Genomic DNA, 57,671 nt, shown 5'->3' with positions numbered 1-57,671 from the left:
TTTGAAACAGCTTTAAAATATTATCGTCAATTTATGTTAAAAGCAGATCCTAATAAGTACCAATTCATCTTAAATCATTTGCCGGATCTTCGTTTAAATGTGGAATAATGATAATATAGGGTAAAACCTCGAGACTTGGTCTCGAGGTTTTTTTGAGGAAGAATCATTTAAAGAAATGATCGTATTAATATTCAATCATATTCACTCAGATGTTCTTTTTAAAGAACGAAAAATCAGGCGAGGGGAACGGAGTATTTGCACTTCGTAAAGAGGTAATTTTATTGTTATACTAAAATAATTTAATAAAAACGTTATTGGAGATTGTATTATTTTAGAATAATTTGTTCCTTTAAAGGAGTAGTGACGCATGTCAGAGGATAAAAAAAATAACAATATGGATGAACTTTATGAGGAAAAATATGAAGAACTGACATATGACGAATTTAAAGAAGCACTCCAAGAAGAAGAATCATCTTTTACCAATGAGAAAAAAGAAAAAAAGAGAAAAAAGCGTTATATCCGTTTCATTGCTATACTCATTGCATTCTTCCTAGTGTTTCAAATCGCGGCAATGATGGTTGATACGTTTCGCTTAGATGCCATTGATTTTCTGAAAACATCTTACCAACTTTCTCAAAATGAAACGATTCAAGATTGGAGAGAGTCAGTGGTGGTGATCCACGGAACGAGTCGCATTGGTCAAACGAAAGGGACCGGTTTTTTCATTGATGAAAATGGACTGCTTTTAACGAATCACCACGTCGTTGATGATTTAGCTTATGTTGGAGTAACGACAGAAAACGGTGAGGTTTTTGAAGGTGAGTTGGTCGCAAGTGACGAAGAGCTAGATCTTGCTCTTGTATCGATCGAAGCCAGGAATATGCCAACATTGCCATTGAGAGAAGAAACGATACCCAGCGGTGAACATATCTTTGTCATTGGAAATCCATTATCATTTACAAAAATAGCAAATGAAGGAGAAGTAATGGCTGATCATCAAGTGGTAGCAAATCGATTAGGAATCACTGCACCAATCTACCGAGGTAATAGTGGAAGTCCGGTGATTACAGAAACAGGGGAAGTGACAGGGGTGGTATATGCGAAAACAACAATACAAGACCAACTTCAACAACCGGTTGGTCTGGCGGTTAAGATAGAAGATGTTCATTCTTTTTTAGAAGAAACCTTCTCGTCCTATTAGTAAACTCTTAAACTACACAGTAGTTAAGCATTACTCTATTTCAAAATCGTGATAAGGAGGAAATAAGATGCATGATTTAAACATGTTATTTCGTGAGAGGATCAATGATTCACAAAAGGAAAAGATGACATTTGATCATTTAAACACCGTGCTTGAAAAGACATCCAAGACCATCCCGTTTGAAAACTTATCTATCATTGAAGGAAGAGCAGAAAAAATTACAAAGGAAAACCTTATAAATAAAATTTTAGACAGAAGAGAAGGTGGACTTTGTTACGAGCTCAATCCTATCATGTATTTGTTTTTAAAAGAAAATGGTTTTCACCCAAGTCTCGTTCTCGGTAATGTGTACGATGAAGAAAAGCAGCAATGGAGCGCTACGGGCAAAACCCATGTAGCAAATTTGATAAACTATCACGAAGAAATTTATTTAATTGATGTAGGTTTTGGTGGAAACGTTCCTCTACGTCCAGTTCCACTGAATGGAAAGAGCGTCGTATCGTCAAATGGTGAATTCCGGATAGAGAAGGAGAACACCCCTTATGGAGATTATATTTTCTATATGAAATTAAAGCATAGACATGATGATTGGAAAATTGGTTATACCTTTGATTCGAAAAATCCTGTGATTCGTCTCGAAGAATTAAATCATATCCAAAAAATTATACAAGAAGACGAGGAAAGCGACTTTAACAAAAAAGTGTTAATCAATATCTTAACGGATCAAGGAAGTATGACATTAACTGATCACTCGTTTACTAAATGGGTGAATGGAGAGGAAAAAAAGTGTGAAATAGATGAGAATCAATTTCAAAAAATAAAAGAAATGTATTTTTCTCTCTAACGATCAAGGGAACGTCCTTTCGTATTGTGTAAAATAATTCTCGGTGATATTTCACAAAATTCTAGCCAAAAAAGAAGAGGCACTCTTCATAATGTATGCGTACCAGGCAAATACATTGAGAAAGAGGCCTCTCATACACATTCATACATTAAACTAACAATTTAGTTTGTGTCTTTTTTTTGACAAGTGATTTCATTCCTTTTAGAATGAGAATGAACCGATTGTATTTTTTATGACCAGTCAGTCATTGGAAAGGAAAATGAAGGTAACAGAATGGATAAAAAAGAACGTTTGATTTTAGCTGCAATTCAATTGATTTCAAAAAAAGGATATGACGCGACTTCTGTACAAGAAATCACTTCTGCTTGTGAAGTATCCAAAGGTACTTTTTACAAATATTTCCGTTCGAAAGAAGATTTGTTGATTGATGTCTTTCAATACAGTCACCAACAAACGTTAAATGAAGCGCAACAAGTCATGCAAGATACTCAGTTATCAACAAGGGAGCAGTTTATCGCCATCATCGCTTATGAATTGAATCGACTGAACGATAACAGAGAATTATACTTATTACTGCATAAAGTGGTACCAATTCAAGATCGGAAATTTCAACACACGATTCAAATGACGAAGTCTTTAATGATGACTTGGCATAGAGACTGGTTATTAAGAGTATATGGAAAACAGATTGAAGAACAGGTATGGGACTTGGTTCTTATTCTACAAGGGATCATGAAAGAATACATTGTTTTTATTGATCGAGAATTTCCGTTAAGTGACAAAAAACGTGTTGCGGAAAGTATTGTGGAAAGGTTGGATGTACTCGTTTCCAATCAAACAAGCCTTACAACAATGGTAAGAAAAGATACGATTCAAAAATATGAAAATATGATTTCTCTCAAAACAAAAAATGAAGAAGAAATGTTTCAAGAAGATATCACGCTTGTGAAAAACTATATTACGGAACAATCTACTTGGAAAGAAACGGAAAAAAAGGAAGCATTATCAGCGATTTCCATGCTAGAAAAAGAAACGAATCAGGACAGTGAGTCACTAGTGCTTAAAAAAGCACTTATTTCTTTTTTAAAAGAAAAAATTCATGTAAAAAAACCTCTAGAACGAATGGAACAATACATCGTAAAGACGAGAAAAGAAGGCGGATAATGTGGAGAGAGAACATGACGTTACAGAAGTTAAAAAAGTACCAATTATGGCAGTGTTGCTCATTGGGGCGTTTGTGGCGATATTAAATCAAACGCTTCTTACGACAGCACTGCCACCTATTATGGAAGATTTAAGGATTGACCCCAATACAGCACAATGGTTAACGACGATATTTATGTTAGTCAATGGAATCATGATTCCGATTACAGCATTCTTAATTGAAACGTTTACCACAAGAAAACTATTTATTAGTGCCATCAGCATGTTTGCTGCTGGTACGTTTATTTGTGCCATTTCCCCGAACTTTTCTATTTTAATGGTTGGAAGAGTAATCCAAGCAGCAGGAGCAGGAATCATGATGCCATTAATGCAAACGATTGTATTGCTCATTTTCCCTATTCATAAACGGGGGCAAGCAATGGGGTTTATGGGATTGGTCATTTCCTTTGCTCCAGCCATTGGTCCGACCCTTGCCGGGATAATCGTCGATCACTTTCATTGGAGGACACTTTTTTATATCGTTTTTCCAATCGCTGTATTTGATATTATCTTTGCGTATTTTATCTTAAAAAATGTCACCGAACAAAAGTTTCCGAAAGTCGATGTCCTGTCGATTATTTTGTCCACATTCGGGTTCGGAGGCATTCTTTACGGATTCAGTAGTGCTGGTAGCTTAGGTTGGTCTCACGAGGCCGTGCTTATTTCCATTAGCATAGGAATCATCAGTTTAATTTTCTTCTCTCATCGTCAACTCCGTTTACGAGAACCAATTTTAGAGTTAAGAGTATTGAAATATCGCATTTTTACGTTAACCACCATTATTGGAATGATCGTATTTATGGTCATGGTCGGTGGGGCCACGATCTTGCCGCTTTATATGCAAGATATGCGCAATTTCACTGCAACAGAATCCGGACTCATGATGCTTCCTGGAGCGATTTTAATGGGATTGATGTCTCCAATTACCGGGAGGATATTTGACCGCGTCGGAGCAAAATGGCTCATGCTGATCGGCTTGTCACTCATGGCCATCTCCAATGTGTTATATACCGATTTATCAGAAGAAACACCCCTTACTTTTATGATGGCTGTCTATACGCTTCGGATGTTCAGCATCTCCCTTGTGATGATGCCGATTACTACTGCAGGATTAAATTCCCTCCCACGTGATTTAATCCCGCACGGAACAGCAGTGAACAATACGTTTCGACAAGTATCAGGATCTATCGGTACCGCGCTATTAATTACAATTATGACAACAGTTGCTTGGAGAAGTGATGCTGGAGATGCAATGATTACAGGAGTAAATACTGCTTTTTGGGTCTCGTTTGTATTATCTTTGCTTTGCTTGGTTTTATCTTTTTATGTGAAAAGCAATGCCGCATCAACAAAGACATCCCGTTCTACTTAAATGGTAGACGGGATTTTTTATATACTTTTTCGTATCCAAGCCCGAATGAGAGGTCCTTCTTTTCCAAACACCGGATCCGTTTTTGGAAGAGGGACTTTGCTGATTTCTTTTTCCCACTCTTCCATCTCTTTTTCTTCTCCTGTCATATGATTATATTCCTTTCCATCGGGATATGCGCCAATTACCGCAAAATCGAAACTAGCGCTCATTAAACGATGGCACACTCCGGCAGGAATGACCAACACATCTCCTTTCATCACATCAAAATAAGTCCCTTTCGCTCCCCCTAAACGAATGCGACCAGAACCGTTATAAATGCCAATCACTTCATGGGTATTACTGTGGAAGTGATCTTCTTCATGCAATGAACCTAACCAGCTATTTGTCCAATTGTTTTGATGGAATGTGTCACGCATTTTTTCTGTCTTCTCAGACATCACCCCGGAATAAAGCAGGACAGGGATTTCTTTATTGTTTGGGATATGTTCTTGTGGTTGAAAAAACATCGGTGTCACTTCTTCATTTTTCATCGCCTCATCCCCTTTCCATGTATGTTTACTATATCCTCATTTTCTCTTACTTAAACTGTCATCACAGCTCGATATTTCGTTCATACTAAAAAGAAAGGGGGTATTAGTGATTGGGAAAGTATCGGACGTAGGTATGTTTTTTCTTTTGTCATTGATATTATTGTCTTGTACTATCTCTTTTACGTCTCCTTATATCACCGATGATCCCGTTTTCTATATAGGACAAGAAGAACTGTTTTCGGAGATAACGACGCAAGAAAAGTCAGTTGATTTTCACTTTATTGATGTAGGCCAAGGGGATAGTACCTTGGTTCAATTTGCTACTGGCGAGAACATCCTAATCGATGGAGGAAAACCCGAAAAAGGAAAACAAGTTCTTCAATATTTAAGGGAAAAAGGGATTCACCAGCTTGATTGGGTAGTGGCGACACACCCTGATTACGATCACATCGGTGGATTGATTACTGTATTGAAAAATATAGACGTAAAAAATGTCTTAGATAGTGGAAAAGAAAAGGAGACGGAAACGTATGAGATGTACCAACAAACTATACAAAATGAAAATATCCCAGTAACCATCGCAAAAGAAGGTGAGACGGTACCGATCGAAGGAGCAACGGTGATCGTATTAAATGCAGAAAGACCGTCGGATGAAACCAATGATTCTTCAATTGTATTGAAGATAGAGACGGATCAACATACCGCATTACTGCTCGGCGATATCCCGCAAAAAATTGAAAAGGAGCTGATTAAAAAGTATCCTGGCCATGCGGATGTGTTAAAAGTCGCCCATCACGGATCACATACTTCGACTTCGGCTGAATTATTAAGGCAAGTTCGTCCGTCCATTGCGGTGCTTACTTATGGAAAAGATAATGATTTCGGCCATCCTCATGCGATTGTAACGCACCGATTAAAACGATACGGAACGCCTTTTATTAGTACGGAACGTTCAGGGAATATTCAAATTTCGTTAACAAAACAAGGGGTGTACGTGCTAGATACATCCCTTGTTTTGTTGTGTGTTTAGTCATTTCGTCGCTATTTATAAAAAATTGAAAAACATGTTGACATTCTCAGTTTTATCACATAGAATACAATTCAAACATATAAATCTTATATAATTACTATGTTTTAACGAGGAGGGGCTTCATGGGACAACAAGAAGATTTAGAAAAAACGTATGAAAAGCTTAAAGTACTCCTAAAAGACTTAAAATATGGCTCAATCACAATTGTTGTCCAAGACGGCAAGATTGTTCAAATGGAAAAAAAGGAGAAACTGCGATTTACATGAAATATGCTGACCAGACAAACTGGAGGCGACGTATATATCTAAACATCTCGTGATTAGAGATGAAGATATACACGTTGCCTTTTTATTTTAAGGGAGGGATTCCATGACATACGTCTATGAAACGGTGACAGAAGACGCATTACAATCACTAACCAAAGAATGGGAAGAGTGGAAAGCCATTGATGTTTTGAAGTGGACTTATGACACATATGGAGAAGAAGTTGTATACGCGTCAAGCCTTGGAGCAGAAGGAATGGTACTACTCCATCTCATTCAACAAGTAAACCCAAGTGCTACGGTCGTCTTTATTGATACCGATTACCATTTTTCAGAAACGTACCGGTTCTTAGAAGAAGTGAAAAATTATTTTTCCACATTAAATATCCAAAGCATTCAGCCTGAACTAACACCCGCGGAACAAAAAACTCGGTACGGAGATAAGCTATGGGAGAAAGACCCAGATCAATGTTGTGCGATACGTAAACTCGCACCATTAGAAAAAGAATTGACTAAATACGAAGCATGGATCTCTGGATTAAGAAGAGAACAATCACCCACTCGACAACATGTTCAATTTGTAAATAAAGACAACCGTTTCCGAAAAATTAAAATATGTCCCTTAATCCATTGGACGTGGGATGAGGTGTGGGACTATATCAACACCCATTCTCTTCCTTATCACCCATTGCACGATCAAAATTACCCAAGTATCGGCTGTTTTCCTTGTACTGCACCTGTTCTTGAAGGAGAGGACTTACGAAGTGGTCGTTGGCAAGGACTTGGCAAAACGGAATGCGGACTTCATCGTCCGTAGAAAAATATAGAAAGGAAGGATTGTTCATGTCTCATTTGCCACATGGTGGAACGTTAGTCAATCGAAAAAAAATAGGAGAAAATACGAGTAATATTCAAGCAGCGATTCCAATTGATGAAATTGGACTTTCGGATATTGAACTGCTTGCAAATGGAGGGTACAGTCCGTTAACCGGATTTTTACACCGACGAGATTATGAATCCGTGGTGGAAAACATGTGCTTGGAAGATGGAACAGTATGGTCGATCCCAATCACCTTACCGGTTACCAAAGAAAAAGCTTCTGAATTAAAAATTGGTCAAAAAGCGACGCTTATCTATGAAGAAAAAGTGTACGGATATGTAGAGATAGAGGATATTTACGTACCAGATAAAGAACGAGAAGCAGAGAAAGTGTACCAAACAACCGACCTTGAACATCCTGGAGTCCGAAATCTTTTTGAGCGAGCCGCGGTATACGTGGCAGGGCCGATTACGTTAACCGAGGAAATCGTACATGATGAGTTTCAATCATATTACTTGGATCCACAAGAAACGAGAGAAGAATTTAAAAAGAGAGGATGGAAAACGGTTGTTGGCTTTCAAACGAGAAATCCGGTGCACCGGGCCCACGAATATATTCAAAAATCGGCATTAGAAACGGTAGATGGCTTGTTTCTCCAACCGTTAGTAGGAAAGACAAAACAAGGAGATATTCCAGCCGATGTTCGGATGCAAAGTTATGAAGTGATATTAAAACATTACTACCCGAAAAACCGGTCCTTTTTAGCTGTTTTTCCAGCAGCGATGCGTTATGCCGGACCACGAGAAGCAATATTCCATGCGCTTGTGAGAAAAAACTACGGTTGTACTCATTTTATCGTCGGTAGAGATCATGCCGGCGTTGGAAATTACTATGGCACTTATGACGCTCAACGAATTTTTGAGCAATTTACAGCGGAGGAACTTGGAATCACCCCATTATTTTTTGAACATAGTTTCTATTGCAAAAAATGCGACAATATGGCTTCGCAAAAAACGTGCCCTCACGATGCAAGTCATCACGTCATTTTATCCGGAACAAAAGTGCGTGAAATGTTAAGTAAAGGAGAAATGCCACCTCCGGAATTTAGTCGGCCGGAAGTTGTGAAAGTGTTGATCGAAGGAGTGAAAGAAAAGGTAGGAAGGTGAGCTTATGGATGTAACGATTGGCGCGTATATCATTGCATTTTTCTTTGCGATGAATATCGGTGCAAGTGGAACCGCTGCTGCAATGGGCCCCGCTTATGGAAGTGGAGCAATCAAAAGACGATTTGTCGCCATGCTTCTTGTCGGAGGAGGCGCTTTCGTTGGTGCGCTCTTCGGTTCGGAAGTTGTCAAAACAATCGGTGCTGGGGTGATTCCGGAAAGTTTCATTACGACGGAAGTTGCCATCATCATTTTATTAGGAGCTACATTCACCCTGTTTTTCGCCAATTGGATAGGCATTCCATTATCAACAAGTGAAGTAGTGGTCGGTTCTCTTGTCGGTGTTGGTCTTGCGTTTCAATCGTTACACGTAAGCAATTTATTTACGATTTTCTTATGTTGGCTCATTGTCCCGGTGGTGGCTTTTGGAATTGCTTATATGTTAGGTAGAGGAATAAAAAATATTGAACCGAAATGGACCTTCCTTCATACAAACTCAACGTGGAAAAAGGTATTGACGGCGTTGGTCATCATGACTGGTCTAGTGGAATCATTTGCCGCAGGGATGAACAATGTATCTAATGCTGTTGGCCCACTCGTTGGCGCTTCGTTAATTTCAATGGAGCAGGCCCTCTTATTTGGCGGTTTGTTTTTAGGGTTGGGATCAATGGTGTTTGGAAGTAAAGTACTTGAGACCAATGGTAAAAAAATTACTCGTCTGTCTTTACTGCAAGGAAGTGCGGTATCTTTCACAGGAGGATCTCTCGTTATTGTTGCATCTGTTTTTGGAATCCCAGTTCCACTGACACAAGTTACCACGTCAGCGATTATCGGTATTGGCGCTTCCAATCACGGTTTTCAATTGCGAGAACAAATGGTGTTAAAACAAATCATTCATGTCTGGGTATTGTCGCCGGTAGTGTCAGTCGTTGTCTCTTACTCTCTCATGTTGATATTCATCCATAAAGATGTCTACACATTGTTTATCATGATCACCGTATCCATCGCCACCCTAGGCTCTGTTCGTTTTTTACAGTTAATCAAAAAAGAAAGACAAAGCACCCATGACGGAGGCAGCGGAATATAAGGACAAAGGACATCTCGGAAGTACTCAAGTGAGGATAAATTAGACCATGGTGCAACAGACAGGTAAGCGATCTTAGACAAGATGAGGCGTATGAATCGAAATTGATTGATACTCGCTCACCTTATGACACTTCATAAATTTTTCAAATAAATAAAGTTTCCTAAACGGTTCATGCGGCATTGATTGATCCGATCTTAAAATCATTCGCATAGCATCTTTCCCATTTTTCCTAGTAAAGCTAAGACGTCTGGATTGAAGCTGTAGAAAAAAGGAGGAGTCTTTCATGACGGAAAAACATATTGTTTGGCATGAACAATCAGTAGAAAAAAAAGAACGACAAGAAAAGAACGGTCATAAAAGTTGTATTTTATGGTTTACTGGCTTATCTGGCTCAGGAAAGTCAACGATCGCCAATGCATTGATTCGACGTTTATTTGAAGAAGGGAAGCAAGGATATATTTTAGATGGTGATAATATTCGCCACGGATTAAATCAAGATTTAGGTTTTTCTCCTGAAGATAGAAAAGAAAATATCCGACGCATTGGGGAAGTGGCAAAATTATTTGTTGACTCCGGCACGATTGTTGCTACCGCTTTTATTTCCCCATACCGAAAAGATCGTGACCTCGTTCGTCAATTAGTGGATAAGGATGAATTTTTGGAAGTGTATGTTAAATGCCCTCTTGAAGTATGTGAAGAAAGAGATCCAAAAGGACTTTATGAAAAAGCACGCAAAGGGGAGATATCTTCTTTTACCGGTATTGATGCCCCCTATGAAGAGCCTGTACAACCTGAAATTGTCATTGAAAGTGACAAAGTGAGTATTGAAGAAGCAGTGAATCAAATTGTTACGACACTGGAAGAAAAACAGTTATTGAGGAGGTAACGATGAGCGGTTACGTATACATCGTTGGAGCAGGACCAGGAGATCCCGAATTAATTACTGTCAAAGCTCTACGCGCCATTCAAGAAGCTGATGTCATCTTATATGACCGTCTTGTGAATGAAGAATTGTTACAGCATGCAAAAAAAGAGGCAATCCTTGTCTATTGTGGGAAAAAACCGAATCATCATTGGATGACCCAAGGGATGATTAATGAACAATTACTGTTTTTTGCCAAACGAGGAAAAGTGGTGACAAGATTAAAAGGAGGAGACCCATTGATCTTTGGGCGCGGAGGAGAAGAAGCATTGACATTAGCGACCAATGATATTCCTTATGAAATTGTACCAGGTATCACTTCTGGGATTGCTGCGAGTGCCTATGCCGGTATTCCGCTTACTCAGCGAAAAGTAAGCAGCCACGTCGCTTTTCTTACCGGACAGACAGAAAACAATCAAGATAATGATGAGAATTGGAAAAGTATCGCGCGCCATGCAGGGACACTTGTCATTTATATGGGTATGAAAAATCTAGAAAAAATTGTTCAAACGTTACGTGAGATTGGAAGACCCGACCGTACTCCTGTCGCCATTATTCATCAAGGAACAACCGAGAAGCAGCGCACTATTACCGGGGATCTTCAAACAATTGTTCAAATAGCGAAAAACGAACGGATCCACCCCCCAAGCATTATCGTAGTGGGGGAAGTAGTAAAACTAGGCGAAAAAATAAATTGGTTTCAGGAGTATACAAATTGGTCTGACCATCACTCCTCGCTACAAAAGTCACAATAAAAAGGAGGAGAGGATGTGCAAGCGATCTTGTATGTCAGTCATGGCACTCGTAAGCGAAGTGGAAGGAAAGAAGTGTATTCCTCCCTTGCCCCAGTGATAAAAAAAGTGAATAGCCCGCTGCAGAAAATTTGCTTTCTACAGTTTTCACGACCTACTCTCTTGGAAGGCATTGAAATGTGTGTGAAAGAAGGCGCAACGACTATTATTATCGTTCCTTTGTTGTTGTTAAAAGCAGATCACGCAACTTACGACATTCCACAAGCGATCATTTCGGCACGACGGAAGTATCCTTTCATCCAATTTATTTATGAAGAGCCTTTGGGAGAAGAGGAAAAACTCATCGACGCTTTATACGAAGCGCTTCTCATGAAACAATTTCTAGAAGTGCCACAACGTCATGTGCTTTTAGTAGGACGGGGTGGACGTTCCCCTCAAGTAAAACAACATTTAATACAGGTCTCGGAACGTCTCCAACGAAAACTTCCCGAAACGGAGATAACAATATGTTTCTTATACGGGCACAAACCCCATTTCCAAGACATTGTAAATGAAGCAACAGAAAAACAGCGATTTATTTTACCATTTTTACTTTTTGATGGGCGTTTATTCGCGTCCTTAACCCAAGCAGCGAAGAAAAAAGGATGGATTTTATGTGACACGTTAGGATCAAGTGCACACGTGCGAGACATCGTCACCAAACGTATCAATCGCTGGTTGACTGATAAAGAAAAGGAAAGAGGTGAGGTTTATGTCATTACAAACGACAAATAGTCCTTTTACAGAGGAACAAACGAATGTACTCAACCAATTAATATCTTCTTTAACAGAAACACAAAAAATTTGGCTTAGTGGCTATTTACTTGCGAGTAATCCATCATCAAACCAAGTAGTGACCGAAACGCCGACACAGTCACAACCTAAAACAAAAGGAGTGACCATTTTAGTCGGCTCACAAACAGGAAATGGGGTGGCTCTTGCTGAACAGTTGACGGAACGATTACAAAAACAAAAAATGAACGTTCACCAATATGGAATGGATGAATTTAAACCGAAGAAATTAAAAGATGTCGAAGTGTTACTCGTTATCGTAAGCACCCATGGAGAAGGAGATCCACCTGATAATGCATTGCGTTTTTATGAATATTTACACCGCCCGAAAGCTCCTTCCTTAGTACATCTTGAGTTTTCTGTATTAGCGCTTGGAGATTCCTCTTATGAACATTTTTGCCAAACAGGGAAAGACATTGACAAGCGTTTAGAAGAATTAGGAGGAAAAAGAATGGTTCCTCGCGTCGATTGTGATGTCGATTTTGAAGATAAAGCAGAGACATGGTTTGCCTCTGTCGAAAAAGAAATCAAGGAAAGTGTGACAACACAAGAGATGGTGACGGAAGGAAATATTTTCGCCACCGAACAAATCACTTATTCACGGAAACATCCATTTCTTGCAGAAATATTAGAACACATCCCATTGAATGGAAGAGGTTCTAATAAAGAAACAACCCATTTGGAACTGTCTTTGGAAGGTTCCGGAATAACGTTTGAACCAGGAGATAGCCTAGGGATATATCCGGAAAACGATCCGGAATTAGTGGATGCTATTTTACATGAAATGAACTGGGAAAGTAAAGAACGCGTGGAAGTCAATGGAGAAAAATATACATTGAGAGAAGCATTACTTCGCTACTATGATATTACAAATATTACGCTTCCGCTCTTAAAAAAATTAATTCCTCTTTCAGAAACATCCGCTTTAAAGGAATACATCGAAAAAGATTCCTTTGATAAAAAAGAAGTGGAAGGGAAAGACTTGTTGGACATTATAAGAGAATTTGGACCTTGGAAAGGAAATATCACGTCCTTTTTAGAAGTGTTACGACCACTTGCGCCACGATTATATTCCATCGCCAATAGCCTAGAAGCATATCCCGATGAAGTGCATGTCACAATTGGTTCTGTGAAATATGAAGCCCATGGAAGACAACGGCTTGGGGTATGTTCGGTTTATTGTGCGGAACGGAAAGAAATTGGAGATACACTTCCTGTCTACGTTCAAAAAAATCCAAACTTCCGTTTACCTGAAAATCCCGACGATGCAATCATTATGATTGGTGCTGGAACAGGAGTAGCTCCGTATCGGGCTTTCATGCAAGAAAGAGAAGAAATCGATGCCAAAGGAAAAAACTGGCTATTTTTTGGTGATCAACATTTTCGTACTGATTTTCTCTATCAAGTGGAATGGCAACAATGGAAAAAAGATGGTTTACTCACGAACATTGATCTCGCTTTCTCTCGGGATGCGGAAGAAAAAGTATACGTACAACACCGGATGTTGGAGAAAAAAGAAGAATTTTATCGTTGGTTAGAAGAAGGGGCTTATGTGTACGTATGTGGTGACAAAAACAAGATGGCAAAAGATGTGGAAAAAACAATCCTCACCATTGTGCAAGACGTTGGCAACAAAACAGAAGAAGAAGCAAAGGAATATGTCCAAATGTTAAGGCAAGAAAAACGTTATCAGCGAGATGTCTACTAAAATGTATAGGAGGGATCCACCAAATGAGTAAACTTTATCCAGTGGAAGGACCACCAAGTGATGTGGAACGAATTAAAAAAGAAAGCCGTTATTTACGTGGAACGTTAGAATCTTCCTTTCAAGATACAATTACGGCTGGGATTCCAGATGACGATAATCGCTTGTTGAAGTTTCATGGTAGCTATTTGCAAGATGATCGCGATGTAAGGATAGAAAGACAAAAACAGAAATTAGAACCCGCTTACCAATTCATGATTAGAGTACGGGCTGCCGGTGGAGTAGCTACTGCCAAGCAATGGCTACAACTAGATGAAATTGCGAATCAATATGCAAATGGGACGTTAAAAATCACGACGCGTCAAGCAATTCAAATGCACGGGATCGTCAAGTGGAATATGAAAAAAACGATGCAACGTATTCACGAAGCATTGATGGATACCATTGCGGCTTGCGGTGACGTCAACCGCAACGTGATGTTAAATCCTAACCCGTATGAATCATCTGTTCACGGAAAAGTGTACGAATGGGCCAAACGAATCAGCGAACATCTCACTCCAAGGACCCGTGCTTATCATGAAATATGGTTAGACGAAGAAAAATTGTACGATAGTAATGAAGAAGAAGAACCGATTTACGGAGAAGTATATTTACCACGTAAATTTAAAATTGGAATTGCCATTCCTCCTTCCAATGATATCGACGTATTTTCACAGGACCTTGGCTTTATTGCGATTGTGGAAAATGAGAAGCTCCTCGGCTTTAACGTTGTCGTTGGGGGTGGCATGGGAATGACCCATGGAGATAAAAAGACGTATCCACAAGTGGGAAAAGTCATTGGGTTTTGCACTCCGGAACAAATAGTAGAGGTTGCGGAAAAAATTGTGACCATTCAGCGAGATTACGGTAATCGTTCGATTCGAAAAAATGCTCGTTTTAAATATACGGTAGACCGACTTGGACTTACTTTTATCGTGAAAGAATTAGAAAAACGATTGGGATACTCTCTGAGCAAAGCGCGATCGTATCAATTTGATCATCACGGGGATCGGTACGGATGGATTCAAGGAGTCAATGACACTTGGCATTACACGATGTTTATTCAAAATGGCCGTGTGAAAGATACCGAGACTTGCAAGATGATGACTGCTCTCCGGGAAATTGCAACCATTCATCGTGGAGAATTTCGATTCACCCCGAACCAAAATATTATGATTAGTAATGTAGCTGAAACGGAGAAACCTCGCATCCAAGCAATTATTGATAAATATAAACTAACGAATAATGAGCATATGTCACCATTACAAAAAAGTGCGATTGCATGTGTCGCCTTTCCCACTTGTGGGCTTGCGATGGCTGAAGCTGAACGCTATCTTCCTACACTTATCACGCGTTTAGAAGAAGTGATGGAAGAAGCAGGTTTAAAAGAAGAAGATATTGTCATTCGGATGTCCGGTTGTCCAAATAGTTGTTCCCGAGCTCCTTTAGGAGAAATCGGTTTTATTGGAAAAGCGCCTGGTAAATATAATTTGTATTTAGGAGGAAGTTATACAGGAGAACGGTTAAACAAACTATATAAAGAAAATATCGGGGAAGAAGAAATCATCCACACATTGAAACCGATCATCCATCATTACGCAAAAGAACGTGCTGAAGGAGAACGGTTCGGAGACTTTGTCGTTCGAAATCAATACGTCACAAAAGTAGAAGATGGCACCCAATTCCATGATTAAAGAATGAAGCACATCGTCTAGTTTCTCTCTCTATCTCATGGTAAGATAAATACGATGAGAGTAGAGGAGGATTCGCAGGAGATGCTCAGTTTTATCCTTATTATTTTGATTGGTATTTCTGGAATTGTTATTACATTATATTTAACGCAAGTCGAAGATAAAAATTATAATTATAATAAAAGTTTCTCCAATATGATCGTCATGTATGCAATCTTTTTACCTGTTCTTTTAGTCATTGGAGGTCTCATTTGGATATTTGCGTTTTAACCCTTTTCCTTATAAATTTGTCTGAACTGACACAAGCTAACGATGTGGAGAGTCTTTCTCCATGTAAGAACTTACGGGAAGGGGATAAAACATGAACAATTTCCGTTGGAACGTTCCTTTCATGGGGAATCGTCGCGGTATTTTTCAAAGAAATGAGCCACGGGGAAGAATGGGGATGTTTTTGACACTGGCAGCACTTGGGGCTGGCGCCGTTTGGTACGGTATTTCTGAAAAACGTAATCAAAATCGTCCCATTCGAAAGCAACTGCAAAAGTTTCAACGTTCCTTTAAACAAGGGGATACAGCGAGCGAAACAGCGTTTGCGGAAGAGTTGCTAGGACAAGTAGTCAATAACAATGAGAAAAAATCATAACCTGTATCCTTTTAAACAAACCTAGCTTGAATGATTTTTCATCAAGCTAGGTTTGTCGTTATATACAACTTTTTAGTAAGAATGGATGATGTTTCGTAACTTCCCATATTTCGCGTATAATATAGGTTATATGATACGCCATCACAAGGAGGGTGAATGAATGAAAAAAGGGAGAGGAATTCAGCGACATGAATCATTAGCCCCACTATCTCGTCATCATCACCATGCACTTTTTTTATGTTTAAACTTAAAACGCGTCAATACAGAAAAAGCCCGCTACTCTATCCAACAAGTGGCAGAAGATGTGAAAAGATTTTGGGAAGAAGGAGGACAGGAGCACTTTCGAGAAGAAGAGGAAGTTTTGTTGCCGGCGTATTCCCAATATGCTTCCCTCGAACATGCGGAAATAGCCGAAATGTTACTGGAACATGTGGAAATCCGAGGACTCATGCACCGTTTAATAGAAAAAATAAATCACGATGAATTATCTACATGCGTGGAAGATATGCGTGAGTTAGGAGAAAAATTAGAAGCACATGTTCGCAAAGAAGAGAGAGTGATTTTTCCGTTGATTGAAAAAGCTCTTCCTGATGATGTATTAAAAGAGTTAGAACCGTATTTTCATGAATAAACCGAATGGAGTGATTGTATGATATCATTTCAGCAATCTGAAAAAGAAGCAGTTTACAAAGCGATTTTTAACAGAAGAGATATTCGGCAATTTTTGCGTGATCCCATTCCCGAAGAAGCGATCTATCGTATTTTAGAAGCGGCTCATGCTGCTCCTTCTGTTGGCTTTATGCAACCGTGGAACTTTATTATTATCGATTCGGATGAAAAAAAAGAACGACTTGCTTGGGCTGCGGAAAAAGAGCGCAAAGCGTTAGCCATTCATTACGAAGGAGAAAGAGAAACAAAATTTTTAAGTTTGAAAGTCGAAGGGTTAAAAGACGCACCAATAACTATTTGTGTCACGTGTGACCCAACGAGAGGAGGAAATCACGTGCTCGGGCGCAATTCCATCCCTGAAACGGATATTATGTCCACATCTTGTGCCATTCAAAATATGTGGCTTGCGGCTTTCGTAGAAGGAATTGCGATGGGATGGGTCAGTTTTTATAAAAAAAGTGATGTCCGGGATATTTTAAATATTCCCCCTCACATTGAACCTGTCGCTCTTCTTTCTTTAGGTTATACCGAAGATTACCCAAAACAACCGATATTAGAGACAGCCAATTGGGAAAAACGACAAGACTTAACTACATTAATATTTGATAATGAATGGGGCATTGCAAAAAAGAACAAAATTAGCGAAAATAAGGAGGCCCAGCTGAAATGAAAGTGAATGGATAAAAGGAGTTTTTTCATGGAAGATAACATCACCATTATCGCAACAGCGACGATGGGAGTAGAAACTCTCGTTCGTCGCGAAATTGAAACGTTAGGATATGATCAACTACGAGTAGAAAACGGAAAAGTAGAAGTGGACACAACACTTGATGCGATCCCGCGCTTAAATTTATGGTTAAGAACTGCAGATCGCATTAAAATAAAAGTGGATTCTTTCATCGCGCATTCTTTTGAAGAGTTGTTTGAACAAACGAAAGCGATTCCGTGGGAAATGTATATCGGAAAGAAAGATGCGTTCCCCGTCATTGGACGTTCAGTCAAATCTACTCTATATAGTGTTCCGGATTGCCAACGGATTGTGAAAAAAGCGATTGTAGAACGGCTCAAACAATCGTACGATGTCGACTGGTTTGAAGAAACCGGTGCGATGTATAAAGTGGAAGTAGCGATTCATAAAGATGTCGTCACGTTATCCATTGACGCCACCGGAGATGGATTGCATAAACGAGGGTACCGTGCACTCCATAGTAGAGCCCCGTTAAAAGAAACGTTAGCTGCAGCGATGATTATGTTAACAAATTGGAAACCGGACATGCCTTTTGTCGATCCTTTTTGCGGTTCAGGAACGATTCCTATTGAAGCTGCGATGATCGGACAAAATATCGCCCCGGGATTTAATCGCTCATTCGTCTCTGAATCTTGGCCATGGATAGGAGAACAACGATGGGAAAAAGCACGGGAAGAAGCAGAAGATGTTGCTTCTTATGACACTCCCCTAGAGATATTAGGAACAGATATCGATCATCGGATGATTGAACTATCCGAGAATAATACAAAGGAAGCAGGCTTATACGGTGCGATTTCATTTAAACAAATGCAAGTGGCTGACTTTACGACGAAACATGAAGTTGGCACGATTGTCACCAATCCCCCTTATGGAGCGCGGTTGAGCGAAAAAAAGGATATTAAAACATTGTATCAAACAATGGGGAAAGTATTTCGGCCCCTTGACTTTTGGTCGGTGTACGTTTTAACTTCTCATGAATCCTTCGAATCGTTATATGGAAAAAAAGCGACGAAAAAAAGAAAACTGTACAATGGAAACATGAAAACCTACTATTATCAGTTTTGGGGAAAAAGACCTCCGAAACCACACCAATAAGCCAACAAAGCAATCAAAATCTGGTTTTCACCCTTTTCGTCGACCATTATTGGATAAAATGCAGGAATTAATTTATCGTGCGACGAACTCTTTAAGTATCAAGTAAAAACATATGACAACAAGAAGGTAAGGAGTGGGGCGTATGAAATTTAAAGAACATACTGCAATCATTACAGGCGGAGCGATGGGAATTGGCGCAAAAACAGCGGAAAAGTTTTTAAATGAAGGAGCAAAAGTGGTTCTGATTGATATCAACGAAAAAACACTCGATGAAACCCTCGCTCGCTTGTCAACGTATAATGAGAAGATTTTCACCATTCCAGCTGATGTCACCGATCGTGCTGCGGTGAAACACGTAGTAAAGACCACTTTAGAGCAATGGGATACCATTGATATATTAATTAACAATGCAGGTATTACCGCGGATACTCAACTGTTAAAAATGACCGAAGAAGATTGGGATCGAGTCGTCGATGTGAATTTAAAAGGCGTCTTCACGATGACACAACAAGTAGCAGAAGTGATGAAAGAACAACAAAGTGGTGTTATTTTAAACGCATCTTCCGTTGTTGCCCATTACGGTAACTTTGGTCAAACGAATTATGCTGCCACAAAAGCCGGTGTGATTGGCATGACAAAAACATGGGCAAAAGAATTAGGTCGTTACAATATTCGCGTGAATGCGGTTGCACCGGGGTTTATTAAAACAGCAATGACCGATAAAGTACCTGCTCATATTTTGGAAGAAATGAAAGAACGCTCACCTCTTAAAACCTTTGGCTATCCTGAAGACATAGCAAACGCCTATGCCTTTTTAGCCTCAGAAGAAGCGCGCTTTATTACGGGTACTGTGTTGAATGTCGATGGTGGAGTCGTTATATAATAAAAGGAGGAGATCGAACAAATGAGTGAATTTACAAATCCAACGAGAGAAGAAATTGGTGACATTTTAAAGAAATATGATAAAATTGCCGTAGTCGGTTTATCTGATAATCCTGAGAGAACTTCTTATCAGATTAGTGAAGCGATGCAAAAAGCAGGCTACAAAATCATCCCGATTAATCCAAAAGTGAAAGAAGTACTCGGTGAAAAAGCATATCCTTCATTATTGGATGTGGAAGAAGATTTCGATATTGTGAACGTCTTTCGTCGGAGTGAACATTTGCCAGACGTAGCAAAAGAAGCAGTGAAGACAAATGCCAAAGTTTTTTGGGCTCAGCTCGGCCTCGAAAATGAAGAAGCATATCGCATTGCAAAAGATCATGGTATGACAGTTATTATGGATCGTTGCATTAAAGTAGAACACGCTTTAACGAAATAACATAAAAAAGCGCTCATCTTCATTGATGAGCGTTTCTCATTATTGAACATATGTTCTTATTTTGTGGTATGATAGGAGTACATAAAAATGTGAGAGGGAAGGAAGGAGACCAAACCATTGAAACAATCTATCGACTACAATGATGATTCCATCCAAGTGTTAGAAGGTCTCGAGGCGGTACGGAAAAGGCCCGGTATGTATATTGGTTCTACCGACAGTCGCGGGCTCCATCACCTTGTCTATGAAATTGTTGATAATGCTGTAGATGAAGCCCTTGCCGGTTACGGGGATACCATTACGGTCACCATTCATCAAGATGAAAGTATTAGTGTACAAGACAGAGGACGCGGAATGCCAACAGGAACACACCGTTCCGGACGCTCGACTCCCGAGGTGATTTTAACGGTTCTTCATGCAGGAGGAAAGTTTGGACAAGGGGGATACAAAACGAGTGGAGGCCTTCACGGTGTGGGGGCGTCTGTTGTAAATGCACTCTCAGAATGGTTAACCGTCACGATTCATCGTGATGGTTATCTCTTTCAGCAAAAGTTTGAGCAGGGCGGCAAGCCGGTGACACCTTTAAAAAAACTAGGAAAATCACAAGAAACAGGAACCATCATTCATTTTAAACCGGATTCCTCTATTTTCCATACAACTACTTTTCAATATAATTTGATTAAAGAACGGTTAAGAGAAACGGCTTTTTTACTGCGTGGCGTTCAAATGGAATGTATTGATAAAAGAATAAACCCAGTACAAATAGAGACTTTTACGTATGAAAAAGGGATACAAGAATATGTCACTTATTTAAATGAAGATAAAGAAGCCCTTCACCCAGTCGTATTTTTTGAAGGAGAAGCGCAACAAATTGAAGTGGAATTCGCTTTTCAATTTAATGATGGTTACACCGAAAACATGTTATCTTTTGTTAATAATGTCCGGACAAAAGACGGGGGAACCCATGAATCGGGAGCAAAAACAGCGATTACTCGCGTGATGAATGAATATGCACGTAAATTACATTTTTTAAAAGAAAAAGATAAAAATCTAGATGGATCGGATATTCGAGAAGGTCTGACGGCGATCGTTTCCGTCCGTATTCCTGAACATTTATTGCAGTTTGAAGGACAAACGAAAGGAAAATTAGGAACTTCAGAAGCTCGCTCAGCCGTCGATCACATTATTTCCGAACAACTTACTTTTTTCTTGGAAGAAAACCCCTCCATTAGCGCCATGTTGATTAAAAAAGCAGTGAAAGCAAGAGATGTTCGAGAAGCTGCTAGAAAAGCGAGAGAAGAAGCTCGCTTAGGTAAAAAAGGACGGAGGCGGGAAGCATTATTAAGTGGAAAACTAACCCCCGCCCAATCGCGAAAACCAGACCGTAATGAATTGTATCTTGTGGAAGGTGATTCCGCAGGAGGTTCGGCGAAACAAGGACGTGACCGGAAATTTCAAGCGGTATTGCCTTTGCGAGGGAAAGTGATTAATACCGAAAAAGCGAAACTGGATGACATTATGAAAAACGAAGAAATTCGAACGATCATTTATGCCCTCGGCGCAGGGGTAGGGGCAGACTTTTCCTTGGAAGACCGAAATTACGACAAAGTGATTATTATGACAGATGCAGATACGGATGGTGCTCATATTCAAGTGCTTCTGTTAACTTTCTTTTATCGCTATATGCGTCCGCTTGTGGAAGCGGGAAAAGTGTACATCGCTTTGCCACCTTTATATAAAATAAGTAAAACATCCGGAAAAAATGAAATAGTTGAATACGCATGGGACGAGAAAGGGTTACAAGAAGCCATAAAAAAAGTAGGAAAAGGCTATACAATTCAACGCTACAAAGGTCTTGGTGAAATGAATCCGGAACAATTATGGGAAACAACGATGAATCCGGAAACAAGAACATTAATCCGAGTGACCGTCGACGATTTTGCCCGGGCGGACAAGCGAGTCAGTACTCTCATGGGAGATAAAGTAGAACCACGGCGTCAGTGGATTGAATCCCACGTTGCTTTTGGATTAGAAGAAGAATCGAACATCTTAGATAATGACAATCTTCACGTCGTCAAGGAGGAAGAATCACGTGAGTAACGCAGAAAAATTTTTAGATTTACCACTAGAAGATGTTATCGGCGATCGTTTTGGCAAGTATAGTAAATACATTATTCAAGAAAGAGCGTTGCCGGACGTTCGGGATGGCTTGAAACCAGTACAACGACGGATTTTATATGCGATGTACAGAGACGGAAACCACGCGGATAAACCTTTTCGGAAAGCCGCCAAAACGGTGGGGAATGTCATTGGAAATTATCATCCTCACGGGGACTCTTCCGTTTACGAAGCAATGGTGCGAATGAGCCAACCGTGGAAAGGGAGGTTTCCCTTAATTGAAATGCACGGAAATAATGGCTCCATTGACGGAGACCCACCTGCGGCGATGCGATATACAGAAGCAAGGTTGTCTGCGATTTCCTCTCAGTTATTAAAAGATATAGAAAAAGAAACTGTAGAACATATTCCTAACTTTGACGACACAGAGAAAGAACCGGTCGTATTACCGGCGCAATTTCCGAATCTCCTCGTAAATGGGGCGACAGGCATCTCAGCAGGTTATGCCACCGATATTCCTCCTCATCAAATAGGAGAAGTCATTGACGCGACTTTAATGAGAATCGATCGACCGAATTGTACCGTTGATGAATTAATGACAGTGTTACAAGGTCCTGATTTTCCGACAGGTGGAATTATTCAAGGCATCGATGGGATTAAAAAAGGATATGAGACAGGTAAAGGAAAAATTGTTCTTCGTGCTGCAACAAAAATTGAAAATATTCGAGGTGGACGGAAACAAATTGTCATTACAGAAATCCCATATGATGTCACGAAAGCAAATATTGTAAAAAAAATCGACGAAATCCGATTTGATAAAAAAGTAGAAGGAATTGCTGAAGTGCGAGATGAAACGGATCGCTCTGGTCTTCGTATTGTCATTGAACTAAAAAGAGACGCAGATCCGAAAGGAATTCTTACTTACTTATTTAAAACGACCGATCTACAGACTTCTTATCATTTTAATATGGTCGCTATTCATGAGAAGACACCGAAATTATTAAGTCTCACTGAAATATTAGACGCTTATATCGCTCATCAAAAAGAAGTGGTCTTAAATCGATCACGCTACGAATTAAATAAAGCGAAAGCTCGACACCATATTGTGGAGGGGCTAATTTATGCCATTTCCATTTTAGATGACGTCATTCAAATCATCCGTCAATCTAAAAATAAACGAGATGCGAAAGATAATTTAATGTCTGCTTTTTCATTTACAGAAGAACAAGCAGAAGCCATTGTCACCCTCCAGCTATACCGCTTAACGAATACCGATGTAGTGACATTGGAAGAGGAACTAGCATCCCTTCTCAAAGAAATTGAACGGTTAGAAGGTATTTTGCAAAGTGAAAAAAAACTATTACAAGTAATCAAGAAGCAATTAAAGCAAGTGAAAAAACAATATAACGATGAAAGACGTACAAAAATAGAAGCAAAAATAGAAGCATTAGAAGTGGATTTGCATGTCGTAGCACCTTCTGAAGACGTCATTGTTTCCGTCACGAGAGAAGGGTATGTCAAACGTACAAGCCTTCGCTCTTATAGTGCATCCAACGAAGAAGAACCGAGCATGAAACAGACCGATGATTTATTATTCGCAAAAGAATTACATACAACGGATATTCTTCTTTTCTTTACAAAGAAAGGGCGCTACGTGTATGTCCCTGTTTACGAATTACCGGACATCCGTTGGAAAGACAGCGGCCAACATATTGGAAATATCATTTCTTTGTCAGCAGACGACACGATTGTGAACGTGATTCATGTACCAGAGTTTACCAATGAACGGTACTTTCTCTTTTTTACAAAAAATGGCATAGTGAAAAAAACCGCCGTTTCGTCTTACGAAGCCAAAAGACATATGAGAGCGCTAATGGCTCTTCATTTAAAAGATGAAGGAGACGAAGTGATTCATGTTGCTCAAACAGATGGTAATCAACATATCTTTGTTGGAACCCACCATGGATATGCCTTATTGTTTCATGAAAATGAAGTGAATCCAGTTGGACCAAGGGCAGCTGGGGTGAAAGGAATCAACCTTAAAAAAGAGGATTTCGTAGTAAGTGGTTTTGTTACAAATCACATCGATGAAGACAAAGTGATGATTACAACCCAACGAGGTGCTCTGAAAAAAATGGCGCTTTCTGCTTTGGACATAGGAAAAAGAAATACACGAGGGGTCCTTGTATTACGACAATTAAAGAAAGATCCTCATCGGCTCATTGGTGTTCACCTTGTGAATAACGATACGAAGTGGATTCGATTTCGCACAGAAAAAGATGAAATAGTCAATGAAACCATTACAAACTATAAAGAAAAAGATCGCTTTAGTAACGGATCTTTTGTATTTGATGTACAAGACAAAGGAAAAGTGGTGGATTCGTGGTTGCGACTTCCATTTGATTCATTATCAAAGTAGATAGGGGGAACGCGTAGAAATCTTCGCTACAAGCAAATGAGAATGAGAACACATGTCTTAGGAGCGATTACAGCAGGTACGTTCGTTGCGATGAATGGCAATATGCCAGATACGAACGTCACCAATGATATCGTCTTTGGTGGTAGTCTTGTCGTCGGTGCACTACTCCCTGATCTCTGTTCACCGCGCTCGTGGATAGGTAGACGTTTGAAATTCACTTCTATTTTGATTCAGCAAATATTTGGGCATCGGACATTTACCCATAGTCTTTTGTTTCTCCTATTGTTGTATTATGCTTTTGATGTTTTTACTAATTCTATTTTCTTCGTCATGATTCAATACGGTCTCCTTATCGGAGTAGCAAGTCATATCTTGCTGGACATGGCAACTCCTCGAGGAGTGATGTTGTTTTATCCAGTCAAAAAATACGTTCGATTTCCGCTGACGGTAAAAACCGGCTCTTTATTCGGAGAAAATATCATTTCCATCTTATTTTTAAGCTGGATTATTTACTTTCACGTATCAATCATGTAGATTGGTGATAATGATCATAATGAAATGAGATGGTGATAAAATGAAGAAAGAAGTCATAGAGTTGGAGAAAGAATTAGGGATCCAAACAGTGACGATTGACCTTCCTTTTCGGTTAAATCATGTCAATTGTTTTCTCGCAGAAGGGGAAGATGGATGGACCGTGATTGATACTGGTTTACATAATGAAGAATCGAAAAAACGGTGGAGCGAAGTGTTACAAAATAAAGAAGTCACTCACATTGTCGTTACCCATTACCATCCAGACCACTTCGGCTATGCAGGAGGTTTGCAACAAAAAACAAATGCCCGCGTGTCCATGAGTGCCACTGACGCCCATTTAGGAATCAGTTCTTGGGAAAAAGATTTTTTAGCGCAGTTAGAAGAAAATTACCGAAAAGCAGGCGTTCCAACGGAAATTGGAAAAGAAATGGCAGAAAATACGGCAAGTTTTGTTCCGCGAGTAACACCTTATCCTACCATTAACAATTATCTAGAAGAAGGAGACACGATTGTTTTTGGAAATTACGAATACGAAGTAATCGCAACACCGGGACATTCGGACGGACTCATCGTATTTTATAACAAAGAAAAAAACGTGTTACTTTCTACGGATCATATTTTACCGAAGATTACTCCAAATATTTCCTATTGGTTTCATGGGGAAGAGAACCCATTGCAATTATATTTAGATTCCCTTGAAAAAATAAAAAAGTTAAATGCAGAGTACGTCGTTCCATCTCACGGAAAACCATTTTATGGGGCGAACGATAGGATTGAAGAATTATTTATCCATCATGATGAAAGACTGGCAGAAACTTTATCCTATGTAGGAGAACCCGCAACGGTATTTGATGTGAGTGAGAAATTGTTTCAAAAGAAATTAACGGTTCATGAAACACGTTTTGCAGTCGGGGAAACGTTAGCTCATTTAGAATATTTACGTAAAAATAATGAATGTTATCGACAACTAGATGAAAAAAGCGGCAGTTGGTTATATTATCGATAATTTTCTTTTTCGTCTCATTATCATAAGTATACTTGATAATTGAGACGAAATTTTTTCTTTTATTTTACTTCTGATAATATATATTATGTAAACTAGAAAAGTAAAAAAATAATATATGTTTTTTATCCTTCCCCTATTCCTTATTAAATGAAATTAAATGAAGGGGCTGCTTTTGGACAACCCCTTTCGTTATGCCCACAATAATTTTACTCTTACCGTTATGTCGCCTATGTCGCCGTTGTCATACGTTTCTCATAACTTTCCTCTATCATTTTTACAAGTCGCGTAATCGTTTCATTATATGGTATTGGAATCCCGTGTTTTTTCCCAAGATGGACGATGGCACCGTTTATTTGCTCAATTTCTGTTTTTCGCTCTAACAATATATCTGTCAACATCGACGACTTATTTGCACTTATATCTTCATATCCGATACGGATACACTCTTTTATCGGATCCTCATATAACAGTTCCACTTTTTCTGCTTCTGCTACTTTCATACCTTCTTTTACTAACTGTTCCATCAGTTGTTTCCCTTCTGATGATGCTACCGCATCGCCATTTTTCAGTCTCGTAATGGCAGTAATCCCGTTATAAGCAAGGTTAATCATCAATTTACTCCAAATGATTGACTGAATGTTATCGACCATTTCTGTTTCTAATCCGCTTGACGACAAAAGGGAAACTAACTTCTTTATTTTTTCCTTTCCGATGATGTTCTTTCCTATATGTGTTTTTCCAAAAGCTCGTTGTTCAATGACCCCGTTTGCTACAATACCAGCGCCACTTCCTGTCGTACCGATGCAAATATTATCGATTGGCACAAAAGCTTGTATATTCTCGAAATTGCCGAGACCGTTTTGTAGGGTTAAAACAATGGTGTCTTGATGGATGACGGGACGAATTGTCGTTAACACATTTTTTGTCGCAAAAGATTTTACTAAAATGATGACCAGATCATAATTGTTACTTAATTCATCTGGATCCGTAATCACTGGAAAAGAAACGTGAGTTCTCTCGCCATTTTTTTCAATCAATGTTAACCCTTTTTCTTTTATCTGTTCCGTATGTTCATTTGGACGATTATACATTGTTACTGAAACGTTTTGAGTCGCTAATTTCCCGGCAAAAAGCGAACCCATCGCTCCTGAGCCGACAACGAGTATATTCATCTTCTCCCTCCCCGTTTTTTCGTCATGGCAATTTTGCGTTCCATCGCTTCATATGCTTTGTCGATAAGATCTTCAACTACTTCCCCTTTATAAACCGTTCCGTATTTCGTGTTTTTTTGATAATATTGTACGATTTCATTTAATTTATCTACCGTTTCTTTCTGAACACGTACGTTTAATTGTACTTTTTCGTGACTCAATGCCACAAAATACCCTCCTTTGAGTTGCTATCAATGAGCTAGCAAGCGCTATCATCACGCTATCTTTCATTATACATAAAGGATATCTACGATGCTATCCTCTTCCCAATAGCGATGATTTGGAAATACCGTTTTTTCATTATAAAATGGAATAGTGAAGAAAATGATGAAGAAAGAGGGCTTGGGAAATGAAAGATCTTGTTCGAAAAGATTACGTGCGCTCGGAATGGGTAGACCATAATGGTCATTTTAATGATGTGATGTACGTTCTTGCTTTTAGTTATGCTTTAGACGATTTTATTAAGGCAATGGGTGTTGACAATACATATCGCAAAAATAATCAATATACCGTATTCACATTGGAAAACCATGTGACGTACAAAAAAGAAATGTTTAAAGGTGATCCATTTACGATTCATACTTATATTTTGGATCGAGACGAAAAACGCGTTCACGTTTTTTTTGAAATGAAAAACGAAAATAATGAAACGACAGCAATGAGTGAACAAATGATTATCGGAATTGATCAGAAGAAAAGAAAATCGGCTCCGTTTCCGGGGGATATTCAAGAGAATTTGGAAAAATTACCACACCTATCGAAAGACGAATGGCCCAAAGACGCAAAACGCTCCATCGGAATCAGAAGAAAATGAAAAAATAGTGCTTCACTCTACTTTCAGTCGGGTATAAAAAAAGTAAAAAAGGGGCATTCGAATGCGGATAGTAATTGCTGGTGGGTCAGGGTTTATTGGACAAAAATTAACAAGAAGCTTTCATTAAAAAAGAAGAACATGAAGTAATTATTTTAACGAGAAAGCAAAACAAACAGTCTTCTTCCCCTGCGGTACGCTATGTAACATGGTTACAAAAAGATGCCACCCCTGAAAAAGAAATAAAGCGAGCAGATCTGTTTATTAAATCTAGCTGGTGTCTCCATAAATGATGGTCGTTGGACAAAAAAACATCGAAAAGCAATTTATCATAGTCGCATACGGGCAACAGAAGAACTTATTAACGAAAAGCCGAAATTACTGTTAAACGCAAGTGCTATTGGTGTATATCCCCCTTCATCGACTGTTATCTATGATGAACATTCCATCGCACAATCTAGGTTGGGACTAGATATTTCAGTCATGCATGTAAGTATGTCTACTTATGGACTGACAAATCGAATAATTTTGTTTGTTATATTCAAATTGTATTTTAGAAATTGGACCAAAAAAACTTTACAGGCTGGGACAACATTGTTCGTGTTTTAATTGCAACGATTTAGTTTTGTCCCAGCCTTTTCATTCTATTTAAAAAATCCTGTGAAAAATAAAAGATCTAATGCTAATGATATGCTTACATAACAACACGAGATTTTTAATAGTGAGGATTGTATCAACTCGCAATTTTTAACGTATTTTCATTTTTTATTTAATCTGTTTCTCCTTGATTAAACATGTACAGATGATTTTTGTCCTTCTTTTACCCAAGAGGCAATTGTGACAGTGCGTCTTGCTTGATGTTTTACTGCTTCTTCCACGTCCTCTTGCATATTGCCATCTTGGTCAATGGTCACACTTACTCCGTATGGATTCCCCCCAGAAGAAAATTGCACAGAATCCGTGTAGCCCGGTGCTGCGATAATGGCACCCCAGTGCATCATAGACGTATAGAAATTCAGAAGTGTTGCTTCGTGACCCCCATGCGGGTTGTTAGCGGAAGACATGGCACTGACGACTTTATTTGCGAGTTTCCCGCTTGCCCATAACCCTCCTGTTGTATCAAGGAATTGTTTCATTTGAGAAGGAACGTTGCCAAAACGTGTTGGCATGCTAAATATGATGGCATCTGCCCACTCTAAATCTTCCAATTGTACTTCAGGCACATCTCTTGTCGCTTCTACGTGTTCTTTCCATGCTGGGTTAGAGGCAATCGCTTCCTCTGGAGCAAGTTCAGGAACTTTGAGTACCTTCACTTCTGCCCCTTCTGCTTCTGCTGCTTCTTCCGCCCATTGTGCCATTTCATAGTTCGTTCCTGTAGAACTGTAATAAATCACTGCTAAGTTTACTTTTGCCATGATGATCTCCCTTTCTTTAGGATTGATGTTTATTTTTTAAGGAATGGAAGAAAATTATTCATCCATCTCGCCGAAAGAAAAGTATGTATTATTTAATTACTTTTCGTAAGTAAGTTTAAAATAATAATTAACTTATGTCAATATCAATGATGACAAATAAATACCAGCTTGAAAATGAATATTCAAGCTGGTTTTTTTATCATTAATTTTTGTTTACAGAAGCATCGTAAATAGAACGGACAGAGTCTTCTAATGTTTGATTGAATTCTTCGTCTGATTGGTTCACATTTAATCCCTCTGTAAGCGCACGGGAGAAGCTCGCGATGATTCCGTCATTTTCTTTTAATTTTTTGTTTGCCTCTTCACGAGAATATCCTCCTGAAAGCGCAACAACCCGAATGACTCGTGGATGGTCGACCAATTCTTTATAGAAATTTGCTTTCGTCGGGATCGTCAATTTCAACATGACATTTTGATCGTCAGACAAAGCGTTCAAATGGTTAAGTATTTCTTCTTTCATTATGTCTTCACATTTTGCTTTTTCTTCACTATGGATGTTTACTTCTGGCTCAATAATTGGAACTAATCCTGCAGCAAGAATTTGTTTTCCGATTTCAAACTGTTGGTCAACAATTGCTTTAATGCTGTCTTTATTTGCTTCATGAATGACAGAGCGCATTTTTGTACCGAACATATTTCGTTCGTTCGCGCGACGGAGTGTTTCCTCTAAATCATCGATTGGTTTCATTAATTGAACGCCGTTTTCTTCTTCAGCTAACCCTTTATCTACTTTCAAAAATGGAACGATGCCTTTATCCGCTAAGTAATCACCAGTATATTTTCCTTCCACTTTACGATCCATTGTTTGTTCAAACAAAATCGCACCGAGAATATGATCAGATTGGAAAGCTGGTGATGTGACAATTCTCGTTCTCATTTCATGAACTAAATCAAACATTTCTGCTTCTGTTTTATATGCGTCTTTAGGAATGCCATACGCAGCTAACGCTTTTGGTGTACTTCCACCACTTTGGTCCAGTGCTGCAATAAATCCATTTCCATGTTTCATTCTTTCTAATTGTTGATTGTTCATAACGCTCACCTTCTTTTTATTATTATCTCATTGAACCCATTACCAATTGTAATAGTGTTCGCTCATTATTTCCAATAAATCTGTCATTTTCAAGCGAAAACTTTGTGACAGTGCCTTCATAAATCTTTTTTTTATTCCTAACATGAGGTATACTTAACATGAGACAACATAATATAACAATAGACCACCCATGCTGCAACATGGATGGTCCAATAAGTGATAGCCCTTCAAGGGGGCAACTCACATTTGCGTGGCTATAAAAAAATAACCACCCCAAATGCTTGCTAGGCGTTCATTGGGTGGTTATTTTTTTGTGTGTGACAGTATCGCCACAACGAGTGTTGCAAAGGAAATCATCAACACCAGTGCTTCAAATACTGTCATATGATCACCCCCTTTCTAAAAAAGGGGTGAGTCACCACCCATGAAAGCCCTATCACACCAAACATCATATCATAAAAAATGTGCAGTTGATTATTTTCTCTTCTCCTTTCTAGACAAAAACAAAAGTGCTTGCGTGATGAGAGCAAGGATAGGAAGTTCTAACAGTGGCCCAATTACTAATACTACTGCAATAAGCGGTTCATGGGGAAAAGCTGTCATGGCAATGGCTAACGCAGTTGGAGAATTCCTAGCTAATGTTGTGAGAGTAAGACTTGCTCTTTCCTCATAAGCACATTTCATTTTCCATTCAACGATTTGACTAACGAAAAAATTAATGACGAAGAATAACAAGATTGGAATAAGCATGTAGCCGATGAATTCAAGGTTTTCGATTAATATTTGTCCTTGTGAAGCGAACATGAAGACTATCGCAAGAGCGAGAAAAATCATCGGTAAAACGCTGAGCTTTTCGATGATATTGCTCATGCGTTCTTCGTTTTTGACAAAAACTTTAGTCAAAATAGCGAAAGCAAATGGAATGATTAAAACGATAAGTACACTTTCTGCAAAAAACGCCATTCAATGATACCGGTTGTACCGCCAAAAAGAAAGAGATACACCGGTAAAAGAATGACTTGTAATAACAGATTTATTGGCAAAATTGCCGTAGCTAAGGCGGTATTTCCTTTTGTTAATCCAGTGAAAATCAAATACCAATCGGTACAAGGGGTAACCATCAACATCAAAAAAACGATATATAAAGCAGGATACTCGTTTAAAAATAATAATGCGAGTATCCATGCAAAAATCGGGGTCCAAACAAAATTGATTACAATAGATAAAAATGTAAAACGCACATTTTTAAACGCTTTTTTTACAACATTTATTGGTATTTGTAAAAAAGTGATATAAAGCATAGCGATAAGTAAAGGCATGATGAACATTTCAGCATGGTTTGCAATCATTTCGAATTGACCAATACTTATCCAATGAGTACAGCTAAAAAAATAAGCAACGAATACAATTTCTCAATGGTTTTCACGATAAATGTCCACCTCATTTATTTTTCCACCTTAATTACATTTTCTACTTTTAACGTGTGAATGTCCTCTTCCGACAAACCAAGTGTTGTGAGGACTTCTTCTGTATGCTCCCCTTGCTTTGGTGCTACTTCCTTAATAGCGCCGGGTGTTTCTGACAAGTGAATGGACGGGGAAATATATCTTTTTCCGTGAACCGTTTTGATGATTTCACGGGCATTCAATTGTGGATCCTTTACCATTTCATCTAACGTATGGACAGGGGTCACACAAGCCTCTTTTCCAGCAAATATATTTGTCCATTCTACCAGCGTTTTTTGAGAAATAATGTTTTGTATTTCTGTTTTGAGACGATGTTGTTCTTGTAAAGGTGCATTTAAAAGTGGAATAAATGATTCTTTCCCAATCGTTTCACAAAAAGTCTTCCAAAACTTTTCCTCTAATGCACCTACTGCTAAATAACGTCCATCTTTTGTTTCATACACTTCATAGCAAGCTTTTGCTCCGGATAAAACAAGTTTTCCTGGTTGGGGTTCTTTTTTTGTTTGTAAATAATCTGGTAAAAATGAAGACATCCAGCTCATGATGTTGTCTAACATAGAAATATCAATAAATTGGCCTTTTCCTGATTGCTCTTTCTCTAGGAGCGCCATCAAAATACCGATGGTTGCGGGTAATGCTCCTCCTCCAATATCGGCAATTTGTACTGGAGGAGGAGCAGGCTTTTGATGTTCTCGAGCAAAATAATAGAGAAGACCTGCGAGGCTTAAATAATTAATATCGTGCCCCGGGTCATTCATATAAGGGCCGGTTTGGCCAAAACCGGTAATCGCACAGTAAATGAGAGAAGGATTCACAGTTTTTAACGTGTCATAACCTAATTCTAATCTTTCCATGACACCTGGTCGAAAAGATTCAACGACTACATCTGCTTCTTTTACGAGTTCTTTAAATATTTCTTTGCCTTTTTTCGCTTTTAAATCGATACTTACGCTTTTTTTATTTCTATTTAATGCTTCATAAAACGGACTTTGTTCTTCTTGATTATCCATTTCCCAATGCCTCGTATAATCTCCTACATTCGTATCTTCCACTTTAATCACTTCCGCACCGAAATCCGCGAGAATCATTGTACAGTAAGGTCCGGGGAGAAGGCGGGTTAAGTCAAGTACACGATAATTTCTAAGTGGCATATGTATCATCCTTTCACAAGTACAAGATTCGACATTGTCTCATCCATTCCTTGTAAAAAATAAAAAAACCCCTTTAAAAAGGGGTTCCAGTTGAGAGGCAGAAATCGTTCTGTAAGCCATGTTCTGTTCCGTTGTGCTAGATAGCGGCTATTCACCTCGCACTCGGGAAGTGATCATCTATCTGTAGAGAATGACTCTCTACCCTTTCCTGCCGTTGAATTCCGTCGGAAAGGCGCCCCTACCATGATTTGGGTTTCTCGCTCGAGGGGTTTACCGCGTTCCACTCCATTTGTTTCCAAATGGACTACGTCACTGTGGCACTTTTCAAGGTACTAAAACCATATTGTCTCAAGACAACGTAGGTTTTTTCCCCGCCGTCAGTTTCACTTACGTAAAACTGCCCTGATTTATTGTTTCATCAGGCACGAACACTACAGTCATCTCAGACTGTGCGAGCATGGACTTTCCTCTACGTACGAGACGTAGCGATCACTCGAACGATTTTCTGCATCCTATTGTTGAGCCGACCAACATTATACCTTTTTTTAAAAAAAATCGCAAGTCCTATTATTTTCCAAAAGGTGAATGACGTTTATTTATTAACACTTTGATGGTGCTTACAATCGCTGTTTCTCCATTTTGTTTCACCACTTGTTGTTTCACGGTAAGTAATCCAGCATTCTCCATTTTTTCTTCTATCTTTTCTACGGTCATTTCAACATGAATGGTATCTCCTACGTATACAGGTTGAATGAAGCGTAAATGATCGATTCCGTAAAAAGCATAAGCTTTTCCAGAACCGAAAACATTTCGCCCGGAAGCGATGGATAAAACAAGTAAACCATGGGCAATACGCTTACCAAACGGTCCTTGTTTTGCATATTCTTGATCAATGTGTAAACTATTCCAATCGCCACTAAATCCGGCAAACTGAATGATATCTGCTTCGGTGATTGTTCTTGCGTCTGATGTCCATCTTTCATTCACTTCGTAATCTTCAAAAAACTTATGGAACATATCTTCCTCCTTGATACGCTTAGCGATGGTTTTTTTGAATCGCTCTTTTTGAAAGTTGGTCCGCCATACGATTTTGTGATGATGGGATCCATTTGATGAAAAATAAAGGTTGTGAAGAGAGGCGTTCTAATATTTGAGAAAGATAGGGCTTATACAATTCATTTTTCACATATTCTTTCGTAACTGCTTCCTCTACTAATTGAGAATCGGTATGAATAAATACCATTTCCCATTTCCTTTCTTCACAAATATACAACGCTTCGAGTAATGCTTGAAATTCCGCTTCATGGTTCGTTAATGTGCCTAATGGAATAGCGTGATGTTCTTCTATATTATGTTCTTTGGAGTGAATATAAATGCCAGCACCCGCGGGACCCGGACTTCCGGCGCTGGCTCCATCAATAAACACTTTCATCCGTATCTTCCTTCTTAATCATACAATTTCTTCCCAAATACTTCTTTTTCTAAATTGGATAACCTTTTCAAAATATCGTAATTAGTAGCACCGGTAGCCGGTTTTTCAAATCGCGTCGTTTGGTCAGGATCATGTAAAGAAGTTGGAGAGGTTTTGTTTTGTTGTTTCACTTCCAATATTTTTTCTTCTAATTCTTTAATTCGTTCTTCGAATCTTTCATAATCTTGGATAATGATATCAAGAAACTGATCGACTTCATCTTTGTTGTATCCTTTAATACTTGTCTTAAACTCTTTATCTAAAATTTCTTTTGCGCTTAATTGAATGTTTTCCATATCATTCACCTCAACGGTTCTATTTCCTCACCTTTTCTTTATTTTTTCAGATGAATGGGGAAAAGTCAATTTACAAATGTGTTATCTTTCCTCATCAAATTCTTCTGTTTCAGATAGCTCATACACTGCATCTTGTAAATCATCTGGGGAAATGAGATATATCGGATAACCATCTTTTTCATGTCTATTTTCTGCGACTTGTAAATAATAGTCAGGGCTTCCTTGTTGATCTTCACTATATAAAAGAAGGATGCCGTCGGTTTTAGCAATGATAAATTCATTTTTTACTTTTAATTGCAAAGGACTTTCATATGACCGATTGGATATCGGTGCTGTGAAGTCTGCACGTTCCAATATCCGAATGTAGCGAGTTTGGGCTTCTTCTTGCCAAATAGATTCCTGATAAAGAAAAGGAGGTAAAACCGCTAACTGAAGTGGATATCCTTCATCTTGTAATTGAAAAACCACTTCAGCGCTCCACTGTTCTACCCCTCGTTGTCCAGAGATAACGACCCATTCTAACCCTTGATCCATCAATGATAGGAGGCGCTTTTTGATCGCGTATTGAATGAAATAAATTTCTTTTGCGTCTTCTTTATAAATCGCCAACTCGTGGGGTTTATATCCTGAGATTGCTAATACACGCACCTTCTATTCCCTACTTTCTCTTAAATCTAGAATGAAAGCCGACAGGATGGATTCCTGTCGGTAATCTCTTACTATATTAACAAAATGGGCGTCTTGGACAAGGTCTTCTACGAGGTCTTTGTGCTGGACCAAAATGTTGATGATACACTTCATTTACTTGGGATTCTGTGTGCGGGAAAGAATGATAATGTTTATATAAATGTTTGTTGACGGTAGTAGTGTGAACAGGATGAATTTCCGGCACAATATATTCATAGTGCTTGTATTGGGTTTGATGCATCGTCGGATGAGTGACTGGTGCCATCATTTTAGGATGTCTACCACAATGATGATGTCTTCTACAACGCATAAAAAATAACCTCCTTTATCAATCGATACAATGTAGACTATGCATTGGTCCACTATTTAGAGTGGGGAGACACCTATCATCGTCTTAATTAACGAAGGCAACCGTTACTGTCCGATCTTGTCATATTTTTGACCATTTTGCGCTTGCCCGGGAAATGTCTTATTATAATGTATTTCCCGGCTCTATCAGGAGCATGTGATGAAATTTTCCTTTGCTTGAAGCAGCATTGTACTAACACAGGAATCAAATTTTGCAAAAAAAATACAATAACGGGCATTTCCGTTATTGTGAAGTACTTCATTTCCCAGGTTATAGGATGGGATGGGTTTATCTCGTCATATGGTACTCGTTAATCATTTGTAGAATGGTTTTTTCCTCTTTTACTGGTGTAAAACGGCGCTCATTTGATTTTTTCTCTGGTTGTTTCACGGTAATCCACTCCTTTAAAATCAATGTCTTTCTGATGTTATGTAATATATTACTCTATTGTTATACTACAGTCAACAGTTTTTTGAAAATTTTATATAACAAAATTGTGACATTAAAAAACGGGATAGATTTCATCATCTACCCCGTTTGTCTTTTTTATGGAAGGATTAATTTATCGATTTCATCCACTAATTGATCGATATTCGGTTTGCTTACTTGTGTGTCCGCCCCAACTTTGACTCCCTTATGAAAAAGATCTTCCGTGATTAAAGAAGAAAAAATAACGACTGGAAGATGTTGCAGTTGCGGACTTTCTTTTATTTTTAAAGTGAGGTGATGGCCATCCATTTGTGGCATTTCTAAGTCAGTAATGACGAGATCTGGCAGTTCTTTATTATTTTCTACAAGTGATGTTAAATAAAGCCATGCTTCATTCCCGTCTTGAAGCACTGTGGTGCTCACATAGCCAGCTTTATGTAACGTATCTTCTAGCATCTTTCTTAAGACCGGAGAATCTTCTACGATAATGAGTGCTTTATTTGCTCGCTCGCTATCTGTCCTCTCTTCTACTTGAGATGTTTGAACACCGGATTCAGGAGAAATATCCATTACAATTTTCTCAAAATCTAGTAAGAGCGCCATTTCATTTTCCATTTTTATAATGCCGATCGTATTCGCTTCGTGTCCTTGATAAAATTTACCCGGTTTTTCGATTTGTTTCCAAGATACACGATGAATACGAGAAACTCCATGGACGTGAAAAGCCACTTTCATTTGGTTTAGTTCACCAATGATAAATTTATCTTGAGACGGATTGTCTGAAGGAGGATAATCCAAAACTTTTGCCATATCAATGACTGGAATGACTTCATTACGAAGACGGATGATCCCTTCCACATGTTCATGGCGATTTGGAGTTTCGGTTAATGGTAATGGTTGAATAATTTCCCTCACTTTTAGTACGTTAATTCCAAATGTTCCCGTCCCGACTTGAAAGATAACTACTTCTAGTTCGTTCGTACCACTTTTCGTAAGGATATTTGTTTGATTTGTTCCCAAGGTATTCCCGTCCCTTCATCCTATTCACTGGATTTCATACTTTTGTCTCTATTTTACCGTAATTTAGTAAAACTTCAATACTTGTTTGTTAGAGCCGTTGGAAGTTATAAATATACTTTTATTTCTCCTTCTTTTCGTAACTTTTCTACGAGTTCTTGCCTTTTTTCAAAGCGGAGTTGTTGTAAAATTTGTTGTTCTAGTTGAGGTTGTAACTCTTCATAAGAGGGCATATTTTCTTCGTTTTCACCTTGCATCTCATTTAATTCCTCATACAGTTCCCTTGTTTGTTCTTCGCTTACTTCCACGTTTTTTAATTCATCTTCCATCAACTGATTAATCATGATTTGAATTTTGATATCTTGTTCCAGTTCTTCTTTTGTAAAATTTTCCTCTTGTAAAGCTGCTTGAAACGCTTCTTCTGATTCATATTGTTGTTTAAAAGATTGTAATTGCTGATGTATTACTTCTTCTTCCACGGTGATATTTCTTGATTTTGCTTCCTGTAATAATAATTGTTGTTGAATTAATAGCTCTAACGTGTCATCTTGAATTTGTTGCCGTAATGCTTCTTCGTCATTTTTTTCCTCTTCTTCTTGATAGGTTTGTTGTTCGACTGTTCTCTTTAACGTAGGTACATAATACATCGCAAAGAAATCTTTTGTAATATCTTCTCCATTAACAGTAGCGACAACATCAGGAATATCTTCCAATTGAGGTTCTACTTCTCCTACTTGTCCAATCGCTTCGGAATCCTCTACATTCGGTTCATCGTCATCGTTACATCCAACAGATATAAGAAGCAATAAACTCATCAGTCCCGTGAACCATGCATTCTTTTTCAAAGTGACATTCCCCTTCCGTCATATCAAAACTGATGATGAAAAAGAAAAGGCCTGCCAATCGAACGAGGCAGACCTCCTTTACTTTCATCGTTTAACAGTTACTTCCCGATCCACCAATCATGACAAGACCCGGTTTTCCGTCAATACCTGTCTCCATATCCAATGTCACATTTTCCACGTATGGAAGAATCTGTTTTTCAATGGAAACACTAATTCCATTGATTTTTTGTGTAACGTCTTCTTCTGTTGGCTCCTCCAGAGCCAAACCAATGCGTGGACCTCCTCATCCCATACCGGAGAAAACAACACGTATGGTATCAATATTTTCTTCATCCATTACACTTTGAATAAGTTCTTTCGCTTGATCAGTAATTTGCATAAGATCTTCTCCTTTCCCTATCTTTTATTGTAGTGGATTGCCACTGTTTTGGAAAGAACGTTGCTTATATTTATTGTTCCAAAACCGGCGAAAGTTCTCTCCTGCAACTCCTTTCACAATTTCTTCATCAAAGCGCAACAGCAACCAATCTAATATGCGGGGGAAATCTCGAGGAGAAGCAAAAGAATGGACCGTTTCATCAATCCCATCCCAATCCGTCCCGAAACCAAGAATAGATATCACACCAAGTTCACCGGCATATTCAATTTGTCTTGCGATATCAGAATAAAAAGCGTCTTTTGTTCCATTTAAAAAGCGTGGATAACAAGTAAGCCCAACAAAGCTATTTTTTTCAACAAGTGCAAGCAATTGGGCGTCCGAAAGATTACGTGGATGAGAATAAATTCCTTTTATATTGGCATGGCTAACAAGAAAATGATCCGCAAGATGAATGGCATCCCAAAAGCTTTCTTCGTTTAAATGAGCACCATCTAAAGAAAACCCATGGTCATTTAACCATCTAATCATCTTTTTGCCTGCTGAAGTAATTCCACCTTTGTTATAATCGGTGCCGGAAGCAAACTGATTTCTTTCATTCCAAGTTAAACTTACCATCTCAACGCCGGCATGAAGAAGCATATCAAGGGAGTCGAACTCAAACATACTCATACCTTCTAGAGAAAGAATAGCATGCGTCTTGCTACTTTGAGAAGATAATGGCGCGAACGGTTCGTGCCGCAAGATCGCAGAATCATTTACGAGCGTGTGAAATGCATGTATTTGAGCGGCAATCTGACGTTTTTCCTGTTCTTTCTTCCCATTTGGTATGGTGAATAGCGCAAATGTCTGTACATTGATTTTCCCTTGTTGAAGACTATTGATATTAACAACAGGATGTTTCTTTTGGGCTAATTTCCATAAAGCATCACAGTGAGCATCTGCGATATACAATATTTTTCCCTACTTTCTGAAAAATAATCTTCATTCATCATACGAAGGAAGGATGTCATTCATTACAAATGAGTAAGAACCTTTTCTATTTGTTCAACCGCTTGTTGTAATAATGCTGATTCATTTTGCGTGAATGTTTCATCTTCATATCTCCCAATGTAGGCCCTCGCTTGAGCAACTAGATCATCCAGACATCTTTGCAGTTCTTTTTCAACGTAAGAGACATAGGTCTTTTCCAACAATTGATGGAAATCATCAACATATCGGTCTCCAAATGGGCGTAAATACGCTTCTAATTGGTCTTTAAACGTTTCTTTTTTATTTTCAACAAAGAAATCTGTATACGAATTGTATTGAGATAAGAAAGGAATATCGCGACTACGAAGCGGCACTGATTCTTGTATAACGACCTCTGGAAAAGGGGACAACTCATGTGTAATAAAAGCAGGTCGGATTTGTTCGGGTAAAACATTGAACAGATCCCGTTGAATCTCTTTCCATTCCAACTGAATAAAATATTCGATGCGAATAACTGTTGCCCGAATTTCTTCAGTGAGATGATGAAAAACAAATTGAATCATGTTGTTTGTCGCTCGCTCTAGCCGTGCCTGAAATTGATCTTTATCAAAGTGAACGATGGTAAATAATTCTTTAAATTCATCGAAATATCGGTAGAAAACGCGCTGTTTTACATAAAAAAGTAATTCTTCCAACTCTGTTCGTATTCTGTCTACATCTTCTTCTTTTTGGTATTGTTTCACTTTCTTAATGAATTGTTCCACAGCAAGTACGGATTGCTTGATTTCTGTTTTTCGTTCCTCTTCTTCTAATTGAAAAGCACGTTGTCGCTCCGTTAACGATTGATAAATTCTTTTTACTTCTGCCTGAAGTTCTTCCATGACAACTTTTTCAAGAGATTGTTCATGAAAATTCCGAAACGATTGCAAAAATCCTTTGAAGCCGGACTTGGATAGTTCCCTTTCTTCCAGTGCCATCTTACTAGATACAGGAAGTACCCGAGGAGATTGTATACCAAAATAAGTCAGTTCTTTCTTGACATACTGTAACACTTCAGAAACTTCCTCATTTGATTTTGCTAAATCTGCCGCATTCACCAGAAAAAACATTTTGTCATATGAAAAAAAATCTTGAATTCGACCAAGCTGCATAAGAAACTCCCGGTCGTCTTTTGAAAAAGAATGATTATAATAACTAATGAAAAGAATAGCATCTGCTTGTTTCATTTCGTGAAAAGCTACTTCACTATGACGACGATAAATGGAACCAACACCCGGAGTGTCTGTGAGCTCATATCCTTGTTTCGTAAAATCACATGCGAAATAGATCGTTGCATCTTTCATTAACATCGCTTGCGCTTCATTCATTGCAAGTGTTTGATACGTGTGTAAAGACATCGTTTGAGCGGTATTTGACGGTGCGTACGTTTGATAAGAATCGTAATAATCATGAAGGCGAGCCAGCTCTTCCTCATATAATAAATCAAGTGGATGATATCGTTGTTCATCTTCTTTTTTGTCCTTTTTCTTCTTTTGTTTTTCTTTTTTCCACTCTTCTCTCTCTTGTACCATCCGTGGCCAATCTTCTAAGCTCGTAAGGGATGTACTTGCAGAGCGCAAAATATCATTCATATCCGAAACAATGTCTGCTTCGGTTTTATACGTGATGACCACTGTTTTATGTGGATAGGCTTCCGTCGGATATTTAATATATTGTACGGTCGCAGTCGTTGGATTAGCGGCAGTTGGTAAAATTTTTTCCCCTAAAAGAGCGTTCGCAATGGATGATTTTCCTGTGCTAAAGGAACCGAACAGAGAAATTCGGTACGTCTTATGTTCGAGACGTATTTTTCTCTTTTGTAAAGATTCCAAGTGATTTGCAAAACTTTTGTGAGGACGAAGAATTTGAACGACACTTTCTGCTGCTGCCAATGTCTTTCTTTTCAACTCTTTAAAATCGTACATTGTTCTTTTTTCGTCCTGATAAAATTCCTGAAGATCCACCTTTGCTCCTCTAGACTGCCTTTGATCATGTAGAAGGGGGATGCGTTGATATTTCCTTGCGACGAGAGGAATAGGCTGTTTGCCTCGTTGAAGAGAAAGATGCGCCTCATCTAACAGTGTTATGATTTTCTGATATGTCTCCTCCCATTCTTTCCAATCTTTTTCTAAGTTCATTAGGGCATTTATTTTTTGTTTCAGTCGTTCCTTTTCTTTCTGTTGAGCATCGATAACGTCTTTTTTTATTTGTTGAAAGAAATATACGACACTTTCTTTATATTTTTTTCTAATCGTATCTGTTAATAAACGACTGTACATGAGGACGTATTCCCTTGTAAAAAGGGCCCCTTTTCGTTCTGATTGTTTTATCATTTTGACATCCACTTCATGGGATATTTTTTGAATCATTTGTTTCATCTTTCGGTGATCCATCGAATAGGAAGAAAGAATGCGGCGAAGTCCTTCGTGTAAATGAATGTTAATGTAATTTCGCACATTTTCATTCACACTTTGTAATAAACGTTCTAACCGTTGTTCCTTTTCAATAGCGGTTTTTTGTTTCGTAAATATCCCTTTCATTCGAAAACGCCTCTGCCTTGATTCTAAATAGTCGTAAATGTGGTTGCGCGTATGATAAGGGGTTAATTTCGCATTTGCGAACACTTTTTCGACTTCTCTTAACATTGCTTTTTCCATTTGAGTAGGCCATGTTGGTAATTGCTCCAATGCTTCTTTTAATTCTTCCAAATGAGTTTGTAATTGCGTATATGTTTGAAGCGTATTCATATACGTTAGCTGTTCTACAGTCGGTGTGATCGTTCGTTCGATGCTTTCTGACATCTCTTTTAACACTCGATACAAACTAAGGGCTGCTGTTTGATAAATTGTTTTTTCAGGATGGATGGAGGAATAAATATCTCCCATTAATTTTTGCCAATCTTTGGAATATGCATCAGGAAAAAGAGCGGAGACAAAATAAATATCTTTTAACAAAATAGAATGCTTGTGAAGACTCGTTTCCAACTTTTGTTGATATAACTCCAGTGACAGTTCTGTGTCGTGATGTTTATCCATTTGATTGACGATAAGAATTGGATACATGTATTGACGATTCAACGCTTTTAAAAACTGAAAATTTTGCTCGGATTCTACTTGTTGATAATCAACGACGTAATAAATAATATCCGCCTCACTAAGACGACTTTCGGCCCGTTGTTGGTGACGCGAATCGGTAGAATCAATTCCCGGAGTGTCAAGCAGTTCAACATCATGAGGTAAATGGTCATGAGGTAACGTCATATAAATTTCATCGGTATGTTCGTTATTTGTAAACAAATTTTCATCCCAATCTTTTTCGGTAAATGTAACAAAAGTTTGATCGTTTCGGTCCTTATAGGAGAAAGTCACCTTCTCTCCTTTTTTAATATGGACCACATTCGCACTTGTTGGAATTGGATGAGATGGTAACATGTCTGTTCCAATTAATTGATTCATGAGAGTGGACTTACCGGCTGAAAAATGGCCGCAAAAAGCAATGGTTCGGCGTTTATTTTTATATTTTTCTTCTATCCGATGGAGGGTTTCCATCACTTCATCGTTTTTCACTTCCTTCGCATAATCACGGGTAGCAGAAAAGAGCGTCTCGATTGTTTCCTTAGTAAAAGTATAACTTTGAAAAAAAGTAAGACACTCTACCGGTGAAAATAAATGATCAGTCACAGAATAAAAACGCATTGTTTCACCTCTTTTTGCAAAAATAAGCATAGATGAGAAAAAGGTCAGACGTCTCTGTCCGACCTAAGCAAAATCATATGGAGTTTCTTGATAAACGTAATAGTTTAACCAATTGGTAAATAATAAATTCGAATGGGCTCGCCATCGTAAAATTGGTACTTCGTTTTCATCGTTATTCGGAAAATAGTTTTCTGGAAGCGCTGTGTTTAAGCCACGCTTTTGATCTCGTTGATATTCTTCCAGTAACGTCTCCCGATCATATTCCCCGTGGCCAGTAACGAAAAACTGTTTGCCGGTTTTATCCGCAATAATATATAAGCCTGCTTCATCCGATTCAGCTAAAATCTCTAATTCCGGTATCTTTTCAATATCTTCCCGTCTCGTTTCCGTATAGCGGGAATGGGGAGCATAAAATACATCATCAAATCCTCTTAACAAGTTGCAGTTTGGTCGATGAATACGATGGGAATAAACCCCAAAAATTTTCTTATCTAAACGATGTTTCGGTACTCCATAATGGTAATAAAGTGCAGCTTGCGCCCCCCAGCAAATGTGCAATGTGGAAGTTACATTTGTTTTACTCCACTCTAAAATTTCCGTCAATTCTTCCCAGTAATCCACTTTTTCAAAAGGCATCGTTTCTACCGGTGCACCGGTAATAATCATACCGTCAAACTTTCGATTGCGCACTTCATCGATGGTTTTATAAAACATAGCGAGATGTTCTCGAGAAGTGTTTTTTGACTCATGGGTGTCCATGCGCAGAAAAGATACATCTATTTGAAGGGGAGTATTCCCAAGCATTCGTAATATTTGTGTTTCTGCTTTTTCTTTTAGTGGCATTAAGTTTAAAATTAAGATTTTTAATGGACGAATATCTTGCGTATAAGCACGACTTTCATTCATCACAAAGATATTTTCTTTCGTAAGTATATCTTTGGCTGGTAAATGATCAGGTACTTTAATTGGCATGCTGTCCTTGCTCCTTTATATCCAATTCTATTACAGTCCATCGTATCATAAATATAACGATTGTTAATAAAAAAATGATTTTTATCATTCTATTTCTGTAATATTTTTTCTGCTAGTGGGAGCGGAATCGTCGTTTTCCCTAAAGGTTCACTGTTTCGTCCATACGTTTCATGATGGAAATCCGACCCACCTGTACGATAAATGTGACGGTTAGCTTTTTTCTCCCATTGTGCTACTAAATGTTCATAGTGACGCACAGTGTCTGAATCGTGATCGCGATGATAAACTTCTACACCATCTAATGCATCATTGATGATCCACTTTTCAATCTCTTCATCTAAATTGTAATATACCGGGTGCGCAACTATCGCAAGACCACCTGCTTTATGAATTAAATCGATCGCTTCCTTTGGTGTCCACTCTTTTTCTTTCTCCACGTAACCGGGGCGACCTGTCTTTAAATATTTTTCAAATGCTTCATTGACATCTTGTACATATCCTTTTCCAACCAAAACTTTTGCGACATGAGGTCGTCCAACATTTCCTTCTTTGGCATGACGTAAACATTCTTCGGCTGTAATGGAAACATTCACTTTATTTAATCTTGCCACCATCTGATATAATCGTTCTAATCTCATTTGTCTTTCTGCTTGTAATTCTTTTTGCAAGATGGGATGGTCAATATCAAATTGATACCCTAGCATATGGACACTTTTATTCCGATGTTTCGTAGACAATTCCACTCCCGGGATCACTGTAATACCAAGGGTCTTTCCTACTTCCGTTGCTTCCTTAATCCCTTCGGTTGTATCGTGATCAGTTAATGAGATGATGGATAATCCGGCTTCTTTACATTTAAGAAGCAATTCAGACGGAGAGTATCCTCCGTCTGATGCCGTGGAATGCATATGTAAATCTGCTTTACTCATGGCTCTCACTCCTATCGATTGTGTCCGCTTCTAGTTTCCACGTTGCTAAACCATTGCCAGAGTGATCAATATAGGATAGTTCATAATGAGAGGAAGGTTCAACTGCAAAAGCAATCGTTCCTCTTCTTAATCCTTGGGAACGGATTTGCCCGCCTACAAGACGTTGATCTCTATGACCTGGTTCATATTCATATGAATGGCCTTTCTCATCGACTACTAACGTATTAAAAAGAGGAATTTCTTGTGTTTCCTCCGAAGCATTAAAAAATGAAATGTCGACAATCATATAATGAATGCCTTCTTCCTCTGTCATATAAGATTCGTGAACGGTAATGTCAAATTGATTCACTCGGGCAGTTTCTCCAATTTTTAACAATTCGGTCGAATCAGCAGAAACCATTTGATAATGCTCATTTGGCGATCGTTGCGATTCAAAAAACATTCCACTAAAAAAACCTAATAGCAACGTGAGAGCTAGTAATAACCAATATTTTTTGTCCATGCTTTTCTCTCCCCTACCCGACTCTGGACTACTTCCACCACTGATCATAAATCGTTGTAGGTAATTTCCGTTTGTGCGCCGTTTGTTTATATAATTGAATTAACTTTGCTTCGATGCTGGCATCCACTTTTCGTCCTTCTAAAAAATCATCAATCTCATCATAAGTTACCCCAAGTGCTTCTTCATCTGGTAACCCTGGATGATCACTTTCTAAATCGGCTGTAGGGACTTTTTCATACAACGCTTGTGGTGCCTGTAGCACTTGTAACATTTGTTTTCCTTGTCTTTTATTTAATCCGTATAGCGGTGCAATATCACAAGCCCCATCCCCGTATTTCGTATAAAAACCGGTTAATTCTTCTGAGGCAATATTTGTGCCAATAACGAGACATTGATACATGGCTCCAAGGTCATATTGTACTTTCATTCTTTCTCTTGCTTTCGTGTTACCTTTTTGAAAATCATTGAGCTTCCGACCTGTCGCTTTTTCAATGGCTTGTGCCGCTTGATCCACCGCCGGTTGAATATCTACCGTCAAAGCAATGCTTGGAGCGATAAAATTCATTGCTGTCATCGCGTCTTCTTCATCAAATTGTTTCCCATAAGGAAGGCGCACACCAATAAAATTATATGTCTCATTTTTTTCTTTATTCAATTCATCCACTGCCAATTGCGCTAATTTTCCGGCGAGAGTTGAGTCTTGACCACCGGATATCCCTAAAACGTACCCCTTTGCACCTGTTTGTAATAAATAATCTTTTAAAAAATTTATTCGCTTTCGGATTTCGTCTTCTGGATGAATCGCTTTTTCCGCATATAAATCTCGAATAATCGAATGTTGGCTTACTTCCACGAAGAAGCACCTCCTTTGTGCACTAGTTCCTGTGATTGCGATTTTTTAAACTTTTCTTTTTCGATAAATAAACCGTTCGATTTGATCCAGTTCTCCTTCTTCTTGGAGAATGTAGACTTGACGTTCACCGAGTAAATCAAAATGAGGGAAAGGTTGTCGATTGTGAAGCCATTCTTTTTTTAATCCGTACTTTTTTCCCCAATGGATTAATTTCCGTACGTCTGCACAAGCAACTTTTGTGACCGAATTGTATTCGGGAAATCGTTCGTCATACCAGAAATGTGTAAGGAATGCCACATCTCCCCGTAATGCTTTCTCTTTCCAAGCATTTAACTCCTCTTTATCAATGCCAAATGCCATGTTATCTTCCTCTTTCTATTTCTTGCGCTTATTTTCTTCGTATGCTTTATGCCATTCCGGTAGACGTTTTTTAATGGAAAAAGGTCGGAACGTATCTTTATGTACACACACGTGAGTGCTTGTTCCATATGCACAAACATCGCCATTTTCTTTGGTGATTTCGTATCCATAATAGACACGTAATCCGTCATAGTCTTCAATCCAAGTGGAAATGGTTACCGACTCCCCATATCGGGCAGCAACTTTATAAGAAAGATCAAAATGAATCACCGGTGCAAGCACGCCATCTTTTTCTAATTGACTATAATCAAATCCTAATAATCGGATAAGTTCAGTTCGACCAATTTCACACCAAACAAAATAATTGGAATGGTGGACGACCCCCATTTGATCTGTTTCCGCATATCTAACATCCACCGTTGTTTTTGAGATTTTCATACAATCACCTTTCTTCATCACTATGCTTTCCTTATTTCTTACTTTCTATTTTACAAAATGATCGTGAAACTGTCTCTATTCAAGGTTTTAAGTAACGACAAAAAAAGATAAAGAGAGCTCCTAGCAGCCCGCCTATTGTATTTAACAAGAGATCATCGACGTTTGCGACCCGATACGTAAAAATAAATTGATTCATTTCAATAAAAAAAGATAAAAGAAATGAAAAGAACGTAACAGTAACTACTGTTTTGACCCCTTCTTTCATAAGGAGGGAAGTTAGTATGCCAAAAGGAATGAACATAAGAACATTCCCACCTAAGATTCGTAACGGTTGCTCCCAATTTCCACTATACATTGTAATGTTATAAATACTTCGAAACAAAACGAGATTATAATGACGACCACCAGGCCCGACTGGTCCATATGATGAACCGTAATTCCATGCAAAAAGTGTAAGATAAAATACAAACAGCAAATAAATTCCAAGAAGAATCCATAACAAAATATTCCACATGGAAATGGAATGTTTGTTTGTGGATTTATCTAAATCTATATCCAATTTATGCATGTACATTTCTCCTATCTCATTCCTTAACTACTATTATCGACTTGAAATGCAATTGTGACAAGGTGTAAGTAGTCATATCCTATCGACAATTTTATCGTTGGAATAGATAGTAAAAAACCGATCGAGTGGAACATATTATTTCCACTCGATCGGTTTTATTTGGATCGTATTGCTCTTTTTGTTTTCCCAATTTGCTTCAATTTCATCTAAAAGCGTTGGATTATTTAAAATTTCTTCTTTATTTTGTTCAATAAGACTTTTTAGAGAAATTTTTTTCCCGTTCACTTTTCTTTTTCCTCCTTTTTGTTTTTAATATTATTGGCTGAATTTTTAATTTTTATACATTTATTACGGTACGTGAAATTTTAAAAATGGAAAAAGAAGTTATCCCTTGACGATGTTTGTCAAAGGATAACTTCTGTCGCTTTTATTGATTGCTTTTTGCTTCTGCTAAACGTTCGCGTAAAACCATTTGTAAAATACCGCCGTGACGATAGTAGTCTAACTCAACATCGCTGTCGAATCGAACGATCGCTTCAAATGTTTTCGTGTTGCCATCTTCATCTGTTGCTTCCACTGTGACAAGATCGCGCGGTTTTACATTGTCGTCGATTTTTATGTTGAACGTTTCTTTTCCAGTGAGACCGAGAGAATCTGCACTTTCCCCTTCTTTAAATTGAAGCGGAAGCACACCCATGAGTACAAGGTTGCTACGGTGAATACGTTCGAAGCTTTGGGCAATGACTGTTTTAATTCCGAGTAAGTTTGTTCCTTTTGCAGCCCAGTCACGAGAGCTTCCCATACCGTAGTCTTCTCCAGCGATGACTAACAGACCTGTATTATCTTCTTTATACTTCATTGCTGCATCATAAATCGGCATCACTTCACCAGTTGGCCAATAAGTAGTGTAGCCACCTTCTGTTCCTGGTGCAAGTTGGTTTTTAATACGGATGTTAGCGAATGTTCCGCGCATCATCACTTCGTGGTTCCCACGACGAGAACCATAAGAGTTAAATTGAGAAGGTTTGAGTCCTTTTTCAATCAAATATTTTCCTGCCGGGCTATCTTTTGCAATCGATCCTGCCGGTGAAATATGGTCCGTTGTAACAGAGTCGCCAAACTTACCAATGGCTCTTAAGCCAGTCAATGGCTCAATATCAGATGGCTCTTCGGACATTTCTTCAAAGAACGGAGGATTTTGAATGTACGTAGAATCTTCATCCCAATCATACAATGGAGAATCCTCGTCCGATTGCAGTTTGTTCCAACGTTCGTTGTTGTCAAAGACACGTTCATACTCTTTTTTGAAGAGCTCTGGAGAAATATTGTTATTAACAAATTCTTTGATTTCTTCCGCAGTTGGCCATATATCTTTCAAATACACATCATTTCCGTCTTTATCTTTACCGAAGGAGTCTTTTTCCAAGTCGAAGTTCACGTTACCAGCGAGCGCGTACGCAACAACAAGTGGCGGCGAAGCCAAATAGTTTGCTTTTACAAGCGGATGAATACGGCCTTCAAAGTTACGGTTACCACTTAAGACAGAAGTAACGAGCATGTCGTTGTCTGCGATTGCTTTTTCTACTTCTTCAGGAAGCGGTCCACTGTTTCCGATACAAGTTGTACAACCGTAACCGACTAAGTTAAAGCCTAGTTCGTTAAGGTATGGCAGAAGACCGGAATCCTCCAAATAACCTGTAACAACTTTAGAACCAGGTGCAAGGGATGTTTTTACGTATTCTGGTACTTGCAACCCTTTCTCCACTGCTTTTTTAGCAAGGAGACCTGCACCAATCATCACGTGTGGATTGGATGTGTTTGTACAGCTAGTAATGGCTGCAATCGTCACAGCTCCTGTTTTTAATGTAGAAGTTTTTCCATTCGGATGTTTCACTTCTACTTCTTTATTGATTTCATCAGCAGTCAAGCCAAATCCTTGATTTCCTGCTGGTGCTGTGATGGCATCATTAAATTGCTTTTTCATTTTTGAAAGCGGAATGAGGTCTTGTGGACGTTTTGGTCCTGATAGACTTGGTTCAATTTCTGATAAATCAATTTCAATGACTTGTGTAAACTTCGGATCTTCATTACCGTCTTCATAGAAAAGACCGTTCGCTTGACAATAATCTTTTACGAGTTGAATATGCTCTTCGGTACGGCCGGTGAGACGTAAGTAGTTCAAAGACTCCTCGTCCACTGGGAAGAATCCGCAAGTTGCTCCATATTCTGGTGCCATGTTAGAAACGGTTGCACGGTCAGCTAATGGCATTTCTTTTAGGCCAGGTCCAAAGAACTCTACGAACTTACCGACAACGTTTGTCGAACGGAGCACTTGGGTTACTTTCAATGCCAAGTCGGTCGCAGTCGCACCGTTAGGAAGCGATCCTTTCAAACGAACGCCTACTACTTCCGGAGCTGGGAAATAAGATGGTTGTTGAAGCATGCCTGCTTCCGCTTCAATCCCACCGACACCCCAACCGAGAACTCCGAGTCCGTTGATCATTGTCGTATGAGAATCCGTACCAACCAGTGTATCTGGATATGCTTCAAGTTCTCCGTTTTCATTTTCTTTTTCATGAACGACAGAAGCCAAATATTCTAAGTTCACTTGGTGAACGATACCAGTTGCTGGAGGTACAGCACGATAGTTGTCAAATGCTTTTGTTGCCCAACTTAACAATTTATAACGCTCTTCGTTACGTTCAAATTCTAACTCCATATTGCGCCGGAGAGCATCTGGCGTACCGAAAGCGTCTACTTGAACGGAGTGGTCCACCACAAGGTCCACCGGAATTTCCGGGTCAATTTGTTGCGGGTCTCCACCGATGTCAGCCATTGCTTTTCTTAAGGAAGCAAGGTCAACAACTGCCGGTACCCCTGTAAAGTCTTGTAAGATGACGCGAGAAGGTTTAAATGGAACGTCTTCTGTTCCCCCTTCTGGTTGTCCCCATTTTGCGAGGCTTTCTACGTGTTCTTTTTTAATCACTTTTCCGTCATACTGTCTTAATACAGATTCAAGCAATACTTTGATGGAGTAAGGTAGCTTGGACGTTTCTCCGATTCCTGCTTTTTCTAGTTCTTGAATGTCGTAGTAGTAATACGTTTTTCCATTCGAAGTGAATGTTTTTCTTGCATTGAATACATCTTGATTTGAAGACATATGTATTCCCCTCCTCTATGAACTATCATATAACAGAATGGCATAAAAGTCGACAAAATCGCACGAACAGTTCCCTTTACCCGCTCTCACGCTTGTCGTCTTTTCGTCCCTTCACTAGAATAGCAAATCTTCACAAAAAGTTAAATGGGTATGACTAAAATGTGAAGTTTTTCTCCGCATCCATGAGCGCTGATTGAACCAACTCCCACTCTTCCTCTAAAATAGTTCTTACATCTAACTGAATTGCGCCTTGTTTTGTTCGTACCACAATAGGCGTCGAATGGAGACGTAAAAATTTCGCCACTTGTTGAGCAGGTGTGTCTTTCGTGTCTATTTGAATGACATAGGTCGGTAAAGTGACGTCAGGCATCGTCCCTCCTCCCACTTTCGACACATCTTGTTGGATGGTTGCTTTCCAAACAGAAAAGGAGAGTGTCGATTGAAACAATTGCGCTCTTTCCAACAGTTCTGAAGCCTCTGATAGAATCATGCGAACAACCGGTAAATCTTCGACCTTTCCGACAAGATAAGATTTGAACGTCTCTTCTAACGCAGCGAGTGTGAATTTATCCACTCGCAATACTCGTGCTAATTGATGTTGTTTTAATCGATCAATGAGGGATTTTCGACCAGCGATAATCCCTGCTTGAGGTCCTCCTAATAATTTATCTCCCGAAAAAGTAACGATATCTGCCCCTGCTTCCAACACGTGTCTTACCGTTGGTTCTTCCCCAATCTGATGTTGTTGAAAGTCATAAATGGCACCACTTCCGAGATCTTCATAGAGCAACAACTCTTCTTTTTGTTTGCGCACAATCGTTGCCATTTCTTCTATACTTACTTCTTTCGTAAAACCGATCGTTTTAAAGTTGCTCGTATGCACTTTCATGAGCATCGCAGTATTCGGTGATATTGCTTCTTCATAATCTTTCGGATGCGTTTTATTTGTCGTTCCTACTTCGACGAGAATGGCGCCGCTTTCTTCCATGATGGAAGACACCCGAAACGAACCACCTATTTCCACCAATTGTCCTCTTGAGACAATAACTTCACGATTTTGAGCCAAAGCGTGTAATACAAAATACACCGCTGCCGCATTGTTATTTACTACCATCGCCGCTTCTGCCCCGGTTGTTTCGACGATTAATTCTTCCACAATAGCATGTCGCGAGCCGCGCTTTCCTGATTCGATATCATATTCCACATTAGAGTAAGAAGCCGCTGTCTGAACCAATTTCTCCGTTGCTTTTTTGCTTAAAATCGCTCGTCCTAAATTCGTATGCAACACCGTGCCAGTGGCATTTATCACCGAGCGTAAATGATCTTTCGTTAATTCATACGCTCTCTTTTTCAATCGTTCGATAATCTCTAACTTTAACGTTTCCCGATCGGAGATGGTTGCGGAAAGAGCATTTGTACGTATTTCTTTTCTTATCCTATCTATTTCTTCCCGAATCCAAGAAGTTAAAACCATAGGATGATGAAATTCTTCTTTTATTTTTTTGATGGAAGGATCCATTAACAATTCATCCACAGCAGGTAATAATCGCAATTGTTCTTTCATGTCCATCCTGATCACCTTTTCCGTTTGTCGTCGTTTTTAGTGTAATGTATCATTTGCGAGCAAGCAATGGTTGAGACTATACTGAATGAAGAAGGAGGTGGAACGATGAGTAAAGACGAAATCATAAAACTCACGAACTTATCTACGAAAGCTGGCTGAGGTTGTAAAATAGGTCCAGAGGACTTGGCGCACGTGTTGCGTCACTTACCAACCTATGAAAAAGACCCTTATTTACTCGTTGGAATTGACACCTCTGATGATGCGGGCGTCTACCAACTCACAGATGACATTGCCCTTGTTCAATCAATTGATTTTTTCACTCCGATTGTTGATGATCCATACATGTTTGGTCAAATTGCAGCAGCCAATGCCCTCAGCGATATTTATGCGATGGGGGGTACACCGAAAACCGTCTTAAATATCGTTAGCTTCCCGATTAAAAAGCTTCCGGATGAAATACTCGCAAACATTATGAAAGGTTCAGCCGACAAGGTTCGAGAAGCGAACGCAACCATTGTCGGTGGTCATTCTATTGACGATCAAGAGCCGAAGTTTGGTCTCGCTGCAACGGGTATCGTTCATCCGAATAAATTTTGGACAAATAGCGGAGCAAAGCCTGGAGATGCGCTCGTATTAACGAAACCTCTCGGAGTTGGCATCATTACAACTGCGATTAAACGAGAAAAAGCGACAGAAAATCAGATAAAAGAAGTCACGGCTGTAATGGCAACATTAAATGATGAAGCAGCAAAAACGTTATCATCCTTCAATCCGCATGCTGTAACGGACGTAACCGGGTTTGGACTGCTTGGGCATGCTTTTGAAATGGCAAATAGTAGCAACGTCAGTCTGCGCTTTCATACAGAAAACATTCCGCTTCTCGATGGAACGGAACAACTTTGTCAAGCAGGCGTTATCCCGGGTGGATCGAAAGCAAATCACGCTTATCTTGCCCCGCATATTGCACGAGAAAACGATGTCTCTCATCTTATGGAAAGTATTCTTTGTGACGCGATCACTTCCGGAGGTCTTCTTATTTCCATGGATGAAACCGAAGCGAAACAATATGTAGAAAACATGCATGAAAAAGGGTATACAGCAACAACCATCATCGGAGAAGTGACAACGAAAAAAGAGAAATCACTTTTACTCACCTAATTTTCTCATAATGGGACATAGCTAGCCAAAAAAGAATGGTTCCAAGCACTAACATTTGCTTGGAACCATTCTTGTAGGGTGTTTTCCCTTCTTCTATGATTGGATTATTGTTTCTGGCGGTATATTTCCTTAAGTTTACCGCCAGAAGCGCATTCCTCTGTGTATCTAACACAAGAAGTATAAATGAGCCTCCAATGATTCTAGATGTACGCGGATAGTCAACAGGACGGCCGAATGCAACGCAAGCACCCAATCGAAGCTTCCTGGAACGTGATTCCCCATTTGTACCACGTCATGAGACCATTCAGTAGGAATTTTGTGTGATATTTCGTCGTATGAATCTATTATACGACAATCCATTGCATCGTTCTCGTAATAAAAGGTCGCATGAAACGTGTTGCGACCTATTTTTGTCCTGATTTCTTCCAATTTTAACTTTCATACGACCATTTGTTGACCGGTGTTTGACAAAACGAAGTGTCGCATGACCAGTTCACACGACACTTTTTTTCATCATTTTCATTTTTAAATGTTCTTTGTACACACCAAGTTTTTGGCGATGACTGAAGTTTTGTCCCAACATCTTTTTAACTCGAAAAAAACCGTTGGTAGATCGCCCTATATTTTTCTAATTCTTTTTTTGGAGAATAATAGTTCCGTACGTCTTGATAGGCTCGTTCGGTCACTTGTCGATAAGTTTCCGTATTTAATATCTCTTTTAAATAAGTAGAAAACTCCTTTGGTTGTGAAAATAAATAACCGTTATCCCTATGGCGAATAACACTTCGATTGCCCGGGATATTACGTGCAAGAACGGCCACTTTAGAAATCATCGCTTCTAAAATCGTGAGAGGTTGCCCCTCAGAAATAGACGTATTGATCACCACATCCGCCCAGTGATAAAAAGAAATCATTTCCTCCTGAGGAACCGGTGAATAATAATGAACCCACGGATACGCATTCTCCACTTCTTTTACTTGGTGAAATACTTTCTTTTCTAATGGTTCTCCAGCGATGACCCATCGTAACGTAGGAAAGGTGTCACTCATTCGTTTTAACTCTTCAAAGACATAAAAAATATCTTTTACTTCTCGTAAGCCAGCCGGTAGAAAAATATTCGGATATCCCTTAGGTAAGAAGATGTTACTTTTTGTTTCATGCCATTCTTCTACTGATTGTGGAATGATCGTTATTTTTTCTTGTAAAAATGGGAAAGAAACTTGCATTCTCTCTTTCGCATCGGCTGTAAACACGATCAATTGGTCGACTTGCCGTAACAATTGTTCCATGACTCTTTTCTTTTGCTTATCTTCTACGTCTTCATTCACATCGGTGCCTCCTGAAGTGAGAAAAAACCGTTGCTCGATCGTTATATTTTTTCGTTTCAACCATTCGGCTGTGCGCCGAATATGAAGGGCATGGACAACTTCTGCTTCAGAGAGGAGAGGAAGTATCTTTTCGCCCCTTTCTTCTTCATAAGGAAAAACGTGCACAATAGCGCCCGCATTTTCAAACAATTTTTTTAGTCTTCTTGTCGTGATACTGTTCCCTCGGCTTGAATCATAATAAGGAGTTAAAAATAAAATACGAAGCCCTTTCATTTATGTCCTCCATACTCGTCTATCTTCCTTCCGCTTCGTCTCATCCGTTTCATCTAACCATTCTAAAAAAGGAATCAAATATTTGCGCGATACCCCGAGTATTTCTTTCGCTTGTTGTATGGTGAATTCGAAAGGATGTTGTTGTTTTATTTTTTCCTTTGCTTCCTCTAAGACCTTTCTTGGCCAAAGATGATGCTCATCCATTTTGACAGCAATCTCTCGGTCCAACAAAGCATATTTCCATTCTTCAAAAATATCTTTCGTGATTCCTTCTTCCTCTCCATACGCATTCCATCGTTTCGTTTGAATGCCATCTTTTATCCATCTATCATAGGCCTGTTCCATCCTTTTCTCCCATCCATTCGGATAAGATGGTTGAAAAGAGGGGAGAGAGATAAATTGTTTCGTTCTTTTTATCTTTTTTTCTTTTTCAAGCCGTTCTAACAATAGTTGTGCGCTTTCTGTTGGGATAGAAACTTGCTTTCTCACTTCTTCAATATTTTCACCTAAACGAAGAGGATAGCGCTGGTGAAACGCTTTTAAACGTTCTTCTATTTCTTGTTGAAACGCTTGATACGTTTCAGTGAGAGCTACTTGTCCCGTTGAAAAAGAAAGGAGAAGCCCTTTTGCTTCCAACTCTTTTAAAACAGCATTCACTTCTTCTTGAGAAAGCGTTGTCTCTACCATAAGTGATTGCTTTGATAACGTCTTTTTGCGACGAAGGGTTTCTTCTACCAGTTCCGTTGGCGTTCCTTGAAATTGCTTTTGCAACTGCGCGATTGTCTCTTTTCCGTAGCGCATTTTTTTACCATTGGGATCAATGACCCAACCTCCTCCAATGGTCTCTACAGGGGAAGGTCGACGTAAAATATAACGATCCCCTCTTTTTGTAACGATTGGGTCATCTAATCGCAATTGACATAAGACGTACGATTTTTCTATGTCCACCTGTAATACATTGCGATCGAAGAAAATGATTTTCCCATAAACTTCTGCCGTACCGATGTGAAGTTTGATTGCGGTACGTTGTTCTAAGTTGAAACGTACTTCTTTTGCTAAATAAAGCACAACATTGATAACATGTGTTGTTACTAATTGATGATTCGTTGTCGCCACGTCTCCCCGCTTCACGTCTAAAGCATTGATACCGCTAATGTTTAAAGCCAGTCTTTCCCCCGCTTTCCCTTCCGGCACTCGCTTCCCGTGCTTTTGTAATTGGCGAACAGTGACTTTTTTATTTATGGGAAGAAGGAAAAGCGTCTCACCTACTTGTACTTTTCCTTCAAATACTGTCCCGCGAATGACCGTCCCTTGCCCATGGACTGTAAAAACGTGATCAATGGGTAAGCGAAAATCTCCCTGGATGTTTCTTTCCGAAACGGTATGTAACATATGAATCAATTGTTCTTTCACGTCTACTATTCCCCGCTTCGTCACACTATCCGCAAACAGAATTGGTGTCCCTTCAAAAATGGTTCCTTTTACTTCTTTTTCAATATCTTCTGAAACAAGGGACAAAAAATCGTCATCCACGAGATCGCTTTTCGTGACGACGATAAAACCTGCCTTCACTTCCAGTAATGTTAAAATATCGATATGTTCTTTCGTTTGTGGCATTACCCCTTCGTCCGCCGCAACGACAAGAATGACCGCATCAATTCCAGCAACCCCAGCGATCATTTGACGAATAAACTTTTCATGACCAGGAACATCGATGATGGAAACTTCCATCTCCTCTGTTAACGAAAGGGGCGCATAGCCTGGTTCAATGGTAATTTTTCGTTCTTTTTCTTCTTTTAAACGATCGGTATCTACACTCGTTAATGCTTTCGTCAAGGCTGTTTTTCCATGGTCAATATGCCCGGCCATACCGACCGTGTATGACTTTTTCATTGCATCTCCTCCACCATATGACAACATTCTTGCTTCTTCTTTTGATTACCGGTACAATGGCTATGTGAAACTTGGGGTCGGTTGCGATGCTGGTGCACGCCGAGGCCTTCAAAGCCTTTTTGGGAGGCGCGTGTCGTCTCCGCTGGGTTCGATTCCCAGACGATCCCGCCAATAATCAATCGGGGATATGAAGAAGCTTTAAGGAGAAGCTTGTTTGTAAGTGAACTACTCGCCACTTAGCTAACGCTTGAAGTGGGAGCTTCTCAACTCCTCGACGAAAGCACTCTTTCGTCTCCTTGAGCGTTACTTCGGGCAGTCCCTGCCCTAGATGTCCGACGTTTCGGAGT

57 protein-coding genes, 1 tRNA gene, 1 other RNA gene and 1 pseudogene (1 of these 60 running past the window's edge) are annotated in these 57,671 nt (G+C 39.1%); 29 read left to right on the top strand and 31 right to left on the bottom strand.

All coding sequences use genetic code 11. The features are described 5' to 3' along the window. The 5 genes from GJS40_RS08785 to GJS40_RS08765 form a co-directional block, all read left to right on the top strand. A protein-coding gene (locus GJS40_RS08785) for a hypothetical protein (protein ID WP_270897500.1) crosses the window boundary here: on the top strand, positions 1-108 show its 3' end. It extends 381 nt beyond the left edge of the window; 108 of the gene's 489 nt are visible here — the last part of the coding sequence; the start codon falls outside the window, past its left edge; its stop codon occupies positions 106-108. A 259-nt stretch (positions 109-367) separates the two neighbouring features. Beyond that, positions 368-1,201, top strand: coding sequence for a S1C family serine protease (locus GJS40_RS08780; protein WP_270897499.1), 834 nt, complete (start codon positions 368-370; stop codon positions 1,199-1,201). 67 nt (positions 1,202-1,268) lie between these two features. Next, on the top strand, positions 1,269-2,045 hold the full coding sequence (locus tag GJS40_RS08775; protein ID WP_270897498.1) for an arylamine N-acetyltransferase family protein: 777 nt from the start codon (positions 1,269-1,271) through the stop codon (positions 2,043-2,045). A gap of 273 nt (positions 2,046-2,318) precedes the next feature. Next, positions 2,319-3,209, top strand: a complete 891-nt coding sequence (locus GJS40_RS08770) for a TetR/AcrR family transcriptional regulator (RefSeq protein WP_270897497.1) — start codon at positions 2,319-2,321, stop codon at positions 3,207-3,209. 46 nt (positions 3,210-3,255) lie between these two features. Further along, complete coding sequence (locus GJS40_RS08765; RefSeq protein ID WP_270897597.1) at positions 3,256-4,620, top strand: MDR family MFS transporter; 1,365 nt, start codon at positions 3,256-3,258, stop codon at positions 4,618-4,620. A 17-nt stretch (positions 4,621-4,637) separates the two neighbouring features. Here the strand turns inward: GJS40_RS08765 and GJS40_RS08760 are convergent, their stop codons facing one another. Next, positions 4,638-5,150: a cupin domain-containing protein gene (locus GJS40_RS08760; protein ID WP_270897496.1), complete on the bottom strand. Its 513-nt coding sequence runs from the start codon at positions 5,148-5,150 to the stop codon at positions 4,638-4,640. Between the two features lie 106 nt (positions 5,151-5,256). Between GJS40_RS08760 and GJS40_RS08755 the strand changes: the two genes are divergently transcribed. The 21 genes from GJS40_RS08755 to GJS40_RS08655 all read left to right on the top strand — a co-directional run bounded on the left by GJS40_RS08755 (position 5,257) and on the right by GJS40_RS08655 (position 26,003). Then, positions 5,257-6,180, top strand: coding sequence for a ComEC/Rec2 family competence protein (locus GJS40_RS08755; RefSeq protein ID WP_270897495.1), 924 nt, complete (start codon positions 5,257-5,259; stop codon positions 6,178-6,180). A 122-nt stretch (positions 6,181-6,302) separates the two neighbouring features. Then, positions 6,303-6,446, top strand: a complete 144-nt coding sequence (locus tag GJS40_RS08750) for a YezD family protein (protein WP_270897494.1) — start codon at positions 6,303-6,305, stop codon at positions 6,444-6,446. Positions 6,447-6,549: 103 nt separating this feature from the next. Beyond that, positions 6,550-7,260, top strand: a complete 711-nt coding sequence (locus GJS40_RS08745) for a phosphoadenylyl-sulfate reductase (RefSeq protein ID WP_270897493.1) — start codon at positions 6,550-6,552, stop codon at positions 7,258-7,260. A 26-nt stretch (positions 7,261-7,286) separates the two neighbouring features. Next, positions 7,287-8,429 (top strand): sulfate adenylyltransferase, encoded by a 1,143-nt coding sequence (sat, locus tag GJS40_RS08740; protein ID WP_270897492.1) that lies wholly within the window; start codon positions 7,287-7,289, stop codon positions 8,427-8,429. 4 nt (positions 8,430-8,433) lie between these two features. Next, a complete protein-coding gene (locus tag GJS40_RS08735) occupies positions 8,434-9,513 on the top strand; it encodes an inorganic phosphate transporter (protein ID WP_270897491.1) in 1,080 nt (359 codons plus the stop codon). Between the two features lie 283 nt (positions 9,514-9,796). Continuing rightward, positions 9,797-10,399, top strand: coding sequence for an adenylyl-sulfate kinase (gene cysC, locus GJS40_RS08730; protein WP_270897490.1), 603 nt, complete (start codon positions 9,797-9,799; stop codon positions 10,397-10,399). Positions 10,400-10,401: 2 nt separating this feature from the next. Further along, a complete protein-coding gene (cobA, locus tag GJS40_RS08725; protein ID WP_270897489.1) occupies positions 10,402-11,190 on the top strand; it encodes a uroporphyrinogen-III C-methyltransferase in 789 nt (262 codons plus the stop codon). Positions 11,191-11,205: 15 nt separating this feature from the next. Then, complete coding sequence (locus tag GJS40_RS08720; RefSeq protein ID WP_270897488.1) at positions 11,206-11,961, top strand: sirohydrochlorin chelatase; 756 nt, start codon at positions 11,206-11,208, stop codon at positions 11,959-11,961. Continuing rightward, positions 11,939-13,726, top strand: coding sequence for an assimilatory sulfite reductase (NADPH) flavoprotein subunit (locus GJS40_RS08715; protein WP_270897487.1), 1,788 nt, complete (start codon positions 11,939-11,941; stop codon positions 13,724-13,726). Before GJS40_RS08720 ends, GJS40_RS08715 begins: the two co-directional genes overlap by 23 nt. A 23-nt stretch (positions 13,727-13,749) precedes the next feature. After that, on the top strand, positions 13,750-15,456 hold the full coding sequence (cysI, locus tag GJS40_RS08710; RefSeq protein ID WP_270897486.1) for an assimilatory sulfite reductase (NADPH) hemoprotein subunit: 1,707 nt from the start codon (positions 13,750-13,752) through the stop codon (positions 15,454-15,456). Positions 15,457-15,537: 81 nt separating this feature from the next. After that, positions 15,538-15,723 carry a BshB3 potential contributor to bacillithiol synthesis gene (locus GJS40_RS08705; protein WP_270897485.1) on the top strand — a complete coding sequence of 62 codons (186 nt, stop codon included), beginning with the start codon at positions 15,538-15,540 and terminating at the stop codon, positions 15,721-15,723. A gap of 91 nt (positions 15,724-15,814) precedes the next feature. Further along, a complete protein-coding gene (locus tag GJS40_RS08700) occupies positions 15,815-16,096 on the top strand; it encodes a hypothetical protein (protein ID WP_270897484.1) in 282 nt (93 codons plus the stop codon). Positions 16,097-16,256: 160 nt separating this feature from the next. Continuing rightward, positions 16,257-16,727, top strand: coding sequence for a hemerythrin domain-containing protein (locus GJS40_RS08695; protein WP_270897483.1), 471 nt, complete (start codon positions 16,257-16,259; stop codon positions 16,725-16,727). A gap of 18 nt (positions 16,728-16,745) precedes the next feature. Continuing rightward, positions 16,746-17,435, top strand: coding sequence for a 5,6-dimethylbenzimidazole synthase (gene bluB, locus GJS40_RS08690; RefSeq protein WP_270897482.1), 690 nt, complete (start codon positions 16,746-16,748; stop codon positions 17,433-17,435). A gap of 27 nt (positions 17,436-17,462) precedes the next feature. After that, the gene (locus tag GJS40_RS08685) at positions 17,463-18,608 is read left to right on the top strand and encodes a THUMP domain-containing class I SAM-dependent RNA methyltransferase (RefSeq protein ID WP_270897481.1); all 1,146 of its coding nucleotides are present in this window, start codon (positions 17,463-17,465) and stop codon (positions 18,606-18,608) included. A gap of 142 nt (positions 18,609-18,750) precedes the next feature. After that, a complete protein-coding gene (gene fabG, locus GJS40_RS08680) occupies positions 18,751-19,491 on the top strand; it encodes a 3-oxoacyl-[acyl-carrier-protein] reductase (RefSeq protein WP_270897480.1) in 741 nt (246 codons plus the stop codon). A gap of 21 nt (positions 19,492-19,512) precedes the next feature. Beyond that, positions 19,513-19,929: a CoA-binding protein gene (locus tag GJS40_RS08675; protein ID WP_270897479.1), complete on the top strand. Its 417-nt coding sequence runs from the start codon at positions 19,513-19,515 to the stop codon at positions 19,927-19,929. A gap of 117 nt (positions 19,930-20,046) precedes the next feature. After that, positions 20,047-22,026 carry a DNA topoisomerase IV subunit B gene (gene parE, locus GJS40_RS08670; protein WP_270897478.1) on the top strand — a complete coding sequence of 660 codons (1,980 nt, stop codon included), beginning with the start codon at positions 20,047-20,049 and terminating at the stop codon, positions 22,024-22,026. After that, entirely contained in the window at positions 22,019-24,463 is a 2,445-nt protein-coding gene (parC, locus tag GJS40_RS08665) for a DNA topoisomerase IV subunit A (protein ID WP_270897477.1), read from the top strand. Before parE ends, parC begins: the two co-directional genes overlap by 8 nt. A gap of 42 nt (positions 24,464-24,505) precedes the next feature. After that, positions 24,506-24,997, top strand: a complete 492-nt coding sequence (locus tag GJS40_RS08660; protein ID WP_270897476.1) for a metal-dependent hydrolase — start codon at positions 24,506-24,508, stop codon at positions 24,995-24,997. 40 nt (positions 24,998-25,037) lie between these two features. Further along, on the top strand, positions 25,038-26,003 hold the full coding sequence (locus GJS40_RS08655) for an MBL fold metallo-hydrolase (RefSeq protein ID WP_270897475.1): 966 nt from the start codon (positions 25,038-25,040) through the stop codon (positions 26,001-26,003). A gap of 227 nt (positions 26,004-26,230) precedes the next feature. On the opposite strand, the gene GJS40_RS08650 is transcribed toward GJS40_RS08655, so the two are convergent. Both GJS40_RS08650 and GJS40_RS08645 read right to left on the bottom strand, forming a co-directional pair. Beyond that, entirely contained in the window at positions 26,231-27,175 is a 945-nt protein-coding gene (locus tag GJS40_RS08650; protein WP_270897474.1) for a ketopantoate reductase family protein, read from the bottom strand. Further along, a complete protein-coding gene (locus GJS40_RS08645; protein WP_333723907.1) occupies positions 27,172-27,381 on the bottom strand; it encodes a hypothetical protein in 210 nt (69 codons plus the stop codon). The genes GJS40_RS08650 and GJS40_RS08645 overlap by 4 nt, the downstream gene beginning before the upstream one ends. 182 nt (positions 27,382-27,563) lie before the next feature. On the opposite strand from GJS40_RS08645, the gene GJS40_RS08640 reads away from it, so the two are divergent. Beyond that, positions 27,564-28,028 carry a thioesterase family protein gene (locus GJS40_RS08640; protein ID WP_270897473.1) on the top strand — a complete coding sequence of 155 codons (465 nt, stop codon included), beginning with the start codon at positions 27,564-27,566 and terminating at the stop codon, positions 28,026-28,028. Between the two features lie 785 nt (positions 28,029-28,813). Here GJS40_RS08640 and wrbA read toward each other — a convergent pair. From wrbA to selA, 26 genes and pseudogenes are all read right to left on the bottom strand, one after another. Next, positions 28,814-29,440, bottom strand: coding sequence for an NAD(P)H:quinone oxidoreductase (gene wrbA / locus GJS40_RS08635; RefSeq protein ID WP_270897472.1), 627 nt, complete (start codon positions 29,438-29,440; stop codon positions 28,814-28,816). Positions 29,441-29,642: 202 nt separating this feature from the next. Beyond that, positions 29,643-30,533 carry a fructose bisphosphate aldolase gene (locus tag GJS40_RS08630; RefSeq protein ID WP_270897471.1) on the bottom strand — a complete coding sequence of 297 codons (891 nt, stop codon included), beginning with the start codon at positions 30,531-30,533 and terminating at the stop codon, positions 29,643-29,645. A gap of 303 nt (positions 30,534-30,836) precedes the next feature. Beyond that, a complete protein-coding gene (locus GJS40_RS14550) occupies positions 30,837-30,917 on the bottom strand; it encodes a putative holin-like toxin (RefSeq protein ID WP_377901945.1) in 81 nt (26 codons plus the stop codon). A gap of 90 nt (positions 30,918-31,007) precedes the next feature. Next, positions 31,008-31,959, bottom strand: a pseudogene (locus tag GJS40_RS08625) (arsenic resistance protein). Between the two features lie 18 nt (positions 31,960-31,977). Further along, positions 31,978-33,150, bottom strand: coding sequence for a CaiB/BaiF CoA transferase family protein (locus tag GJS40_RS08620; protein WP_270897470.1), 1,173 nt, complete (start codon positions 33,148-33,150; stop codon positions 31,978-31,980). 107 nt (positions 33,151-33,257) lie between these two features. After that, positions 33,258-33,651, bottom strand: an RNA gene (gene rnpB, locus GJS40_RS08615) — RNase P RNA component class B. Between the two features lie 66 nt (positions 33,652-33,717). Then, the gene (locus tag GJS40_RS08610; RefSeq protein ID WP_270897469.1) at positions 33,718-34,167 is read right to left on the bottom strand and encodes a MaoC/PaaZ C-terminal domain-containing protein; all 450 of its coding nucleotides are present in this window, start codon (positions 34,165-34,167) and stop codon (positions 33,718-33,720) included. Between the two features lie 19 nt (positions 34,168-34,186). Next, complete coding sequence (locus tag GJS40_RS08605) at positions 34,187-34,582, bottom strand: reverse transcriptase-like protein (protein WP_270897468.1); 396 nt, start codon at positions 34,580-34,582, stop codon at positions 34,187-34,189. 14 nt (positions 34,583-34,596) lie between these two features. After that, entirely contained in the window at positions 34,597-34,917 is a 321-nt protein-coding gene (gene gpsB, locus GJS40_RS08600) for a cell division regulator GpsB (RefSeq protein WP_270897467.1), read from the bottom strand. A gap of 81 nt (positions 34,918-34,998) precedes the next feature. After that, complete coding sequence (locus tag GJS40_RS08595; RefSeq protein ID WP_270897466.1) at positions 34,999-35,565, bottom strand: DUF1273 domain-containing protein; 567 nt, start codon at positions 35,563-35,565, stop codon at positions 34,999-35,001. 76 nt (positions 35,566-35,641) lie between these two features. Beyond that, positions 35,642-35,914 (bottom strand): CotD family spore coat protein, encoded by a 273-nt coding sequence (locus GJS40_RS08590; protein WP_270897465.1) that lies wholly within the window; start codon positions 35,912-35,914, stop codon positions 35,642-35,644. A gap of 585 nt (positions 35,915-36,499) precedes the next feature. Continuing rightward, positions 36,500-37,402, bottom strand: a complete 903-nt coding sequence (locus tag GJS40_RS08585) for a chemotaxis protein (protein WP_270897464.1) — start codon at positions 37,400-37,402, stop codon at positions 36,500-36,502. Positions 37,403-37,506: 104 nt separating this feature from the next. Beyond that, positions 37,507-38,244 (bottom strand): SurA N-terminal domain-containing protein, encoded by a 738-nt coding sequence (locus tag GJS40_RS08580; RefSeq protein WP_270897463.1) that lies wholly within the window; start codon positions 38,242-38,244, stop codon positions 37,507-37,509. A 91-nt stretch (positions 38,245-38,335) separates the two neighbouring features. Further along, the gene (locus tag GJS40_RS08575) at positions 38,336-38,509 is read right to left on the bottom strand and encodes a hypothetical protein (protein WP_270897462.1); all 174 of its coding nucleotides are present in this window, start codon (positions 38,507-38,509) and stop codon (positions 38,336-38,338) included. A gap of 138 nt (positions 38,510-38,647) precedes the next feature. Next, positions 38,648-39,574, bottom strand: a complete 927-nt coding sequence (locus tag GJS40_RS08570) for a dipeptidase (protein WP_270897461.1) — start codon at positions 39,572-39,574, stop codon at positions 38,648-38,650. Positions 39,575-39,636: 62 nt separating this feature from the next. After that, the gene (locus tag GJS40_RS08565; RefSeq protein ID WP_270897460.1) at positions 39,637-43,326 is read right to left on the bottom strand and encodes a dynamin family protein; all 3,690 of its coding nucleotides are present in this window, start codon (positions 43,324-43,326) and stop codon (positions 39,637-39,639) included. A 63-nt stretch (positions 43,327-43,389) separates the two neighbouring features. After that, positions 43,390-44,298, bottom strand: a complete 909-nt coding sequence (gene metA / locus GJS40_RS08560; RefSeq protein WP_270897459.1) for a homoserine O-acetyltransferase MetA — start codon at positions 44,296-44,298, stop codon at positions 43,390-43,392. A gap of 89 nt (positions 44,299-44,387) precedes the next feature. Next, positions 44,388-45,227, bottom strand: coding sequence for a PHP domain-containing protein (locus GJS40_RS08555; protein WP_270897458.1), 840 nt, complete (start codon positions 45,225-45,227; stop codon positions 44,388-44,390). Next, positions 45,220-45,729, bottom strand: coding sequence for a DUF4352 domain-containing protein (locus GJS40_RS08550; RefSeq protein ID WP_270897457.1), 510 nt, complete (start codon positions 45,727-45,729; stop codon positions 45,220-45,222). Before GJS40_RS08550 ends, GJS40_RS08555 begins: the two co-directional genes overlap by 8 nt. A 28-nt stretch (positions 45,730-45,757) precedes the next feature. After that, a complete protein-coding gene (nadE, locus tag GJS40_RS08545; RefSeq protein WP_270897456.1) occupies positions 45,758-46,582 on the bottom strand; it encodes an ammonia-dependent NAD(+) synthetase in 825 nt (274 codons plus the stop codon). A gap of 45 nt (positions 46,583-46,627) precedes the next feature. Continuing rightward, entirely contained in the window at positions 46,628-46,942 is a 315-nt protein-coding gene (locus GJS40_RS08540) for a hypothetical protein (RefSeq protein ID WP_270897455.1), read from the bottom strand. Positions 46,943-46,957: 15 nt separating this feature from the next. Continuing rightward, entirely contained in the window at positions 46,958-47,380 is a 423-nt protein-coding gene (locus GJS40_RS08535) for an acyl-CoA thioesterase (protein ID WP_270897595.1), read from the bottom strand. A 79-nt stretch (positions 47,381-47,459) separates the two neighbouring features. After that, positions 47,460-47,948, bottom strand: a complete 489-nt coding sequence (locus GJS40_RS08530) for a VanZ family protein (protein ID WP_270897454.1) — start codon at positions 47,946-47,948, stop codon at positions 47,460-47,462. 135 nt (positions 47,949-48,083) lie between these two features. After that, a complete protein-coding gene (locus GJS40_RS08525) occupies positions 48,084-48,233 on the bottom strand; it encodes an FbpB family small basic protein (protein WP_270897453.1) in 150 nt (49 codons plus the stop codon). Between the two features lie 142 nt (positions 48,234-48,375). Then, entirely contained in the window at positions 48,376-51,108 is a 2,733-nt protein-coding gene (gene acnA / locus GJS40_RS08520; protein ID WP_270897452.1) for an aconitate hydratase AcnA, read from the bottom strand. Positions 51,109-51,262: 154 nt separating this feature from the next. After that, entirely contained in the window at positions 51,263-52,672 is a 1,410-nt protein-coding gene (selA, locus tag GJS40_RS08515; RefSeq protein WP_270897451.1) for an L-seryl-tRNA(Sec) selenium transferase, read from the bottom strand. A gap of 105 nt (positions 52,673-52,777) precedes the next feature. On the opposite strand from selA, the gene selD reads away from it, so the two are divergent. Further along, complete coding sequence (selD, locus tag GJS40_RS08510) at positions 52,778-53,830, top strand: selenide, water dikinase SelD (RefSeq protein WP_270897450.1); 1,053 nt, start codon at positions 52,778-52,780, stop codon at positions 53,828-53,830. A gap of 587 nt (positions 53,831-54,417) precedes the next feature. Here the strand turns inward: selD and GJS40_RS08505 are convergent. After that, the gene (locus GJS40_RS08505; protein ID WP_270897449.1) at positions 54,418-55,431 is read right to left on the bottom strand and encodes a glycosyltransferase; all 1,014 of its coding nucleotides are present in this window, start codon (positions 55,429-55,431) and stop codon (positions 54,418-54,420) included. Next, positions 55,432-57,324, bottom strand: coding sequence for a selenocysteine-specific translation elongation factor (selB, locus tag GJS40_RS08500; RefSeq protein ID WP_270897448.1), 1,893 nt, complete (start codon positions 57,322-57,324; stop codon positions 55,432-55,434). 73 nt (positions 57,325-57,397) lie between these two features. Between selB and GJS40_RS08495 the strand changes: the two genes are divergently transcribed. Beyond that, positions 57,398-57,495: transfer RNA gene (locus GJS40_RS08495), tRNA-Sec, on the top strand. The last annotated feature ends 176 nt before the right edge of the window (positions 57,496-57,671 follow it).

It is taken from the genome of Aliibacillus thermotolerans (genome assembly GCF_027853235.1).
In the GTDB taxonomy this organism is placed as follows: domain Bacteria; phylum Bacillota; class Bacilli; order Bacillales; family Marinococcaceae; genus Aliibacillus; species Aliibacillus thermotolerans.
The sequence above is the reverse complement of the archived record's forward strand: the minus strand, read 5'-3'. Positions and strand labels throughout refer to the sequence as shown.

What these genes read in the sequence shown, in the direction of transcription:
- GJS40_RS08780 (WP_270897499.1), top strand. Translation starts at nt 368, where the DNA reads ATGTCAGAGGATAAAAAAAATAACAATATGGATGAACTTTATGAGGAA.
- GJS40_RS08775 (WP_270897498.1), top strand. Translation starts at nt 1,269, where the DNA reads ATGCATGATTTAAACATGTTATTTCGTGAGAGGATCAATGATTCACAA.
- GJS40_RS08770 (WP_270897497.1), top strand. Translation starts at nt 2,319, where the DNA reads ATGGATAAAAAAGAACGTTTGATTTTAGCTGCAATTCAATTGATTTCA.
- GJS40_RS08765 (WP_270897597.1), top strand. Translation starts at nt 3,256, where the DNA reads ATGGCAGTGTTGCTCATTGGGGCGTTTGTGGCGATATTAAATCAAACG.
- GJS40_RS08760 (WP_270897496.1), bottom strand. Translation starts at nt 5,150, where the DNA reads ATGAAAAATGAAGAAGTGACACCGATGTTTTTTCAACCACAAGAACAT.
- GJS40_RS08750 (WP_270897494.1), top strand. Translation starts at nt 6,303, where the DNA reads ATGGGACAACAAGAAGATTTAGAAAAAACGTATGAAAAGCTTAAAGTA.
- GJS40_RS08745 (WP_270897493.1), top strand. Translation starts at nt 6,550, where the DNA reads ATGACATACGTCTATGAAACGGTGACAGAAGACGCATTACAATCACTA.
- sat (WP_270897492.1), top strand. Translation starts at nt 7,287, where the DNA reads ATGTCTCATTTGCCACATGGTGGAACGTTAGTCAATCGAAAAAAAATA.
- GJS40_RS08735 (WP_270897491.1), top strand. Translation starts at nt 8,434, where the DNA reads ATGGATGTAACGATTGGCGCGTATATCATTGCATTTTTCTTTGCGATG.
- cysC (WP_270897490.1), top strand. Translation starts at nt 9,797, where the DNA reads ATGACGGAAAAACATATTGTTTGGCATGAACAATCAGTAGAAAAAAAA.
- cobA (WP_270897489.1), top strand. Translation starts at nt 10,402, where the DNA reads ATGAGCGGTTACGTATACATCGTTGGAGCAGGACCAGGAGATCCCGAA.
- GJS40_RS08715 (WP_270897487.1), top strand. Translation starts at nt 11,939, where the DNA reads ATGTCATTACAAACGACAAATAGTCCTTTTACAGAGGAACAAACGAAT.
- cysI (WP_270897486.1), top strand. Translation starts at nt 13,750, where the DNA reads ATGAGTAAACTTTATCCAGTGGAAGGACCACCAAGTGATGTGGAACGA.
- GJS40_RS08705 (WP_270897485.1), top strand. Translation starts at nt 15,538, where the DNA reads ATGCTCAGTTTTATCCTTATTATTTTGATTGGTATTTCTGGAATTGTT.
- GJS40_RS08700 (WP_270897484.1), top strand. Translation starts at nt 15,815, where the DNA reads ATGAACAATTTCCGTTGGAACGTTCCTTTCATGGGGAATCGTCGCGGT.
- GJS40_RS08695 (WP_270897483.1), top strand. Translation starts at nt 16,257, where the DNA reads ATGAAAAAAGGGAGAGGAATTCAGCGACATGAATCATTAGCCCCACTA.
- bluB (WP_270897482.1), top strand. Translation starts at nt 16,746, where the DNA reads ATGATATCATTTCAGCAATCTGAAAAAGAAGCAGTTTACAAAGCGATT.
- GJS40_RS08685 (WP_270897481.1), top strand. Translation starts at nt 17,463, where the DNA reads ATGGAAGATAACATCACCATTATCGCAACAGCGACGATGGGAGTAGAA.
- fabG (WP_270897480.1), top strand. Translation starts at nt 18,751, where the DNA reads ATGAAATTTAAAGAACATACTGCAATCATTACAGGCGGAGCGATGGGA.
- GJS40_RS08675 (WP_270897479.1), top strand. Translation starts at nt 19,513, where the DNA reads ATGAGTGAATTTACAAATCCAACGAGAGAAGAAATTGGTGACATTTTA.
- GJS40_RS08660 (WP_270897476.1), top strand. Translation starts at nt 24,506, where the DNA reads ATGAGAACACATGTCTTAGGAGCGATTACAGCAGGTACGTTCGTTGCG.
- GJS40_RS08655 (WP_270897475.1), top strand. Translation starts at nt 25,038, where the DNA reads ATGAAGAAAGAAGTCATAGAGTTGGAGAAAGAATTAGGGATCCAAACA.
- GJS40_RS08650 (WP_270897474.1), bottom strand. Translation starts at nt 27,175, where the DNA reads ATGAATATACTCGTTGTCGGCTCAGGAGCGATGGGTTCGCTTTTTGCC.
- GJS40_RS08640 (WP_270897473.1), top strand. Translation starts at nt 27,564, where the DNA reads ATGAAAGATCTTGTTCGAAAAGATTACGTGCGCTCGGAATGGGTAGAC.
- wrbA (WP_270897472.1), bottom strand. Translation starts at nt 29,440, where the DNA reads ATGGCAAAAGTAAACTTAGCAGTGATTTATTACAGTTCTACAGGAACG.
- GJS40_RS08630 (WP_270897471.1), bottom strand. Translation starts at nt 30,533, where the DNA reads ATGAACAATCAACAATTAGAAAGAATGAAACATGGAAATGGATTTATT.
- GJS40_RS14550 (WP_377901945.1), bottom strand. Translation starts at nt 30,917, where the DNA reads ATGACAGTATTTGAAGCACTGGTGTTGATGATTTCCTTTGCAACACTC.
- GJS40_RS08620 (WP_270897470.1), bottom strand. Translation starts at nt 33,150, where the DNA reads ATGCCACTTAGAAATTATCGTGTACTTGACTTAACCCGCCTTCTCCCC.
- GJS40_RS08610 (WP_270897469.1), bottom strand. Translation starts at nt 34,167, where the DNA reads ATGTTCCATAAGTTTTTTGAAGATTACGAAGTGAATGAAAGATGGACA.
- GJS40_RS08605 (WP_270897468.1), bottom strand. Translation starts at nt 34,582, where the DNA reads ATGAAAGTGTTTATTGATGGAGCCAGCGCCGGAAGTCCGGGTCCCGCG.
- gpsB (WP_270897467.1), bottom strand. Translation starts at nt 34,917, where the DNA reads ATGGAAAACATTCAATTAAGCGCAAAAGAAATTTTAGATAAAGAGTTT.
- GJS40_RS08590 (WP_270897465.1), bottom strand. Translation starts at nt 35,914, where the DNA reads ATGCGTTGTAGAAGACATCATCATTGTGGTAGACATCCTAAAATGATG.
- GJS40_RS08565 (WP_270897460.1), bottom strand. Translation starts at nt 43,326, where the DNA reads ATGCGTTTTTATTCTGTGACTGATCATTTATTTTCACCGGTAGAGTGT.
- metA (WP_270897459.1), bottom strand. Translation starts at nt 44,298, where the DNA reads ATGCCAATTAAAGTACCTGATCATTTACCAGCCAAAGATATACTTACG.
- GJS40_RS08555 (WP_270897458.1), bottom strand. Translation starts at nt 45,227, where the DNA reads ATGAGTAAAGCAGATTTACATATGCATTCCACGGCATCAGACGGAGGA.
- GJS40_RS08550 (WP_270897457.1), bottom strand. Translation starts at nt 45,729, where the DNA reads ATGGACAAAAAATATTGGTTATTACTAGCTCTCACGTTGCTATTAGGT.
- GJS40_RS08540 (WP_270897455.1), bottom strand. Translation starts at nt 46,942, where the DNA reads ATGGCATTTGGCATTGATAAAGAGGAGTTAAATGCTTGGAAAGAGAAA.
- GJS40_RS08535 (WP_270897595.1), bottom strand. Translation starts at nt 47,380, where the DNA reads ATGAAAATCTCAAAAACAACGGTGGATGTTAGATATGCGGAAACAGAT.
- GJS40_RS08530 (WP_270897454.1), bottom strand. Translation starts at nt 47,948, where the DNA reads ATGCATAAATTGGATATAGATTTAGATAAATCCACAAACAAACATTCC.
- acnA (WP_270897452.1), bottom strand. Translation starts at nt 51,108, where the DNA reads ATGTCTTCAAATCAAGATGTATTCAATGCAAGAAAAACATTCACTTCG.
- selA (WP_270897451.1), bottom strand. Translation starts at nt 52,672, where the DNA reads ATGAAAGAACAATTGCGATTATTACCTGCTGTGGATGAATTGTTAATG.
- GJS40_RS08505 (WP_270897449.1), bottom strand. Translation starts at nt 55,431, where the DNA reads ATGAAAGGGCTTCGTATTTTATTTTTAACTCCTTATTATGATTCAAGC.
- selB (WP_270897448.1), bottom strand. Translation starts at nt 57,324, where the DNA reads ATGAAAAAGTCATACACGGTCGGTATGGCCGGGCATATTGACCATGGA.